This window comes from Streptomyces sp. NPDC055239, from assembly GCF_053606205.1.
In genome coordinates this window covers 1,403,342-1,460,622 of sequence record NZ_JBSGRD010000001.1, presented here as the reverse complement: position 1 = coordinate 1,460,622, position 57,281 = coordinate 1,403,342, and the positions used below count along the sequence as shown (strand labels likewise).

Genomic DNA, 57,281 nt, shown 5'->3' with positions numbered 1-57,281 from the left:
GGCCGTCGTGGCTGGACAGGCCGAGGGAGGCGATGGTCTCCTGCCATCCTTCGCGCAGGGCCTGAGTGGTGGGGCTGAAGCGCGCGGTGATGAAGGCGATACGTCGGTGGCCCAGCGTGACCAGGTGCCGTACGGCCAGGCCCGCGCCGAGGCCGTGCGCGGTGGTGGCGGCGTCGAGGTGCAGGGTGGGCAGGGCCGGTGGCGGCAGCCGTTCGACCAGGACGACGGGGATGTTCAGCGTGCCGAGCCAGCGCAGCAAGTCCTGGCCGGCCTCGCCGGTGTTGGTCGGGGCGACGAGCAGGCTGCGCACGCCGCGATCGAGAAGCCCCGTCACCTGGCGCCGGTCCTCGGCCGCGTCGTAGGCGGAGGCGCGCAGTACCAGTCGTCCGCCTGCGGCAGCGACGGCTGACTGGGCGCCCTGGATGACGGCCGGCCAGTAGTACTCGACGGTGGGGACGACCATGCCTACGAAGGCCTGGTCGGGCAGCCGTCCGTTGGCGAAGGCGCCCCGGGCGGCTCGCTCGTCGGCTGCCGGACCGCGGTAGGGCAGGGTGACCCCTCCGTGGACGCGCCGTACCAGTCCCCGGTCGGCCAGCATCGTGACGTCCCGGCGGACGGTGACGGCGGTGACCCCGAGCCGCTCGACCAGGTCGGCCAGGCGCACGGTGCCGTGCTCCCGCACGGTGGCGAGAATGAACTCCTGACGTTCCGAAGCCAGCGCCATCGTGTCCCTGGCCTTTCGCTTTGATCGATTCGTATCGGTCAACTTCTCTTGGGTTCCTGCTGTTCTACCGCAGGTGGCCCCGATCCGGATACCCGTCCCCGGTCACATCACCGTGCGTACGACGAACGGAACGAAGAGTCCGCAAAGCCCGGACAGGGAGGGCCTCTTCAGGCTAGTTGATCTTTCTTTTTCTATCGATCCTGATCGATACACTTCGTTACCGTTGACCGAAAATCGTGCAAGGGCTGAAGTGTGCGAACACCTTCCTGCACGAAAGGAAACACCTGGTGTTCGGTTTCTCCTCCGACGCCTGTGAGAGCGCGAGCACCCCTCGGACGCACCGGTCGCGGAGGTCCCTGCTGCGGGCCTCCGCGGGCCTGGGCACCGCGCTTCTCGCCGGCGGCACACTCACTGGTTGTTCGAACCGGCCCTCCGGAGCCACGCGTGTACGTCTGTGGTCGTGGCTGACCGGCATGGATCAGTACGTCGCCGCGTTCAACTCCGCCCAGCGCGACGTACATGTCGAGCTGAGTGTGATCGCCGCCGGTACATCCGGCGGCTATGCCCAGCAGACCAACGCGATCCGCGCTCACAACGCCCCGGACATCCTGCATGTCGAGTACCAGGCGTTGCCGCAGATCGTGACCACCGGCGGGCTGCGCGACCTGAGCGCCGAGGTGGCCGATCTCGCCGAAGGCTTCCTGCCGGCCGCGTGGCAGAGCGTGCGCCCCGGCGGGAAGACCTGGGCGGTGCCGATGGACTTCTGCCCGATGGCGTTCTTCTACCGCAAGGACCTGTTCGACAAGGCGGGCATCGAAGTGCCCCGTACCTGGCAGGAGTTCCGCCACGCCGCCTCGGCGGTCCGCAGGGCCGACCGGGGAGCGCGGATCACCACGTTCCCGCTCAACGACGGCGCCTTCTTCGCCGGGATGGCCTGGCAGACGGGCGCCCCCTGGTGGGACATCGCCTCGGACTCCTGGCGGGTCGGGATCGACAGCGCGGGCACTGTGCGCGTGGCCGAGTACTGGCAGGACATGGTGTCCTCCGACCGCGCCGCGCGCGACGCCACCGGCACGCAAAGCTGGATCTCCGCGATGCACCACGGCAGGCTCTGGGGGATGCTCGGGGCCACCTGGGGCGTGGGCATGCTGAAGAAGTCCCTGCCCGCGGACAAGGGCCGCTGGGCCGTCGCTCCCCTGCCCACCTGGTCCGACGACCCGTCCACCGGCGTGTGGGGTGGTTCGGCGTTCGGGGTCTCCGCCGAGAGCAAGGCTCCCGAGGCCGCCCTGACGTTCCTTCGCTGGCTCAGCACCGACCCCGCGGTCCCCCGGATCGGATCGAAGGTCACCTTTCCCTCGCCCGCCTACCTCCCCAACCGGCAGGTGGCCCGCAGCGCCTACGAGGACGGCTTCTTCACCGGCGATCCGATCTTCGACGTGCTGGACAAGGCGGCCGCCCGGGTCCCCGAGTGGACATGGGGTCCCACCTCGCTGAGCACCTTCGCCACGATCGCCGATGCGCTGGGCCCGGTGTCCACCAAAGCGATCACGATCCCCAGAGCCATGCACCAGGTCCAGTCCTCGACCCTCGCCGCCATGCGCGCCCGCGGCCTGGCCGTCACGGACGGGAGCCGGACATGACCAGCACGCACACGCCGGTGAAGACGTCCGCCCCGGCCTCCGCTCCCCCACCGGGCAACCGGCGCCGCTTCACCGGTGCCGCACTGGCCGCGCCGTTCGCGACGCTGCTGCTCTGTACCGTGCTGGTGCCGATCGGGTACGCCTTCTACCTCAGCCTGTTCACCGACCGCCTCTCGGGACTCGGGTTCGAGGGCTACCGCCAGGTCTTCACCGGCTTCGGCAACTACGCCGACGTCCTCGGTGACCCGGCCGCCCGCGACAGCGTGAACAACGTCGCCCGCTACGCCCTGATCCACATCCCTGTCATGTTCGGCAGCGCCCTGCTCATCGCCCTGCTGCTCAACTCGGCCACCGTACGGCTGCGGCAACTCTGGTCCCTTGCGGTCTTCCTGCCGTACGCGGTGCCCGGAGTCATCGCCGGTCTGATCTGGGGCTACCTCTACAGCCCCGGCATCGGCCCGCTGGGCGATGCCCTGCCGTTCGATCCGTTCGGCGAGGCCGGAGTGCTGCCCGCCATCGTGAACATGGCCACCTGGCAGTGGACGGGTTACAACGTGATCATCTTTTACACGGCGCTGCAGACCGTGCCCCGCGAGGTGCTCGAGGCCGCGCGCGCCGACGGCGCCGGCGCACTGCGCACCGCGCTGTCCATCAAGATCCCCATGATCCGTCCGACGATCTTCGTCGCGCTTGTCTTCACCACCATCGGCTCCCTGCAGCTGTTCACCGAACCCATGGTGCTGCGCACCTTCACCGGCACGGTCACCAGTACCTGGACCCCCAGCCTCTACATCTACGACGCGGCCTTCATCAGCAACGACTACGGGCGCGCAGCCGCCGCGTCCATCCTGCTCGCCCTCGCGTCGGCCCTGCTCTCGGCGCTGGTGATGCGACTGTCCTCCCGGAGTTCACGATGAGCGCACCCACCACGGCATCGCCCGCGGCCACGCACCGCTCACCGGCCCGCCGTGCCGCCCCCGACGGACCCAAGACCGGTTCCCGTGGCTCCCGCTGGACCTCGCGCGGTGCGGTACACGGCGTGCTCCTGCTCGCCGCCCTCTACAGCGTCCTCCCGCTGGTGTGGCTGGTCACCTCGGCCACCAAGTCCGTCGGCGACTTCTCCACCACCGGTGCCTTCGAACTCACCGACTTCAACCTCTGGGGAAATCTGCGCGACCTGTTCACCCGGGAGGACGGCGTCTTCCTGTACTGGATCCGCAACTCCGTGCTCTACGCGGGCGTCGGAGCCGTCCTGGGCGCACTGATCTGCACCGCCTGCGGCTACGCCGTCGCCAAACTCGACTTCCCCGGACGGCGTGCCCTGTTCGCGGTGACCCTGGCGGGCGTCCTCGTGCCGCCCACCGCGCTGGCACTTCCCCTGTACCTGCTCGCCTCGAACCTGCACCTCGTGAACACCTTCTGGGCGGTCTTCCTGCCGCTGCTGAGCAACCCCTTCGGCGTCTACCTCGCACGCACCTTCGCGGATGCGGCCGTGCCCGACGAGGTCCTGGAAGCAGCACGCCTGGACGGGGCCGGTGAGTTCCGCATCTTCCTGACCATCGCCCTGCCGATGATGATGCCCGGGTTCGTCACCATCCTGCTGTTCCAGTTCGTCAGCATCTGGAACAACTTCTTCCTGCCGCTGGTAATGCTCACCGATCCCGAACTGTTCCCCATGACACTGGGCATCTACCAGTGGAACACCCGGGCCCCGCAGTTCCCCGACTACAACCCCCTGGTCATCACCGGATCGCTGCTCGCCGTCGTGCCGCTGATCACCGCCTTCGTGGTGCTGCAGCGCCAGTGGCGCAGCGGCCTGTCCGCAGGGAGCGTCAAGTGACCGGGAGCGCAGCCACTCAGGCCGGACCGGTCGCCGCTCCACGCAGGCCCGAGACTCTGCTGCTGATGAGCGACCGGACCCTGCGTACCCAGTTCGGGCACGAACAACTGGCCCGGCTGCATGCCGCCGCCTCCCTCGGACAGCCGCTCAGCGCTTCGAACCTGGACTCCGGCACCGTCCGCGCCCGCCTCGCCGAAGTGGAAGTACTGATCACCTCCTGGGGCTGCCCGGTCCTGGACCACCACGTACTGCAAGCTGCTCCGCGCCTTCGCGCAGTGCTGCACGCCGCGGGATCGGTGCGCGGTCACGTCCCGGCTGCCGTGTTCGACCGCGGCATGCTCGTGACCACGGCCGCCGACAGCAACGCCGAGCCCGTCGCCCAGTACACGCTCGGCGCGATCCTCTGGGCGTTCAAGAAGGTGCCCTTCCTCGCCATGGACGCACGCCGCTTTCGCGAGGACTGGAGCTACCTGCACAACCGGGGAGAACTCAGCGGCCGTGACCGCACGGTCGTCCTCGTCGGCTTCTCCCGCATCGGCCGCCGTGTCGTCGACCTCCTGCGCAGCCTGGACCTCGCCCGGGTCCTGGTCGTCGACCCCGTGGCGGACCCCACCGAGATCACCGCCGCGGGAGCCGAACCGGCACAGCTCGCAGAGGCAATCGGGCAGGCGGACGTACTGAGCCTGCACGCACCGGAATTGCCTGAGACCCGGCACATGATCGGAGCGGCGCAGCTCGCGGCGCTTCCCCCCGGTGCGGTGCTCATCAATACCGCCCGGGGCTCCCTCGTCGACACCGCGGCGCTCGAAGCGGCCTGTCGCGGCGGCCTGCACGCCGTCCTGGATGTCACCGACCCCGAGCCCCTGCCCGCCGACAGCGCTCTGTACGACCTCCACAACGTCGTCCTCACTCCACACATCGCCGGATCCCTCGGCTCCGAGACCCGCACGATGGCCGGCGCCGCGCTCACCGAACTGGAGCGCTACGCCACTGGATTGCCTCCACGCGCGCCGGTCACCAGGCAGTCCCTGACCGTGCAGGCATGACCTGCTTCCCGACCCCGACCCCGACCCCGACCCCGATCAGAGCTCTCTACTCAGCCCAGAGGAGTGTCATGAACAATCAGCGTCCCGGCAGAAGGACCGTACTGCGGGCGGGCGGTCTGGCGGGCCTCGCGGCCGCTGTCGGCCTGGCCGCGAACCCGGCCGACGCGGCGCCCGCCGCCCGGCGCCCGACCACGCGCATCGTCGACCTGGGCCCGGCCGTGCGCCAGTTCTCGCTCATGAGCGCGGTACTGGTCGGCGACACCCTCTACATCGGGTCCCGCAACATCGACCCCGTCCAGATCATCGCCGTACACCTGCCGACCCAGAAGGTGGTGGCACAGACCGAACTGACCAACGGCCACTCCATCCAGGCACTCGCCGCCGACGACAGCGGCAGGTACCTGTACGCAGGGATCCTCCAGAAGGCATCCGGCGACCACCCCAACCTCTTCCGCTGGGACCTGAAGACGCCCGACGAACCCGCCCAACCCCTCGGCCACATCGCCGACCGCGACGTACGCGCCCTTGCCGTGGCGCCCGACGGTGTCCTCTACGCGGTCGGCGGCGGCAGCAGCACCGCCCCGGCCCTTTGGGAGTACAGCCCCGCGACCGGCAAGATCCGTAATGTGGGCACCCCGGACCCCAAGGTCACCCTCGCGCGGACCGTCGCGGCGACCCGTACCCACGCCTTCTTCGGCGCGGGCACCACCTTCAACGGCGGCGGCGACACCAGCAAGGCCGCTCTCTACGCCTACGACCGATCCGCCAAGTCCTTCACCCAGATCACGCCTTCGGAGATGCTGCGCGATCCGAGCATCCGTGATCTCGCCGTCTTCGGCGACAAGCTCGCCGTGAGCTCCGCCGGCTCCACGGAAGACTCGAAGGTCGCTCTCCTGGACCTGAACGATCTGTCCTCGTACAAGGTCGCGACATCGATCGGCAAGGTCGCAAAGTCGTTCGCGATGATCGGCGACACCGTCTACTACGCCAACGAATCCGGCCTGCTCTCCTACCAACCCTCAACGAACACGATTTCCCCCGTCCAGTACGACGGGCCCGAACTCGGCGAGATCTGGGGCGTGAACAGCCACGCGGGCAAGGCCGTCGTCACGTCGGCCTACGGTTTCGTGGCGCAGATCGACCCGGTCAACAAGACTGCCGCCGTCACCGACCTCCGCAATGCGGGCGCACCCATGGCCCCGCAGACGGTCATGGGTATCGCCGCCGGTGGCGGCTACGTCTACGTCGGCGCAAACGCGACGATCGCCCGCCACACACCTGGCAACGACAAGGTCGTCAATCTCCGTGCACCCGGGGAGGCCAAGGACGCCATCGTCGTCAACCGCATCCTGTACACCGGCCAGTACAACTCCCAGGGCATCTGGCGCTACAGCCCCCGCACCGGCAAGGTCAGCCAGGCGGCCTCCTTCCCCTACGAACAGAACCGCCCGCTTGACGTCACGTTCGACGAGGACAACGGTCTCGTGCTCGCCGGAGTGCAGTCAGACACCGAGGGCGCAGGCGCCCTGTGGACGTACCACCCAAGGACCGGCCGCTCACGACACTTCGCCAACCCGGTCGATGAGTCGCAGTGCGTCCGCGGCATCGCGAGCCGGGACGGCGTCGCCTTCCTCGGCGGTGACAACACCGCGCCCGTCGGTCCGCGCAGCACCGTCGTCGCATTCGACCCGGTGGCCGGCAAGGAACTGTGGCGGATCGACCCTCAGCAGACGGCAGGTGTCGCCGCGCTCACCGTACGCGGACGCCACCTGTACGGACTGTCCCGCAAGGGCGGCCTCTTCGTCGTCGACATCCCGGGGCGCAAGCTGATCCACCGCGCGGACGTCACCTCGGTCAGCAATGGCTTCGCCGCCATGGTGACCAACCGCGGTGTCGTCTACGGCGTCTCCGACACCACCGTCTTCCGCTTCCACCCCAGGACCTTCGCCGTCTCGGTCGTTGTCCCCGACATCGACGGCGGCTGGTACAGCGGCGCGCACATCACCAACGATGAGCACGGTCATCTGTACACCATGCGAGGTCGCAACCTCGTCCAGATCACCGACCACCCCCGCTACTGACGCTGTGGGCGGGCACGTCCCCCTCCCCTCCCCTCCTCTCCCCTCCGTCACCAAAGCTAGGGAGCTTTCATGAAGAAGGCACACAACAGGATCTGCATCGCCGTCTGCGTGGCCACCATCGCCGGCACCGGATACGCCGCGACCGCCTCCGCTACGCCAGAGGCCGGGCACCGTTCCCAAACGGCACTCCAGAAGGGCGCTCAGCACAAGGACGTCGGCGCCCGCAAGAAGCATTCGGCCCTGCCGCAGGGGGCATCCAACCTGCTCGACGTCAACTACGAGTCCGGCACCCTCGACTCCGGCATCCCCGGCCTGACCACGACTCATGCCAAGGCCCCCGACGCCTCCAAGGTCCAGAGCAGCGGCGACGGAAGCTCACACTCGATCTCGCACAAGGTGACGCTGAACGACGCGGACTACGTGTCCGACGGAGCACCGCGCAGCGAGAGCGCGAACAACGAACTGCAAGAGTCGCTCATCCACGTGGGCGACGTGCACCGCTACGAGTTCAGCGTCATGCTCAAGGACTGGGAGACCGGCAAGGGAAGCGCCGGCGACATCATCTTCCAGGGCAAGCACGCGGGCGGGAACAAGCCGTCGTTCTACATGATGGCGAAGGGCAACGAGATCGCGTTCCGCTCCCCGCTCCTCGATCTGCAGGCGCCGGTGGTCGAGGACTTCCGCGGCTACATCAACAAGTGGATACGGTTCCGTATAGACGTCCGCTGGGCCGAAGAAGAGACCGGGTATTACAAGGTGTCCGCCCAACTCCCGGGAGAGAAGGACTTCACGCTCAAGAAGACGTACACCGATGTCAACACCTTCCATCCGGAGAATCCCACGACCATCGGTTACATCAAGTGGGGCCTGTACCGACCCGCCTCTTCGACGGAAGCGGGCGATCCCGCGACACGAGTGGTCCAGCACGACAACATCCGGGTCATCGACCTGGGCACCTCCTGAACCACTGATCTCCGGCCCCGCCTCCTCCCCCTCCCCTCTCCCCCCCATCCGCGCCTGAGCCGGATGGACAGAGGCCCCCGACCGGGTGGACCGGTCGGGGGCATGGTGGGCGCCCCGCAGCAGCCTCATCACCATGGCAACCCCTCCCGAAAGGGCTCGGGAACGCCCGATCCGCGGACTCCGTGACCTACGTGCATCACACTGGCACCACGATCCGTTGTCGCCGCGGCGGCTGCTCACCCAGAACACCTCCTGGGTGAGCGAGAAAAGGGGAAGACGTGAGTGAGAGCCAGCGCCCGTCAGACGTGTCGGGCAGGCTGAACACCGGAGTCGCGCACAACGCTCGAGTGTGGAACTACTGGATCGGCGGGAAAGACAACTACGAGATCGACAAGCAAGTCGGTGACCAGGTCGTCACGATGTTCCCGGTGATCCGTGACGTGGCCCGCGCCGACCGCCAGTTCCTCGGCCGCACGGTCCGGTTCCTGACCGCCGACTGCGGCGTGCGACAGTTCCTGGACATCGGCACCGGACTGCCGACCGTGGACAACACCCATGAGATCGCCCAGCGGATCGCACCCGAGTCCCGGATCGTCTATGTCGACAACGACCCCATCGTGCTCGTCCACGCCCGCAGCCTGCTGACCGGTACACCCCAGGGAGTCACCGACTACATCGACGCCGACATTCACCACCCGGATGGCGTCATGGAGGGCGCATCGGCAACCCTCGACCTCGACCAGCCCGTCGCGGTCATGATGCTGGGCATCCTCAACTTTGTACTCGACACGGGCGAGGCACAGGACATCGTGCGCCGGATCATGGCCGCGGTCCCCTCCGGCAGCTATCTCGCGCTGACACACCCCACCACCGATACCGATCTCGGTGGCGAGGGCAACGTCGAGGCCATGAAGTTCTGGAACGAGAACGCCACCCCGCCGATCACTGCCCGCAGTCGCGCAGAGATCAGCTCCTTCTTCGACGGCCTGGACCTTGTCACCCCCGGCCTCGTCTCGTGCGCGCAATGGCGCGTTGATTCCAACTCCCCTGTCGAACTTCCGCAGTTCGGCGCGGTTGCGTTGAAACCCTGACGGATGCGGGAACCCGCCGTCGTTCAGGGGTGGGCTACGGAGACGTTCTGCTCCAGACGGGCGCCCAAGGTGGCGGCGAAGTCCTCGGCGCGGGACAGCTGGATCCGGAGCCTGTCGACCTGCTCGGCAGCGGCCTGCTCGTACTCGCGCAGCCGGGCCAGCAGCGTCTCGCGCTCGTCGGCGTCGAGATCGCCGTCCGCATCGAGGCGGTCGGTCGCGTCCAGCAGGTCGCGCATCTGGTCGAGAGTGAAGCCGAGCGGCTTCATACGGCGGACAACCATGAGCCGCTGCACGTCAGTCTCGGTGTAAAGGCGGAATCCGCCCTGGGAACGAGCCGAGGGGGCGACAAGGCCGGTCTCCTCGTAGTGCCGAATCGTGCGCAGGGACAGCTCGGTCCGCGCGGCGACTTCGCCGATCTGCATGTGCTTGTCGTCCACGCGCGTGCGCCTGGCCCTTCTTGTCGGGGCGGGACGCGTCCCGTGCGACCTCACCAATCCCTACTCTAACGTTAGGGTAGGGTTCGTGATGTTGAGGGGTGGCCCGCGCTGCCCCGCTACTGCCCTACCGGAGCCGTCGCAGCCCCGGCGACGATCCGATTCTTACAGGAGAGAGCGTGCGCGAGCCCATGCCGCCCATCGCCGCCGCATGCCCGCCGTGACGCTTCGCCCCTGGATGTGAGCCTGGCCGCGCAGGTCCGCCCCGTCCTCTCTTTCGGTTTCCGGCCGACCTCCCGCGGTCCCTCCGCGTCCTACCGCGCACCCATGTCCGGCTCAGAGCTGGGTGTGCCCGAGCACGACAGGTTCCCTCTCGCTTGTCTTCTACGACTGTCTCTCCCGCCGCGCGACTGCGCGGCCTGCGCCCCGACTGGCTGAACAACCCGAAGGTCTGGCGCACTGAGGTGTTGGCCGGCTTGGTCGTCGCCCTCGCACTGATCCCCGAGGCGATCTCGTTCTCGATCATTGCCGGGGTCGATCCCGCGATCGGCCTGTTCGCCTCCTTCACGATGGCCGTGACCATCTCGATCGTCGGCGGACGCCGGGCGATGATCTCCGCCGCGACCGGTGCTGTCGCGCTGGTGATCGCACCTCTGAACCGTGAGCACGGCTTCGGGTATCTGGTCGCGGCCGTGATCCTGGCCGGCGTCTTCCAGATCGTCCTCGGGGCGCTCGGTGTCGCGAAGCTGATGCGTTTCGTTCCGCGCTCGGTGATGGTGGGCTTCGTCAACTCCCTCGCGGTCCTGATCTTCATGGCCCAGGTCCCGGAGATGCACGACGTGCCCTGGCCCGTCTACCCGCTGATCATCGGTGGCCTCGCACTCATGGTGTTCTTCCCGAGGATCACCAAAGCGATCCCGGCCCCGCTCGTCTCCATCGTCATCCTGACTGCCATCACCGTGGCCGCCGGAATCGCGGTGCCGACCGTCGGCGACAAGGGCGACCTGCCGTCCTCCTTGCCGGTGCCGGGCCTGCCGGATGTGCCGTTCGCTTGGGACACTCTGACCACCATCGCTCCGTATGCGCTCGCGATGGCGCTGGTCGGCCTGATGGAGTCGCTGATGACCGCCAAGCTGGTCGACGACATCACCGACACCCGCTCCTCCAAGACCCGCGAGTCGATCGGCCAGGGCATCGCCAACATCGTCACCGGCTTCTTCGGCGGCATGGGTGGCTGCGCCATGATCGGCCAGACGATGATCAACGTGAAGGTCTCCGGCGCCCGTACCCGCCTGTCGACGTTTCTGGCAGGCTCGTTCCTGATGGTGCTGTGCATCGTCTTCGGCTCGATTGTCTCCGACATCCCCATGGCGGCCCTCGTGGCGGTGATGGTGATGGTGTCGTTCGCGACCTTCGACTGGCACTCCATCGCCCCCAAGACCCTCAAGCGGATGCCGGCCGGCGAGATCACCGTCATGGTCACCACCGTGGCCTGTGTCGTCGCCACGTCCAACCTCGCCATCGGCGTCGTCGTCGGCTCGATCACCGCGATGGTCATCTTCGCCAAGCGCGTCGCCCACCTCACAGAAGTCACCGCCGTCACCGACCCCGACGACAGCACCGTGGTGTACTCCGTCACCGGCGAGCTGTTCTTCGCCTCCTCCAACGACCTCGTCGGCCAGTTCAACTACGCGGGCGACCCGGAGAAGGTCGTCATCGACCTGTCCGCCGCGCATGTCTGGGACGCCTCCTCGGTAGCCACGCTGGACGCCATCGAGACCAAGTACGCCCAACGCGGCAAGACGGTGCAGATCATCGGCCTGAACGCCCCCAGCGCCGACCTCCACGGCAAGCTCACCGGCGAACTCACCAGCCATTGACCCCAGCTCCGCCGAGCACGGGTCGGTCGAGCACGGGTCGGTCGAGCTACGAGGGAGACGAGGTTCGGCGGATACGGTCCTCAGGCCGGGACGTGGCCACCGATCGTCAGCTCGACTTCGTCTCCCGTTCGGATGAACTCCCGGATCAGCCAGGTGCGGTCGTCGATGAGGGTGCCGGCACCGGTGGTGTAGCTCAGGACGGTGAGTAGGGGGCCCGTCGACTTTGCGGTGAGCAACTCCGCCTGGGTGACCACGTCATCGGAGAGGCGCAGTTCCAGTTCGATCGGCCACGGGTCTGCTGCGAAGGCTTGGGGATCGGGGAGCCCCTGGAGGCGACAGCGGGCACCCGGGAAAAGATGCGTGTGTCCGCATACGGCCAGGAAGGCATCTTTTTCGGTCGGTTCGATGGAGGGCTGAGGCATGACAAGGCTCCGGAATCCGTGGTGGCGACGGGCCTGGGTAGTCTGGCGGCCTGGACGATCGAGCTGCGGCATTCCGCAGTCGTGCTGCTCTGCTGTCACTCGGTCAGTGCTGCGGAGAGTCTGAGAGGCCGCGAGGGACAGCCAGGACACCGTCGCCCTCGTCGGCGATGCCGGTCGGCCCCCTCGTGGCACTCGTCGATGAGGAAGCCCCCGATTCGGCGACAGCCCGCAGCGGCGCTCGTAAGATGCCTGGATGTCTGAGCCGATACGGATGAGCCGCCGCACATGGATTGCCGCGTGGGCGGTGCTGTGCGCGGCCGGCCTCGCCGTCACTGCCGAGATGGAGGCCTCCTCGGCACCTGCCCCGCAGCCCGAGAAGCCTGTCAGCACCGAGTGCGGCGAGTACATCGCGGACATCGAGTTGCAGTTGGCCAAGGCCAAGCAGGAAGGCAAGGAAGACGGAGTGCTGGCGTTCTCACGAGTCCAGGTCGGCACCGAGGACGACTGCCACGACGAGCTCCGGGATCGCTTCCGTGGCGATCGATGAGCGCGGTACCTGGCTCGCCGCGATGGCAGGGCTCACCTTCGTGGGTGCCGCGGCGATCATTACCGTGGACGCCACGTTCACAGCAGTCCTTGCCGACACGGACGGCCGGATCGCCGCGATCCGACTCTGACCAGACCCGTGATCTCCGCCGGATCTAGTAGCCGGTTGTGCCGTCCAGCATCTCGCGCAGGATGTCCAGATGGCCGTTGTGGCGGGCCGTCTCCTCTGTGAGGTGGTGCAGGATCCAGCGCACGTCGACGTGGAGGCCGTTTCGGATGGCTCGCTGGGCCTTCTTGTCCAGGCCGCTCCCGGCGACCAGTTCGCGGTAGCGGGCGCTCTGTTCGGCGTATTCGTCGAGCAACTGCGTGAGCGGGAAGTCGACGGCGATACGCATCTCGCGGTCGGGGTCCTCATCGGTCCAGGGCCCCCTGTCCTCCTCACCGAGGAAGACCACCTGGAACCAGTAGTACTCGACCCAGCGGAGGTGGTTGACCACTCCGCTCATGGTCATCAACGGTGAGCCCGGCAGAAGCGCCTTGCGTGCGTTCTCCGCAGAGACGCCATCACATTTGGCGCGGGCGGTGTCACGTGCGTAGTCGAGGAACGTGGTGAGCTGGGTGCGCTCGTCCCACTCAGACGGTGTGTCATCGATTCTGGTCATCGCGCGAAGCGTCTCCGATCATCGCGCCCCATGTCGAGGTATTTATCGACGGACCCGACCTGGTTCACCCAACTCCTTGTTGGACGGGTCGAGGGAACAGCGACCATGACGGGGTCAGCCGGGAAGCGCGTGGATGGCGGCCTGCCATGGCGGGTGCGTGGCCTGGGCATCGTTTAAGTACGGCAGGACGGCGTGAGGAGGGTGCGTGTAGTCACCGCGAGCGGCGGGCTCCGTATCGATCTGGAGGAGCAGCAGGTCGTAGGTCGTAGACGGGGCCGCCGGGCTCGTTGCGGCGGAGGTCGGGCCCGCCGCGGATCCGCTGACGTGCTCGCCGGCCCGCATCACGGCGTTCGACGATCCCGGCCGCGTACCGGCATTCAGGCTCGCGCCGACGGTCGCGGTCTGCCTCGCTGCAGCCGAGGAGTAACCCGGGCGAGGGATCGACGTTATGAGGCCGTGGGTATCTGGCTGCTCAATAACTTCAGCACTTTCGCGCTTGCAGGGCTGCTAGGTGGCGGCGCCGTACTGGCTGCCGTGGCGGGCACGCTGGTGCTTCGGCGCAGATTTCCTCACCACGCGAACGGCACGCACAACGAGATGATCGGCGTCGTGCTCGGCATGTACGCCGCGATCTACGGCATCATCCTGGCCTTCGTCGTCGTGGCCGAGTGGGAGGGCCTCAACGAGGCGGAGACCAACGTCGCGCTCGAGGCCAGCCAGACCGCCGAGGTACTGCGTGATGCCCCTGCCTTCCCGGCCGGGCAGGAGCGCCGGGTGACGGACGCCGTCGGGGCGTACGTCCGTGTCGTCGTCAACGGGCAGTGGCCGCTGATGCGCGACGGACAGCCCGACCCCAGCGTCACCAACCGCGAAGTGACGGCGCTGTACCAGGTGTTCCAGGAGTACGAGCCGCAGACCGAGGCCGAGAAGACCTACTACGCGCAGTCCGTCTCGACGCTGGGCGAGATCGCAGGCGCACGCCGGACTCGGCTCTCCGACGCACAGCAGTCCCTGCCGTCACTCCTCAATATCCTCGTCTACGGCGGCGCGCTCATCATGCTTCCCCTGACCTTGCTCTACGGCATCAGGAGCCTGCGCGCGAATTTGATGTTCGTCATGTCGGTCGCCGCACTGATCGGCGTGAGTCTGCTGTTGTGCTTGACGTTGGACCATCCATTCGCGGGCGACCTCGCCGTTTCGCCTGCTCCCTTCAAGGAGGGCGTGCTCGCGCAGTTCTGGCGATGACCTCCCCTGGCGGAGATGGCTCTACGACGTCGTACACCGCTGGCACCTTCCCAGGACGCCACGTCTGGCACCGGGCCTTGAGGAAAGGGCGTATCACCTAGGGAGGCCAGGACAGGGCAGTCAGTTCCGGTCGGCTCGGCAGCCCGGACCATGTGCGGCGGACACGCGTCCGTCGGACGCCGCGGTCTGCGGCCGGGTCCGTTCCTCTGCGTCCGCGTCGAAGCCGATCGGTTCCCAGCGCTTCACCAGGAGTGCGATCAGACCGAGTACTGGGGCGGCGAGTACGACCCAGTAGACGTGGGTGCCCAGGCCGCTGCTGAGGATGGGAAAGAGGAGGAGGGTCAGCGTCGAACCGAGGCGCAGCACCGCCTGGTTGAATCCGATGCTGACGCCGCGCATCGAGGTGGGGAAGCCCAGCGAGGCGTAGCTCATGGTGTGCGCGCCGGGGCCGAAGCCCTGGGCGAACAGCATCAGGATTCCTGCCGTCACCACGGCCGTCCCGCTCGGCTCCCCGATGAGGCCGACCACTGTGATGGCGACGGCTTGTCCGCGGGCGGGCCGTCGGGTTCTGCAGGCGCGCCGCCCTGTCCCGCACGTCACGTTGCCGGGCCACGGAACGCCGGTTCGAGCGCGCTCGCAACGTTTTCGCCCGTCCACCGGTATAGCCAACCTCGCGCGATGGGACCAGCGGACGAGGTTGGCGCGGTGGAGGTCTCGCCCCACTCGCTGCATGACCGGTCGCCCCCATGGCGCAGACGAGGCCGGGTCCCAAGAAGAGCCCGACGCGCATTTTGACACGGCCTTGACAAATTTGTGGGGCGTCGCCAGGATGCAAAGCGCTCGCACTTCTGCGCAATTTCTCGTGCCGGATGCGCAAATCACGCATGCATCGGCACGTCGGTCCGTACTTCAGTACGCGCTCACCAGCTTTCCAGCACCGCAGCAAGCGCGGCCGGCGCGCGCCCTGCCTGACACACCCCCAAGCGTCAGGAGGATGCCCCATGTCCCCACGCCCTCGCACAGGGCTCACATTGCTCACCGCACTCGCACTCACGCTGTCCGGCCTCACCGTCTCCGCCGCCGTCCCTGCGGGGGCAGACGCCCGGGACATCCCGGCCGCGGACTACCAACAGGTACAACTAGCCACAGGTGGCGCCGAGTTGGGTGAGGCCATGTCCCTCACCGTGCTGCCCGACCGTTCAGTGCTGCACACCGCCCGTGACGGCACGGTCAGATACACCGACGCCGCCGGGAACACCACCCAGGCCGGAAAGCTGGACGTCTACACCCACGACGAGGAGGGGCTGCAGGGCATCTCCGCTGCCCCGGACTTCGCCGCCAGCCGCCAGGTGTACGTCTACTACTCGCCCAAGCTCGACACCCCGTCCGGTGACGCGCCGGCCACCGGGACCGCCGCCGACTTCGAGCGGTGGAAGGGGCATCTGAACCTCTCCCGGTTCACGCTCAAGGCCGACAAGACCCTCGACATGACCAGCGAGAAGGTCGTGCTCCAAGTGGCCAACGACCGCGGCCAGTGCTGCCACGTGGGCGGGGACATCGACTTCGACGCCGCCGGGAACCTGTATCTCAGCACGGGCGACGACACCAACCCGTTCGACTCCTCCGGCTACGCCCCCATCGACGAACGGATCGACCGCAACCCGCAGTTCGACGCCCAGCGCTCCTCCGGCAACACCAACGACCTGCGCGGCAAGGTGCTGCGCATCAAACCGACGGCGTCCGGCGGCTACACCGTCCCCGCCGGCAATCTCTTCGCACCCGGCACCGCGAACACCCGGCCCGAGATCTACGCGATGGGCTTCCGCAACCCGTTCCGCATCAGCGTCGACAAGCAGACCGGCGTCGTCTATCTCGGCGACTACGGGCCCGACGCCGGCGGCGGCGACGCGAACCGGGGCCCCGGCGGCCAGGTGGAGTTCGACCGCATCACCGCCCCGGGCAACTTCGGCTGGCCGTACTGCACCGGCACGAACACCAGCGCCGAGACGTACAACGCGTACACCTTCCCCAGCGGTCCGTCCGGCGCCAAGTACGACTGCGCGGGCGGTGCGGCCAACAATTCGTTCCGCAACACCGGACAGTCCACGTTGCCTCCGGCGCAGACCAGTTGGATCAAGTACGGATGGGACGGTTCGCCGCCCGAGCTGGGTAGTGGCTCCGAGTCCCCCATGGGCGGCGAGGTCTACCGCTACGACCCTGATCTGCAGTCGTCGGTGAAGTTCCCGCAGTCCCTCGACGGCCGCTTCCTCGCCACCGAGTACGGCCGCAAATGGATCAAGTCGATCGAGGTGAAGTCCGACGGATCCCGGGGCGCCATCGAGGACTTCCCCTGGACCGGCACTCAGATCATGGACAGCGACTTCGGCCCGGACGGCGCCCTGTACGTCCTCGACTACGGCACCGGGAGCAACAACCAGGCCCTGTACCGCATCGAATACCTCGGCGGCAACAACCGCAGCCCGATCGCCAAGGCCGCCGCGGACAAGACCTCCGGCGCCGTGCCACTGACCGTGCGGTTCTCCTCCGCGGGCAGCTCCGATCCCGAGGGGCAACCCCTCAGCTATTCCTGGGACTTCGGCGACGGTTCCACCTCGACCCAGGCCAACCCTTCACACACGTACACCACGAAGGGAACCTACCGGCCGACGCTCACCGTCAAGGATCCCCAGGGTCTGACCGGCAGCGCCAGCCTCGTGGTGACCGCGGGCAACACCGCCCCCACGGTCTCCCTGCGACAGCCCGCTGACGGAAAGCTGTTCTCCTTCGGCGACACGGTGCCCTTCGAGGTCTCGGTGAGCGACCCGGAGGACGGCGCGATCGACTGCGCGAACGTCAAGGTCACCTATCTCCTCGGGCACGACAGCCACTCGCACGCCATCACGTCCAAGAACGGCTGCAGCGGCAGCATCACGGTGCCGGCCGACGGCGAGCACGACAGCGCGGCCAATCTCTACGGGGTCTTCGACGCCGAGTACACCGACAAGGCAGGTCTGACCACGCACAGCCTGCGGACCTTGCAGCCGCGCCACCGGCAGGCCGAGCACTTCACCGCCCAGTCGGGCATCCAGATCGCCGGGCACGGCCCCGCGGAAGGCGCCGGCACGGTCGGCTTCACCGACAACGACGACTGGATCTCGTTCAAGCCCTACGCACTCGCCGACGCGAAGTCGTTCACCGCACGCATCGCCTCGGGCGGCGCAGGGGGCACGATCGAGATCCGCGCCGGTTCACCGACCGGCACCCGACTCGGCTCGGTGGCCGTGCCCGTGACAGGCGGCTGGGAGAACTACCAGGAGGTCACGGCGAACCTGTCCGCAGCGCCGTCGGGGACGACCGACCTCGTACTGGTCTTCAAGGGACCGAGCGGTCAGGGGAACCTCTTCGACGTCGACGCGTTCACCCTCGCCACCACCGCGCAGAAGGGGCGTCAACCATGAGCAGCATGAGCAGAGCGTCGAGGCGGCTGCGTCGCGCACCCGCCGCTCTCGCCCTCGCACTGACCGCCGCACTCGCCGTGCCGATCACCGCACCGACCTGGACCGCGCGGGCCGCATCGGCGCAGGGCACCGACGGTCGAGCGGACGCCGCGTCCTATGACGTCCTCGTCTTCTCCAAGACGGCGGGCTTCCGCCACGACTCGATCCCGGCAGGCACCGAGGCCCTGCGCCGCCTCGGCCAGGAGCAGGGCTTCAACGTCACGGCCACCGAGGACGCCGCGGCCTTCAGCCCGGACAACCTCTCCGGATACGAGGCCGTGATCTTCCTCAGCACCACGGGCGACGTCCTCAACAGCGCCCAGCAGGACGCCCTGCAGTCGTACGTGGACTCCGGCGGCGGCTATGTCGGGGTGCACGCGGCGGCCGACACCGAGTACGACTGGCCGTACTACGGGCAGCTCGTCGGGGCCCGGTTCAAGAGCCACCCCGCCATTCAGCAGGCCACCGTGGTCAACGAGGACCGCGCCCACCCGGCGACCTCTCACCTCGGCGCCACCTGGGCCCGCACCGACGAGTGGTACAACTACCGCGCGAACCCCCGCTCCGGCGTCCACGTCCTGCAGAGCCTGGACGAATCGACCTACAGCGGCGGAGAGATGGCGGGCGACCACCCCATCACCTGGTGCCACGCGCAGGGCCAGGGCCGTTCCTTCTACACCGGCCTCGGCCATACCGCCGAGTCGTACGCCGACCCCGACTTCCGCACCCTGCTGCTCGGCGCGGTCCGTTACGCCGCGGGGCAGGAGCCGGGCGACTGCGCGCCTGATCCTGATACAACCCGGACGAGAGCCGTCGCGGAGGGATCGCAGAACGTCCACCTCTTCTACTACCCGTGGTACGGAAACGCCGCCGTGAACGGAAGTTGGCGCCACTGGCCCCAGGGCGGTCACACCCCGCCCGACGACATCGGCGCCGACTACTACCCGGCGCTCGGCCCCTACGACTCAGGGGACATGAAAGGTGCCGTCGCCCAGCACATGAAGGAGGTGAGGAAATCCGGCGCCGGAGTCATCGTCTACAGCTGGTGGGGCCGTGGCGGATACGAGGACCGGCTCGCCAAGGGCGTCCTGGACGCGGCGGCCGAGGAAGGCATCAAGGTGGCCTGGCACTTGGAGCCGTACTCGGGGCGTACCGCGGCCTCCACGGTGTCCGACATCCAGTACATCAACGACACCTACGGCAGCCACCCCGCCTTCTACCGTTCCGCCGAGCACGGCGACAGACCCGCGTTCTATGTCTTCGAAAGCCTGCGAATCAACGACTGGACCGCGCTCGACGAGGTGACGGACAGCAGCATCGTGCTCGCCCAGACGACCGACACCACGAAGATCGCCCATTTCTCCGGGATGTACACGTACGACGGGATCGCGGGCGCCACCGCCCCCGGCTGGAAGCAGGCCGGCGACTACGCCCGTGCCCACGACTTGATCTGGGCCCCGTCGGTCGCTCCCGGCTACATCGACGACCGGGCGGTCCCGGGCAACACGACTCCCACCCTCGACCGCGCGGACGGAGCTGCATACGACAAGCAGTGGAACAACGCCCTGGACCCGGCCATCGGCGGCTCACCCGCCTGGGTGTCGGTGACGTCCTTCAACGAGTGGCACGAGGGGAGTTCCATCGAACCCGCCGACAGTTCACCGCCGGCCGGTCACGGCTATCTCACCTTCGAAGGAGCGTACGGAAGGATAGGTGAGGCGGCGGAGAGCGCCTACCTGGACCGGACGGCGTACTGGGTGGAGCGCTACGAGGGCAGGAGAAGAAGCCAAGACCTGGCGGTAGTCACGGGCACCGGCCCGAACCGCGCCGCTCACCGGTAGCGAGCGCCGAAGCGGGACACAGGACGCCACAAGCCCCCGGAACGGTGGTTCCGGGGGCATCGGCGTCCCTCTCCATCCGCAGCTCCACCACACACTTCGGACCGGGCGCGTCGTTCGCCGGCGCCGTGGTGGTCGGCGTCGCCATGTCCGGTCGCGGATCGACCGCCGTCGGCATCCTGCTGTGCCTGTTCTCGGTAGTGGTATACGCGGTGGGGGTGGTGTGGCCAGGTTCGCTCGCGACGCTCAGGATCGATCCGGGGCCGCTCGGCCGTGATTCCGGCCGCCTCAACGAGTAGCCGTTGACGGAGGGTTGACGTTGTGACAGCAGATGCCTACGTTCGTCGAGTTGAAACGTTTTATAGGCAACTCCGGAACGAAGGCGCGACCACTCAAGACCTCCGTCGTCGCCCCCTGCACTCGCCGGCACCCAGCGACCCCACAGGGACCGTGATCCATATGACCGAGCAACCAGGCGAACACCCCCCTCACGTCAGTCGCCACCGTCTGTTGACCGTGGCCGGTCGGACGAGCCCGATGGACACCCTCGTATCCCGACGGCCGTCCGACGGCGACCCTGCGGCTCGATGCGCAGGACGCAGGCCCCGTCTTGCGACACGGCTGCAATATTGAATCGTTCAATTCCTAGAACCCCGCGGCCACTTCATCTCCGCTGCGAGAGCCGGAACACGCAACACCTCTCCCCCACAGCCTTCGCACCTTCGCAGGAATCGAGGCAGACATGGCCATGCTCTCCCGCAGGTCCCTCTTCGCGGCCGGCGTCGCCACCGCGACCACCGCCGCAGTTCCCGGAGCCGGCCAGGCACAAGCGGCACAACACACTGAGGCCATGTCGGTGGCAAGGGCCGAGCAGGTGGAGTCCGCGAACTCCGGTCGGCTTCCCGCTCCGATCGCCGCGGAAGCCTTCAAAAGCCCGTCCGTGCACCACAGACCTGCCGTGCGCTGGTGGTGGTCCGCGCCGCTGTCGGTCGAGGAGAGCGTGCGAGAGGCCACCGCCATCGCGAAGGCCGGTTTCGGCGAAGTCGAGATCGCCTACTCGACCGACTCCTGGGCCAATCACGAGCAGCGCGAGAACCTGCGCGCCGTTCTCGACGCCGCCGCATCCCTCGACCTGCGCGTCAGCATGACGATGGGTGCCAACTGGCCGGTGCAGACGCCCAACACCGGAGCCGGTTCCGGATATGCCCAGCAGGAGGTGCAGTACGGCCGCGCGGACGCGAGCAACGGCCGCTTCTCCGACGAGGTGCCGTGGCCCTTCGACGACCCGGACAAGAAGAGGAAGGCGCATCTGGTCGCGGCCACCGTCGCCCGGGTCCTGGAACGAGGGCCCGCGGCCGAGCTCCTGCCGGAGAACGAACGCCCGCCGTACGGGACACCGATCAAGGTTCCGTCCAAGTCCACGGTCCTGGCCACCGATTCGCTCCTCGACGTCACCGGCGAGGTCGTCGACGGGAAGCTCACCTGGAAGGCGCCCACATCAGGCGACTGGATCGTCTTCGGTTTCTGGCGCCGTGAGGGTGAGCGCGGCGTGACGAGCGTCTTCGACGCCGAAGCGGCGCGCAAAGCCACCGATTACCTTGACGAACACCAGGTGGGCAAGGACAACGTCGAAGCACTCAAGCGGTGCGGGGGCGACTTCTTCGAGGACTCACTCGAACTGGACGCGGACTCGTTGTTCTGGGCGCCCGGGTTCTTGGAGGAGTTCAAGCGACGTCGCGGATACGACATGGCCGCCCACCTCCCTCTGATGTTCCAGCACGGCATGAGTCGCTACTGGGTCCCGGCCAAGCCCCCTGTGGCCGACTTCGACCTGCCCGATGGCCAGGGCGCGAAGGTGCGCGCCGACTACTACCGTCTGATCACCGACCTCTACGTCGACAACCATCTGAAGCCGTTCCAGCAGTGGGCGCGCGGCTACGGCATGACGTACAAGGCACAGGCCGCGTACGGGCAGGACCTGGAGCCGATCCGCAGTTTCCGTGAACTCGCCCGTGCGGGCGGCCGGGTGGAGGGCGAGTCCTACAACTCCGGCGACCGCTTCCCCACCGACATCCGCAACTACGGATGGCGCTACGCCCTGGACTGGCAGCGTACCGTCGTGGGAGGCGCCCATCAGGGTGGTGCGCTCAGGGTGTCGACCGAACTGGGCGCGCAGCCCGAGCAGTGCCACCAGATCTCTCCGGGCGACTACAAGGCAATGATCGACAAGGAGTGGGCGGCAGGGATCACACAGCCGTTCCTGCACGGCTTCCAGTACCTGAGCGAAGGCGCCCAGTGGCCCGGGAAGTACCGGTTCGGCGACAACCTCGACAGCTTCAACGACCGCCACAACCCTCAGTGGCCAGCGCTGAGCAGGACGACCGAGTACTGGGCGCGGGGAGCGCTCGTCCTGGAGTCGGGATCGCCGCGCACGGATGTCGCCGTCTACCGGGACGGCTTCTTGACGACGGCGGCCCGTCTCTCCTCCGACGAAGGCACCCAACCGGCAGCCCTGTTCGACACGCTCGCGCTGGAGCGCCACGGGTACTCCCTCCAGTACATCGACCCGGTCGGGCTCGCCGAGGAATCAGCAGTCGGCAAGAAGGTGCTCTGCCCGTCCGGCCCGCAGTACCGGGCTCTGATCATCGACGAACGGGCCCTGCCCCTCGAGGCCGCCCGGGCCGTCGAACGTGCCGTGTCGGCCGGCGTGACCGTCGTCTTCGTCGGAGAGCCGCCCCACCGGGACACCGCCTATCGGGCGGGCCGCAGCGCCGACCGCAAGGTGGCCGAGTCCATCGAACGGGCCCTGCGCAGCCCTGCCGCCATCACGGCGAAGACGCAGGCGGACGTCCTGCTGGCGCTGCAGGAACACAGGGTGCTTCCGCGCGTCCGGTGGAACGATGCGCACGTCCTCAGCCAGCTGCGGTACGCCCACGGAGTGCGCTACCTCTTCTTGTACAACCCCACCGGCAGCGTTGTGGAGTTCACCCCCGCGATCGAGGGCACCGGCGCCGTGTCGGTGCTGCATCTGTGGGACGGCACGATCGAACCCGCGGCCCAGTACAGGTACGCGCACGGACGCACCTTGATACCCACCCGTCTCCACCCACAGGAGACCCGCGTCCTCGCGCTCGACACGCAGGCGTCCGCTCCGGTGCACGTGGTCGACTCCGCCCTGGCCGCCGACCTGCGTGTGGTGGACGGCCGGATCGAATTTCACACCGCTGAGGCCGGCACCCGAAGCTTCTCTCTGAGCGACGGACGCCGCGTCACTGTGACCGCTCGGCCGGCCCACAAGGACACCGCTCGTCCGGGCCCCTATGCCTGGCGCCTGTCCGTCGAGGCGGCGACACCGGACGGCCCCAAGTCCATCGACATCCCTGCCTTGTCCGGCACGTTCCCGCTGTGGGACTGGCGCGACCGCGAGCAGATCGCAGGAGAATCCGGGGTCGGCACCTATACGGGCACTCTCACTGTCTCCGACACCTGGCTGGGCAGCGGCCGGGGTGTGCAACTGAACCTGGGCACCGTCGAAGGCACTGCCGAGATCCACCTCAACGGTGATCTGGTGGGCACCCAGATAACCTCCGACGTCACTTGGGACGTCACCGAACGGCTGAAGGCGGGGGCCAACGAGGTGCGCGTCGTCGTGCGTACGACCTTGCGCAACGCCGTGACGCATTACAAGAAGACCAGCTCACGCACCTCCTCCTATGGCCTGCGCGGGCCGGTGATGTTCACCCCCTTCGCCATCGAGGTCATTCACCCTCGGCTCCCCTGAGCGCGAGCACCGAGCGGCGTTCATTCCCGGGCGGGACGGGACGGACCGTGGTCGGTCTGCCCGCCCCGCCAGGTCGTTCGTTCGCTACGGAAGGCTGTGCACCTTGGGGCCGACGGAGTTCGACCAGGTACTGCCCGCCGTCGCGTCCCAGTTCGTGGACCACGTCATGGCGCCCCGCAGTCCCGGGTACGTCTTCGACGGCTTGAAGGAGCCGCAGCCGGTGCCCCGGGTCAGGCAGTCGAGGGCGTTGTTCACGACCGACGGGGCCACGTAGCCGCTGCCCGCGCCGCGCGTCGACGCCGGGACGCCGATGCCTACCTGCGACGGGTCGAGGCCGCCCTCCAGCTGGATGCAGGCGAGTGCGGTCAGGAAGTCCACGCTGCCCTGGCTGTAGACCTTGCCGTCACAGCCCAGCATGGAACCACTGTTGTAGTACTGCATGTTGACGACCGTGAGGATGTCTTTCACGTTCAGCGCCGTCTGGAAGTACCCGCCTGACGTGGACTGCATGTCGATGGTCTGCGGCGCCATCGTGAGCACCATGTTCGGGCCCGCCTTCGCGGCGAGCTGGCGCAGTGCCTTGCTCATGTAGGTGGGGTTGAGGCCGTTCTCCAGGTCGATGTCGACGCCGTTGAACCCGTACTCCTGCATCAGTGCGTAGGCGCTGTTGGCGAACGCCGTCGCGGAGGCGTCGCTGTTGACCGAGATGGTGCCCTTCTCGCCACCGACCGAGAGGATCACGGACTTGCCCGCGGCCTTCTTCGCGGCGATGTCCGCCTTGAAGTCGGCGGTGGAGGAGTAGCCGACGGCCGGGTCGAGGTTGAAGGTGATCTGGCCCGGCGTGGTGGTGGCGTCGGCGAAGGAGACGGCGATGATGTCGTACTGCGAGGACACGTCCCGCAGTTTCTGCACGGTCGCGCCGTTGTTGAAGTTCTGCCAGTAGCCGGTCAGCGCGTGCTTGGGCACGGTGCCGCCGTCTCCGCCGCCGCCCTTGGTGGTCCGTGCGGACACCGCCGTCGATTTCGCGGACTCACCCGCCGCGTTCGAGGCGCTCACCTGGAAGCTGTAGGTGGTCTCCGGCGTCAGACCGGTGACGGTGGTCGAGGCGCCGCTGGTCGAGGCGACCTTCGTGCCGTCGCGGTAGACGGTGTATCCGGTGGCCGTGGACACCGGGGTCCAGGACAGGTCGACCGACGTGGACGTGGTCGTGCCCGCCGCAAGACCGGCCGGCACGGCCGGTATCTCCACCGGGTCGGTGCCGCCGCCCCCGTCGGGCCCGAGGACACTCACATCGTCCGCGTAGTACGCGCTCTGTCCGTACCAGCCGTGGGTGTACACGGTGACCGACGTGGTGTTCGCACCGGTAGTGAAGCTGGTGGAGAGCTGCTGCCAGGACGAGTTGCCCGGCGTCCAGGTCGACACGTCCGTGGTGCCGGTGCCGCGGGCGCCGAGGTAGGCATAGCTGCCCTGGACCCAACTACTGAGCTTGTACGTCGAGTTGGGCTTCACCTTGACGATCTGGGAACACTCGGCGTTGCTCTGGCCCGCCGGAGTGGCCTTGAGCGCTTTCGTGCCGCCGTGCACGGGGGAGGTCACGGCGGCACCGCTGTTCGCGGCGCAGGTCCAGTCGCTCAGGTCCGACTCGAACCCGGCGTTCTTGGCCACGTTGACGTCCGCCGCCTTGGCGTCCGCCGACTGAGCGGGCGCGGCGAGCGCGGTGACGGCGAGCGCGGCGGCCGCACCGACGGCGATCGCCGCGCCGATTCTCCGGCGAACGCCGGGTCTGCCCTTACGTACACGGTCCACGGAATGCCTCCAGGGAGAGGTGAAGGACGAAGGTGAGAGTCGGTGGCCACCGCTACTGTGCGCAAAGCTGGTCCAGACCAATCGAGTTGTCAAGACCTCTGGCGAAACGACCCGCCCTCGGAGCACTCGAGGACCGCACGCGCTGCGCCGCTGGGGGACCATCTCCGCGGGTGCGGGGATGGTCTGCGAGGCCGCCGTATCGGACATGCTGCCCATCTCCCGGGTACAAGGGCTCGCTCCCCCAGCACCGCATCGGACGGAGACGAAGGGGCCGCGGCTCGTCACAACGGCCGCCGTCGGCGCTCGCTGGTTGGCCGGGGAGCCTTTCGTGCGAATGCGTCCGGCGCCTTGCCTGCCGGCCGCGGGCCAGGACGGGGACGGGAGCACCCGCGAGCCGGTGAACCGGTGGCGTACGGCCATGTGCAGCGGTGTACGGACATGTGGAGGGGTGTACGGCGGTAACAGAATTCGTCGGAATGCTTCTCCTGGTTCACGCGGGGCTGGTGGGCTGACCGCGCTCAACTCACCGATCACAGGAGGCATGCGTGAATCTCGTCGTCAACGGCGACGCGGAGAGCGGGTCCGGCGGCAGTGCCGATCCCGTCTCGAAGGTCCGTGGCTGGAAGGTCACCCAGGGAGCCCCGGCGCTCATCGCCTACAGTCTCGGCGGCGGCTACCCGACCGCGTCGGACGCCGGCCCGGACCGCCGCGGCAGCCGCTTCTTCTCGGGCGGCAACAGCCCGCGCACCGCCGTGATGCAGGACATCGACCTGCCCAGGGCAGGTCCGACCGGACGCCGCGCCGTCGACGCGGGCAAGGTCCGCTACACGCTGGCCGGCTGGCTGGGCGGCTATGCCGGACAGGAGGACGGCGCGCGCCTCTCCGTGGAGTTCCGCGACGCCAAGGGCACCCCGGTCGCCCTCAGCGTCCTCGGCCCCGTCAGCGCGGCCGACCGGCAGGGCAAGACCGGTCTCCTGGAGCGCACGGCCGAGGCCGCCGTGCCGCCCACCGCCCGCTCGGCGCGGGTCCTGCTCGTCTTCACACGCAGCGGCGGCGGCACCTCCAACGACGGCTACGCGGACGCCCTTTCCCTCACCCTCAGCGCCACCGGAGACCGCCGATGACCGTCAACCGACGTGACCTGCTCAAGTCCGCCGCGGCCGCCGGCGCGCTCAGCCTCGCCTGGCCGCTCGCCTCGGGTCTCACCCCGGCGCAGGCCCGCGAGGCCGCCGAGAACCTCGGTGCCGAGTACGACCGCGCGCCCTTCACGCTCGGCGTCGCCTCCGGTGATCCGCAGCCGCACTCCGTGATGCTGTGGACCAGACTCGCCCCCGAACCGCTCGCCGCCGAGCAGAGACTTCCCGAGGTCGTCGAGGTCGAGTGGATCGTCGCCAAGGACGCCCGGCTGCGCCGCGTAGTCGCCCGGGGCACGGCACCGGCGTCCGCGACGCTCGGCCACAGCGTGCACGTCCCGGTGAGCGGTCTCGCCCCGGGCCGGCACTACTGGTACGCGTTCAAGGCACTCGGAAGGACCAGCCGCGTCGGACGTACGAAGACGGCACCGCTCGGCCGCGTCTCCAAGGTCACCTTCGCGGCCGCCAACTGCCAGGCGTTCCACGACGGTTTCTACGCCGCCCATCGCGGCATCGCCCGCGAGAACGTCGACTTCGTCATGCACCTCGGCGACTACATCTACGAGCACGGCCAGGTCGGCGGCGTACCGGAACAGCACGTACGGGACCACGACGGCCCGGAGATCCTCACGCTCGCCGACTACCGCAAGCGACACGCTCTCTACAAGGGCGACAAATCTCTGCGCGAGGCGCACGCCGCCCACCCGTGGTTCCTGACCTGGGACGATCACGAGGTCGTCAATGACTACAGCGGCACCGGCGGCGGCGCCCCGTTCATGCGGCGCCGCGCAGCCGCGTACCAGGCATGGTTCGAACACATGCCGCACCGCGACTCGTTCGGCGGGTCAGCACTGCCCGACCCGGAGATCCACAGAGTGCGGCGCTGGGGCGACCTGTTGGAGCTCGCCGTCCTCGACCTGCGCTCGTACCGCTCGGCGCAGAACCTGCCGGACGGCACGATCCTGGGCACCGAGCAGAAGGCGTGGCTGAGGAAGACCGTCGACCGCGCCCCTGACGCGTGGCACGTATGGGCCAACTCGATCATGCTGAGCCAGCTCCGGGGCCGTCCCGGCGGCTCGTACATGTTCACCGACCAGTGGGACGGCTTCCTCACCGAGCGCAAGGAGGTCCTCGGGCACGTGCACGACAGCGGTCTGGAGGACCTGGTAGTGATCACCGGGGACTGGCACTCGGCGTTCGTCGACGACATCCGCACCGACTTCGACGAGCCGGAATCCCCCTTGCTCGGAACGGAGTTCACCGCGCACTCGGTGACCTCCGGCGCGTACTCCGCGGACTGGAACGCGGCCAACGGCCCCCTGATGGGCAAGGCCAATCAGCACCTGAAGTACTTCGAGGGCAACAGGTACGGCTACGACGTGTACGAGGTGACGCCGGAGCGGTTCAGCGCGCACATGCGGGTCATCGGTGACCGCCGGGACCCGCACTCGTCCATCAGCACGCTGACGACGTTCCATGTGGACCGGGGCACGGCCGGGTCCTACGAGGACGAGGACACCAAGGGGTCGCCCGCCCAGTACCGCAGGGACTGACACCGGTTTCCGGCGTGCCCCGGCCCGGAGACCGGGGCACGTCCCGGTGCCGTACCAACGTTTCGCAGGACGCCCCCTTTGGTGGTCGCCGACGGGGCCGTACAGACGGGGGCCGTACAGAGGAGGGGTGAGGGGAACACGTACGGAGGAGAAGGTGACGAAGGCCGCGACACGTCACCTCACGAGCCAGACTGAATCTTCATCAGTTTCGCGCTTCGATGAGGTATCCCTGCCTCATGCCCCAGCTCACCGAACTGCTCCCCGTCGAGGCCATCCGCCTCGACGCCCCCGCTCCCGACTGGCAGGGCGCCATCCGTGCCGCCGGGGACCTGCTGGTCGCGAACGGCGTCAGCACGGACGCGTACACCCAGGAGATGCTCCGCACGGTGGAGGAGAACGGGCCGTACATCGTCGTCGCTCCCGGCTTCGCCTTCGCCCACGCACGGCCGTCGCCCGCCGTGCGTCACACCGGCATGTCCTGGGTGCGTCTCGTCGAGCCCGTACCGTTCGGCCACGACACGAATGACCCGGTCCGCCTCGTCGTCGCCCTGGCCGCGACGGACGCCTCCGCGCACACGCAGGCCATGGGCGCCCTCGCCCGGCTGCTTGCCGACCCGGAGACGGTGGATGCCCTCGACCAGGCGCCGACCCCGGAGTCGGTGCGGCAGATCCTCGTAAGGGCCGAGGAGCCCGCCGAGCCCGCCAAGTCGGCCGAGCCGACCGAGCCCGTGGCCACCAAGGCAGCGGGCGGCTCCGGCGGCACGCACACGATCCTCACCGTCTGCGGCAACGGCGTCGGAACGAGCCTGTTCCTCAAGTCGACGCTCGACAAAGTGCTCGACCGATGGAAGTGGTCCCGCTACATCAACACCGAGGCCACCGACACCATCTCCGCCAAGGGCAAGGCGTCGGACGCCGTCGCCATCCTGACCTCCCGTGAGATCGCCAGGGCCCTGGGCGACGTGGGCGTGCCTGTACGGGTGATCGAGGACTTCACCAGCGCCAAGGAAGTGGACGCCGCGCTGCGCGATCTGTACGACGTCTGAACATCCGGCCTCCTCCCCCGCTCTCTGTCCCCGCCGAACCTCCAGAAAACTCCGGGAACCCCATGAACGTCCTCGTCGACATCGCGAAATTCATCGTCAATGAAATCCTCGCCGTCCCCGCCTATCTCATCGGCATCATCACGGCCGTCGGCCTCATCGCTCTGAAGAAGTCGACCGGCCAGGTCGTCGGCGGCGCCATCAAGGCGACGCTCGGCTTCCTGCTGATCGGCGCGGGTGCGACCCTTGTCACCGCCTCGCTCGAACCGCTCGGCAAGATGATCACCGGCGCGACCGGCTCGCACGGCGTCATCCCCACCAATGAGGCCATTGTCGGCATCGCCCAGGCCGAGTACGGCTCGCGTGTGGCGTGGCTGATGATCCTCGGGTTCCTCGTCAGTCTGCTCCTGGCGCGCTTCACACCACTCTCGTACGTGTTCCTGACCGGCCATCACATGCTGTTCATGGCGACTCTGCTGACGATGGTCCTCGCCACGGCAGGAGTCACCTCATGGGTCGTGGTGGTGGCCGGTGGCGTCCTGCTCGGCATCATGCTGGTCGCGATGCCCGCCTTCGCCCACCCCTGGACCAAACGTGTCACCGGCAACAACAGCGTCGCCGTCGGGCACTTCGGCACGGCCGGCTACATCGTCTCCGGCGCGACCGGACAGGCCATCGGCAAGAAGAGCCGCTCCACGGAGGAGATGAACCTCCCCGAGGGCCTGCGCTTCCTGCGCGACTCGATGGTGGCGACGGCCCTGTCCATGGTCATCATCTACATGATCATGGCCATTGTCTTCCTGGCCAAGGTCGGCAGGACGGAGGCATTCCAGGCGTACTCGTCGGGGAAGGGAGACCCCGGCTCGACCGGCATCGGCAACTACCTGATGTCCTCGCTCGGACAGGGCCTCCAGTTCGGCATCGCCGTCGCCGTCATCCTCTTCGGCGTCCGCACGATCCTCGGTGAACTCGTCCCCGCCTTCCAGGGAATCGCTCAGAAGGTCGTGCCCGGTGCCATCCCCGCCCTGGACGCGCCCATCGTCTTCCCGTACGCGCAGAACGCCGTCCTCGTCGGCTTCATCTGCTCCTTCACCGGCGGCCTGGTGACCCTGGGGCTGCTGGCCGGGGTCCTCAACCCCGCGTTCGGCACGGCCCTTGTCCTGCCGGGTCTGGTCCCGCACTTCTTCACCGGTGGCGCGGCGGGCGTCTTCGGCAACGCAACGGGCGGCCGCCGCGGCGCGGCCGTCGGCGCGTTCCTCAACGGCGTGGTGATCACCCTCCTGCCTGCCTTCCTGCTAGGGGTGCTCGGCTCGTTCGGCTCGGCCAACACGACGTTCGGGGACGCCGACTTCGGTTGGTTCGGCTTGATCATCGGTAACGCGGCGAAGGCGGGCTCGGTGGCCGGCATCGTCCTCCTGCTGCTGATCGGCGTCGCCATCCTCATCGCCGCCATCGCCTGGCAGAAGAAGGTCGTCGACACCGGCTGGGACCCGGGAGCCGCCCGCGACAAGTTCCTGCCTCCGAAGGCGCGGGAGACCCTCGAGGCGCGGGAGACCCTCGAGGCCCAGGAGACCTCGGCCCCGACCACGAACCGGGAGTACGCGAAGATCGCCCCACCGGCGGGGGCACCGAAGCCGCCGCAGCCGGAGGACTAGGGCCTGTCCGATGGGTCCGCAGAGTGGCCTTGTGCGGCTCCTATGCTGTGACGCCATGGAGAACCAGCTCACCCATGAAGCCAGTGCCTTCATCAATTTCCGGGACTACAAGTTCCAGGATGCGAGGTCACATGGCTTCAGGTGGGTTGACATCAAGCATCTACGGCTCCCTGCGGAGTCCATCGGGGGTCGGGAACTGCTCGCGGCGCTGATCGGGCATGAACAGTTCCGGGACGACTATGCCGGTGGTGGGGTCCTGGCGGAGGGGCCAAGGCACGGGCCGTACTGGCTGAGGCTGGTCACCCCTGACGTCTACGAAGCCGTCAGCCGGGAGAAGAGCGCGCACGTCCTGTGGGGGTGGGCGAACCAGCTCGGGGGCGTGCCCGCCGAGCTGGCGGCTGATCTGCAGCAGGAGGTGTTCGATCGCTTGGCCGCGGCAGACCACATCTACTACCTGAGCAGGCTCGGGGATGCGGCCATCCATGACTGGGGGCGTGTGCACGAGGACTTCCACGAACTCGTGCTCATCGACCGCTCAGCTGGACGGATCACGCTCCTCGTCGCGGCCGACGACTGAGTCGGTTGGAATGGCTGCTGGAATTGAAATGGCTGCTGGAAGAGGAGCCTGTCGAAGTCGGTGGTTGCCGCTGTATCGAAACGCCCCCGGGACTACTTGATGCGGTCGAGGAATTCGAGTACCCGATGGGTGATCTGCGTGGTGGCGCGCTCCTCGTACGAGGGAAGGCTGCCGTCGGTGAACAGGTGTCTGTCGCCGGGGTAGAGGAACAACTCGGCATCCGCCCCCGTCTCGACGAGCGCGCGGGCTGCGTCCACATCTCCCTCTCCGGCAAAGAACGCATCTGCGTCCATGCCGTGGACCTGGACCGGTACGCCCTGGGGCCAGATACCGCCGAACTCTGAGACCGGAACGCATGCCTCGATCAACAACGCGCCCTTCGCACCGGGACGGGTCTGGGCCAGTTTCTGCGCGGGCAGGACGCCCAGTGAAAACCCCAGGTAGACGAGCTCCGCAGACAACTTCTCGGCGGCGGCGTTTCCGCGCTCGATGATGGTGCCGAACCCGACGTTCTCGGCGTAGGCCATGCCCTCCTCAAGAGTGTCGAATACCTGCCCCTCGAACAGGTCCGGAACGTGGACGGTGTGTCCGGCCTGGCGAAGCTGTTCGGCAAACTCGCGGACGCCCGCGGTCAGCCCGTGCCCGTGGTGGAAGACCAGAACCTCAGCCATGTCGGCCCCCCCTCTTGATGCGGCACCCGGATGGCACCCCCACACGAGTATGAACCGCAGCACGGACACCAGCGGGTCCAGTCGGCCAGGAGCAGATGGGTGGGGCTCCTGGAGTGCCGGTCGGGGTCGAGCCGCGAGGGACGAGCTGGCGCAGTTGCTCGCGGCTGCCCATCCCCACTGTGGGTGTCCTCTGCGTAGAGCAGCTCGCCCTGGTGGGGCGGCGCTCCGTCGCCTGTTCGGTCGTGCCTCCACTGATCTCCGTATGCCGTGAGCCTTCACGGAGGTGACGACGGAGCCGCCCTGCACGTCGCGGACCTCTGCCATATGGGGCCCTCTGGTGCCATCGGTGTGAGTGTGCTGAGGTGCACAGAGCCCCGGAACACCTGCCTCTGGCTCTCGGAGAGCGACTTTGCGCAGTCTGACCTTCGTCATCGGCACGGGCCGCAGCGGCTCCACCGCACTGTCCCGCATCCTCAACACCCACCCCGACGTCCTCAGCCTCAACGAATATATGGCCTCCGTAGGGGACGCGGCCTTCCCCGCAGGCCAGGTCTCCGGCGGGGAGTTCTGGGAAGCCCTCTTCCGGCCCACCCCGTACTTCGCGAACATGATCCGCAGCGGGCTCCTGATGCCCGAGTTCCTCTACACACGCCGCCCGGGTCAGTACACGGCGCAGAGCACCGGCATCCCCGCGCTCTCTCTCATGGTGTTGCCCCACCTCACCGACGACCCCGACGGGCTGCTCGACGAAATCCGCGCGGCGGTCATCGACTGGCCCGACCGCACCGCAGCCGAACACCACGAAGCGCTCTTCGAGTGGCTCGGCGCGCGGTGGGGGCGCACCGCCGTCGTGGAGCGCTCCGGTTACTCGACGGGCTGGGCCCAAGGGCTGCGAGCTGCCTTCCCTCACGCGAAGTTCGTGCACCTGTTCCGCGACGGGCCCGACTGTGCCCTGTCCATGAGCCGTCACCCCGGATACCGCGTGATCACCTTGATGCGGGAGATCAAGGAGCGGACGGGCGTTGAGAGCTTCGGCGACCTGACGGACGAGGATGTGCGCTCCCTGCCGCCGGATCTGGCGCCCCTGCTCGACGAGCGCTTCGACCCCGCCCTCGTACAGGAGCGGGGCTTTCCGCTGCGCCGGTTCGGCGCCCTGTGGTCCGAACTCGTCGCCCAGGGCGCACGGTTCCTCGACGAACTGCCCGCCGCTCAGCGGATGACACTTTCCTACGAGGATCTCCTCGACGCTCCCCAAGAGGAGCTCGCCCGCCTCGCCGCGTTCATCGGGGTCGAGCCTTCGCGCCGGTGGCTGGACGGCGCGTGCGCCCAGCTCGACGACAGCCGCCGCGGCTCAGCCAGGAAGCAGCTGACGCCCGCCGAACTCGATGATCTGAGGAACAGCTGCGCTCCGGGCACCCGGGCCCTGGAGGACAGGCAAAGCTGACGACCAGGGCATGCTCCGTTGTCCGTGGTGGCCGCGGAAGTCAACAACAACCGCAGCCGCGACGCCAACCGCTCACCGAGAACCCAGCCTGACCGCCGGCCTGCGCCCCCACTGCAGCCAGGCGCTGACCCTCCAGCCGGGGCCACACACGCCGTGCACGTGGAACCAGGTCCGCCATGGCCGAACGGGGCCTTGACCGCGCTCTCTCTCCCCCCACGAAGACGCGCCACGCGTCGGCCGAGCGACCCACCAAAGCCTTCCCGCAATTGAAATTGCGATGTACGGTTCTGCAATCCCTCTTGCAAGTGGCTCGTTCTCCCGGAAAGCAGCGCACCCGTGCCCACTGATCAGAACCCCGAGCACTCCCCCGAGCACGGCGTCGGTGCCCCAGAGACCGCCGATCGCCAGTGGCTGGGCAACGCCCTTCCCGACGTACCGCTGTCCAAGGCGCAGACCCGAGTCGTCGACGTCATCGTGCGCAATCCGCAGCTGGCCTCGTACGCCGAGATCGCGCAGATCGCCGAGCGCGCGGACGTGAACAGTTCGACCGTCGTCCGAGCGGCGCAGACCCTGGGGTATCAGGGCTGGCCCGATCTGCAACGGGAGTTGCGGGCGCGCTACCTGGTGCAGATTTCCACCGAGGACACCCTGACCGAGCACGGTGAGCACCGCAGCCCTCTGCACGACGCGCTGACGCGTGACGTCGAGAACCTGCGCCAGACCCTGGAGAGCAACACCGCGGCGGACGCCGAGGCGGCCATCGCAGCCCTGGCCGGGGCACGGTCGATCCTCGTAGTGGGCACCGGCTCGTTCGCAGGGCCCGCCGGCGTCATGGCCCACCTCGGGTCCACCATGGGCTACCCCATCACCCTGGAGAACCGGGCGGGCGTGCACCTGGCCACGGCCGTGAACAACATCGGTCCGGGCGACGTCCTCGTGGTCGTCAACATGTGGCGTTCCATGAAGCAGGTCATCGCCGCGGCCGCGGCCGCCCGCGAGGCGGACGCCACCGTCGTCGCGATCACCGACATGCGCCGCGGGCGGCTGGCCACCTCGATCGCCGACCACCTGCTGATCGTGCCGTCGGAGGGCATCTCCTTCTTCCAGTCGGTCACGGCCGCCACTTCGGTGATCTACGGGCTCCTGGCCGGAATGCAGGAGGCGCAGCCGGAGCGCAGCCGCGCCGCGATCCGCCGTACCCAGCAGCTCTGGCGAGACCTGGACATCTACCTCGACTGAGGGCTCCTCCCCCTTGGTCCCATGTCCCCCCCCTCTGGGTCGCATGCCCCCCCCTTGGTCCCATGCCCCCTTCGCAAGGAGCACTGATGAGTAAGCACATAGCCGTCGTCGGCCTCGGCTCGATGGGCGGTGCCATGGCCGCGGCCCTGCTGCAGGCCGGTTGGCAGGTGCGCGGGTTCGATCCCTCCCCCGCGGCGCGGTCCGCCGCTCAGGCGGCCGGTGTGGACACCGTCGACAGCCTTGACCAGCTCGCCGGCACTGCCTACGTGGTCCTGTCGTTGCCGTCGGCGCAGGTGGTCGAGTCGACGTTGCCCGTCCTGCTGTCCCGCCCCGGCACAGTCGCCGTCGTCGATACGACGACCTCGCAGCCGGACACCTCCGCCGCATGCGCCGACCTGGCAGCGGACAAGAACGCGTCCTTCGTCGACGCCCCCGTGTCAGGCGGTCGTGACGGCGCGGTGGCAGGCCGGCTGACCGCCTTTGTCGGTGGCACCGCGGATGCCCTTGCCGCCGCGCAGCCCGTACTGGAGGCCCTCACCGGCGGGCAGTACCGTCACCTCGGCGGCCCCGGCTCCGGCAACGTGGTCAAGCTCCTCAACAACGTGCTGGCCGCGGTCAATCTGGTCGCCGTCGGCGAGGCTCTCGCCGTGGCGCAGGCCTACGGTGTCGACCCGGCCGACGCGGCTGCCGGGATCAGTGGCGCTTCCGGCGGCAGCAAGGCATCCGCGGCCATGTATCCGGGCTGGGTGCTCAGCGGCACCTACGACTCGGGCTTCGCTCTGGGGCTCATGGCCCGCGACGCCGCCCTGGCAGTCGAGACCGCCAGGCAGCGCGGCGCGACGCCGCAGCTCCTTACGGCGGCCAGCGAGCGCTGGCAGGAGGCACTGGCCGAGCTCGGCCCGGCCGCCGACTTCTCCGAGATCGCCCGCACCGTCGCACCGACCCTCGCCTCCTAAGGACCAGCGCCACATGGACAGCACGACCTTCTCGACCGGCTCCACCAGCTCCACCGGCTTGACCGGCTTGACCGGCTTGACCGGCTCGACATCATCCGGTGCCGCCGCGGCCCGCGCCGCCCTGGCCGCCCATTTCCCGCAGGGCCTTGGCTCCTTCGTCGACGGACGCGTCGTCACCGGCCGGGGCGAGGCAGTCTCCCTCACGGCCGCCGCCACCTCGGAACAGGTGACCGACTACGCCGACGCAGGCACCGAGGGCGCCGACTCCGTGCTGGCCAGCGCCGTCCGCGGAGCCGCGGTGTGGGCCGCCACGGATCCCTTCGAGCGGGCGGCGATCCTGCGCGAGGTCTCGCGCACCGTCGCCGAGCACGCCGAGGAACTGGCGGTCCTGGAGTCCGCCACGACGGGCAAGCCCATCCGCGACACCCGCGGCGAGGCGGCGAAGGTCGCCGAGATGTTCGGCTACTACGCGGGCTGGGCCGACAAGCTGCTCGGCCACACGATCCCCGTCCCGGGCAACTGGCACACCTACACCGAGCGCATCCCCTGGGGCGTCGTCGTCGCCATCACCCCGTGGAACGCGCCCCTGTTCACCGGGGGCTGGAACTCGGCCGCACCGCTCGCCGCAGGCAATGCCGTCATCGTCAAGCCCAGCGAGTTCACGCCCGCCTCCACCCTGCGCCTGGCCCAGCTGGCACATCAGGCGGGCCTGCCCGACGGCGTGTTCAACGTCGCCACGGGCCTGGGCTCCACCGTCGGCGCGACCCTCACCAGCGACGCGCGCGTCGGGAAGGTGTCCTTCATCGGCTCGGTGGGCACCGGTCGGCGCGTAGCGGTCGCGGCGGCAGCAGCCGGGATCCCCACGGTCCTCGAGCTCGGCGGGAAGAGCGCGAACATCGTCTTCGCCGACGCGGACCTCGACCGGGCGGCCGACGGCGCCGTGTCCGCCATCTTCTCCGGGGCCGGGCAGTCATGTGTGGCCGGCTCCCGGCTGCTGGTGGAGCGGTCGGTCCATGCCGAGTTCGTGGCACGCGTGGCGGAGCGAGCCGCACGCCTGCGACTCGGCGACCCCCTCGACCCCGCCACCGAGGTCGGCCCCATCATCACCCAACCGCAGTTCGACACCGTCACCTCCCTGATCGAGGCAGGCCTTGCGGGCGGCGCCCGCCGGGTGACCTCCGCCGCCTTGCCCGACACGCTCTCCGGCTCGGCGCTCTCCGCCGGGCGTTGGGTGGCGCCCACGGTCCTGGACGGCGTGAGCACAACCAATCCGCTGGAGACCACCGAGGTGTTCGGCCCGGTGGTCGGGGCCGACGCCTTCGACACCGAGGCCGAGGCCATCGCCCGCGCCAACGCCACCGTCTTCGGCCTGGCGGGGGCGGTCTGGACCCAGGATGTCGCCCGCGCCCACCACGTGGCGCGCGCCGTGCGGGCAGGCACCTTCTGGATCAACTCGTACAAGACCATTCACGTCGCGGTGCCCTTCGGCGGCTTCGGCGACTCCGGGCACGGCCGGTCCTCCGGCCCCGGCGTGCTGGACGAGTACACGCAGACCAAGGCCGTATGGACGCCCACCCGGGCCGCCGGCTCCCCGTTCCCGTCCCTGAGCTACTGAGGAGCCCCGATGAGCACGCCGAACATCGCCGCCGCAGCCGGTCGGCTCAAGACCGACACCTCGGCCGGTGTCGCCGCCTGGGAGGAGCGGGTCCTGACGCTGGCCCGCTTCCTGCACGCACACCCCGAGATCTCCTTCGCGGAGACCGAATCGGCCTCGGCGATCACCGCGCTGCTCGCCGAGGGCGGCTTCAGCGTCGAGCACGGCACGGGCGGCCTGCCCACCGCGTTCACGGCCACCGCGGGCAGCGGCGACCTGACCGTGGCCCTGTGTGTGGAGTACGACGCGCTGCCCGGCGTCGGTCACGCCTGCGGACACAACCTCATCGCCGGCGCATCGGTGGCGGCGGCGCTGGCGCTTGCCCCGCACGCCGACGCACTGGGCATCACGTTGAAGGCCATCGGTACCCCGGCTGAGGAGCACGGCGGTGGCAAGTCGCTGCTGCTCGAGGCGGGCGCGTTCGACGGGGTGGGACTGGCGCTGATGGTCCACCCCGTCCAGGACGGCGTCTCCTACGACCCGACCGGCACCACCGCGCAGGCGGTCGGCCGCTACCGGGCCGTGTTCTCCGGCCGGGCCGCCCATGCGGCGGCCGCACCCCACCTCGGCGTGAACGCCGCCGACGGGGCCACACTCGCCCAGGTCGCCGTCGGGCTCCTGCGTCAGCAGATCCCCGGCGACCAGCGCGTGGCGCTGTTCGTCTCCGAGGGCGGCGCGGCCACCAACATCATCCCGGAGCGTGCGGTCGTCGACTTCGAGTGCCGGGCGTTCACCCTGCCCGAGTACGAGGACCTGCTGGCACGCGTCCGGCGATGCTTCGAGGGGGCGGCCCTGGCGACCGGCGCCGACGTGACGATCGAGGCCACCGAGCCGCTGTACGAGCCGCTGGTCCAGGACGACGCGCTGGCCCGGTACTGGACGGCCGCCATGACTGCGTTCGGACGGGACACCACCTCGGGCGGTCGCCTTGGCGGCGGATCGACCGACATGGGCAATGTCAGCCAGGTGATCCCGAGTCTGCATCCCTGGCTGAGCATTCCGGGCGCCGACGTCCCCATCCACTCGCACGGCTTCGCCGCCGTCGCCGACACCGCCGCGGCCTACGACCTGATGTTCGAAGCGGCCCGCGCACTCGCCTGGACCGTCATCGACGCCGCCGTCGATCCCGAACAGCGCGTCCGGTTCACCCACGCGGCCCACCGCCGTGGCACCCGGAAGGACTCGGTGACGACATGAGTACGCTCCTGACGCCACGAGACCGCGAAACCAGACCACGCAAGACGCTGCCCATCGCCGGTCTTGCTCTGGTCATCGCCCTGGTCGTCCAGTTCATCGGTGAACTCGACATCGATCTGGGCATCGGCTCCGTCATCGTCTTCCCCATGGTGTGGGGCCTGTTGCTGGGTCTGCTGGTGTCCATCCAGAAGTTCCGGCCCCTGGGCATCGACCTCCAGAAGGTGGCAGCAGCGCTGGTCGGAGTGGCCGTCATGCTGCTCGTGGCCCGGCTCGCCTTCAACATCGGCCCCAGCCTGCCCACTCTCGCCGAGGCCGGTCCCGCGCTGCTGCTTCAGGAGATCGGACACCTGCTCGGCACGGTCGCCATCGCGCTGCCGCTCGCGGTCGCCCTGCGCATGGGCAAGGCCACGGTCGGCGCCACCTTCTCGCTGGACCGCGAGCCCTCCTTCGCCATGGTCTCCGAGAAGTACGGTCCCGATTCCGACCAGTACCGGGGCGTACTGGCCATGTACGTCTTCGGCACCATGTTCGGAGCCGTCTTCATCACCCTTCTGACCTCGCTGGTGTCGAACTGGAACATCTTCGACCCCCTCGCCCTGGCCATGGGCGCCGGCGTCGGCTCCGGGTCCATGATGGCCGCGTCCTCCGCCAGCATCGTTGCCGCCCACCCCGGCGACGAGCAGGCCATCCTCGGCGTGGCCGCGGTCTCCAACCTCATCACGACGATCCTCGGTGTCTACGTCGGCATCTACCTCGCCCTGCCGCTGGCCGACCGGTTCTACCGCTTCCTCACGCGTCGTCGGCGCGAGACAGCCACGGCCGCGGAAGACGTTGCGGACGAGGCAGGCATCTCGCGGGAGGAGGCGGAGGCCGAAGCTGCGGACAACCGCGCCTTCCGCGAGCAGGTCGCCGCCTCGTCGAGCGAAACCAAGCTCCCGCTGTGGCTCTCGCTCGGCGTCCTGACCGTACTGGGCACCGCCTCCGTCGCGGCCGGGCACGTCAGTTGGCACATCATCGGCGGATACGCCGTGCTCCTGGCCCTGGTCCTGTTCGGCCTTCTCCTGGCCAAGGTCAGCCGGAAAATCTCCGCCATCGTGTGGATCACCACCGTCGGCGCGTATGTCTCCAGTCCTTGGTTCTTCGCCTCCGACACGCTCAATCGCCTGGTCGGCTCGGTGGACTTCCTCTCCATCGCCACGATCATGCTGACGCTGGCGGGACTGTCTCTGGGCAAGGATCTCCCGCTGCTGCGCCGCATCGGCTGGAAGATCGTCCCGGTCGGCCTGGTGGCCATCACCGCCTCGTTCCTGCTCTCGGTCGTCATCGCCGAGTTCACCCTCGGAGCATGGGGCTGAGACCCCAGGGCGCTTCCGGAGAAAGGGCCGGGCGCGGTTCATCTGCCGCGAACTGCCTCGGACGGCCGATGTTGATGGGGTGGGCTCGTGACCACGACGCAGCGCCATGACCTTGTCGTGCACTCCGCTCAGGGAGTCATGTGGCCGCCCGTCGACGACGTATAGCATGGCCTTGATCGTTTCCGGCCGCCATCCAGTGGTGAGCGGGAGTCGGACAACGGGGGGCCTGGGACGGCGAACCCGGGCCGGTTGCCACTGGAGTTGGAGCACCACGCCGTTCGTGGCATCGCACCTTCGCGGTCGGCCTCGGACTCCGCGTTGTATCTGATCCGCGGTGGGAAGCAACCCCGGGGCTCAGTGGTCGGCGGTGGATGGTGTCCGGATACCACGAGTTGTGGTGCCGGTATTTCGAGGAGGCAGCGGCGGCAATGGAGATTCGTTCCACGACCGACGAGGACGTTGATGTCTTCGTCGACACGGTCCATGCCGCGTTCGGGCACTTTCCGGAAACCCCGGTCGAGGGCGGCGGACTCTGGTGGTCGGCGCTCGAAACGGACCGCTGCCTGCTCGCCCTGACGGCGGACGGACGCCCCGTCGGCACCGCCGCCGCGTACTCCTTCGAGCTCACCCTGCCCGGTGAGGCCCTCGTCCCGGCCTCCGGGGTGACCGCGGTCGGCGTTCTGCCCTCGCACCGGCGTCAGGGCGTGCTCAGCGCGATGATGCGGCATCAGCTCGCCGAGTTGCGAGCGCGCGGGGAGTTCCTCTCTGTACTGCTGGCCTCCGAGGCCAGGATCTACGGCAGGTTCGGCTACGGACCGGCGACCCGTACGGCGCGGCTGACGGTGCCGCGCCACCAGGCCGCCCTCGCCGTTCCCCGGGCGCGCGAAGCAGCCGACGCCCCAACGACCGGCTCGGTCGAAATGCTGCGGCGTGCCGAGTGCGGCGAGATCCTGGAAGAGGTCTACGACCGGTACCGCCGCGCACAGCCCGGCGCGCTTTCCCGGCCGCACCGCTGGTGGGCCTTGCGTGCGGGACAGCCCCCGATCTCGCCGGCCCCGCGCTACGTCGCCGTTCACAGGGACGCCGACGGCGTCCCTGACGGATACGCCAGCTACTCGATCGAGTCCGGCACCTTGACGGTCGACGAGACCATCGCCACCCATGACACCGTTTTCACGGCCCTGGCCCGGTTCATGCTCGGACACGACCTGGTCTCGCAGGTCGTGTTCAAGCACGTCCCGCCCGAGCACCCGCTGCGCTGGCAGTTCGCGGACTTCCGTGCCTGCGAGGTGAGCGGCGACACCGACTGGCTCTGGGTCCGGATCCTGGACGTTCCGGGTGCTCTGACCGCGCGCGGCTGGTTCATGGACGGCGAGCTCGTCCTCGACGTCGAGGACCCGTTCCTCGGCGAGCACGGCCGCTATCTGCTGACTGTCCGGGACAACAAGGCCGACTGCGTCCCGACGGACCGGGAGCCCGACCTGTCTCTGGACGTGAGAGACCTGGGCTCGGTCTACCTCGGCGGCACCGCCCCGAGCACGCTCGTGCGTGCCGGACACATCCGGGCCCACCACCCGAGCGCGGCCGCCCTCGCCGATGCCCTCTTCCGCGCCGAGCGCTCCCCGCACTGCCTGCACTGGTTCTGACCGCGCGCCCGCCGAGCAGGAACTTGGCCCCTGCTCGGCCACACTCCGCTCGCGCGGGTCCGCGGCTGCTCCCGCCGGTACCTGGCGGTCGCCGCACCGACCCAGGCCACACCGGCCTTCCCGGCTGATCCAGCGCCGCGCTGTGTCTGCCGGTCTCGTCACCAGATGAGGACTCCGCCTCCCCTCGCGAGCCCTCGCCTCGCCGCATCCTCGATGATCGCCAGCCGGTCACAGATCGCGTCCCTGTGATCCGTGGTCGAACGCACGGGTTCCGTGCCCGCGACGATCATCTCCAGGTTCTCGCGAAGGAGCTGGCACTCACGAAGGAATGCCGGAACCCGCTCGGGATCGACTTGCAGGTCGGCGTCCGCCAGGACCGGAAAGAAGCCGGCCCCCAGCGACCGCACCACCTGCGAGCCCCACACACGAGTGCGCCAGCTCTCGAAACCCGCGGAATCGGAGCATCCGTCCGGAACATCCAGCACCTGCCTCACACCATCCGCGCCGACAACGAAGACATCCACCGACAGGCTCATGAACGCAGTCGATCACAGCCTCGACCGGTCAGTCCAAGGGGTTGGTCGCCGCCAGATCCATGAGAGTTCTCTCAGCAACTCCGGGAAATCTCAGACACACAGGCGTTGGTGAGACCTCGCAGCTCTCCTCTGCCTCGCCGGACGACGGACCGACGTCCTGTTCGCCATGCTCCGCGACGGAATGCAGCGGCGTCCAGCACGTCGTGCTCAGGTGTCGGTGCTGTGGCGCCGGTCGGGAGTGAACAGGTAGGCGATTGCCATGTCGCTGAGCTCCTCGGCGTAGCGGCGCCTGGCCGCTACGCCGGTGACGGGATCGGGGCGCACGGAGTTGTGGAAGCAGGCCCCCAGGAGAGCGCGGGCCGCGGTGTCCAGTGCCTTCTGCGGTGGGGAGCGGCGAATCTGGTCGGTGTAGGGGGCTGCGGCGTCGAGCAGGAGGCGGTGGAGTTCGGTGATGGTGCGGGCGCCGCGGTCCAGTGACCTCGTCCCCCGCGTGCGCAGCAGTTCGGGGAAGAGGCTGCTGTTGTCGGCGAAGGACTGAAGCAGGGCGTGCGCGTAGGCGTCCATGACGCCGGGGAGGGAGGGCTCGGCCGTGCGCAGTTGCTCGGCCACGTATTCCTCGCGGCGTTCCAGCATCCGCTCGGCCAGGGCAGTGATCAGCTGTTCTTTGTCTTCGAAGCGGCGGTAGATCGTGCCGACGGAGACGCCGGCGCGTTGCGCGACACCGGCGATGGTCATCTCCTCCAGGCCGGAGGCGCAGGCGATCTCCTCGGCCGCCCGCAGGACGCGGGCGAGGGTCGCGGCGCTGCGGGCCTGCTGGGGTTCCCGGTAGGACGCTGGGCGCTCCGACTCCTGGGTCATGTTCCGCATGGTATCCGCGGCGCTCTCAACAGGACCTTTTGACAACTGGCGCACTCCTCGGCGTACTCTCACGATGCGAACGTGAATTTACATTCACATCCTATCGGAGGTCCGACCATGACCGTCAATCAGACTCCCCCGCCACCCGTCACCGTGACGCTTGAGGCCGGACCCACCGGCGCCGGGAGCATCGACGACTTCGAGCTCTTCTCCGCCCGCCGCGCCCTGGAGCGCTTCCGGACGCTGCTGGGCCGCCAGGGGCTCCTCGACCTCTTGGCCGCGGACATAGAGGCAGGCAACGCCTTCCTGCGCGAGAGCGCCCGCACCTCCGGCGGAAGCTTCAAGGCAGGCACCACCGTGCTCGCGACGAAGGGCCTCACCTCGGGCGCCTTCCTGGCCTGGATGGACAAGGCCTTCGCGGGCGACGAGCGCGCACTCCTCGCGGCGCACCCCGAGCACTACGTGATGGGCACCGACGCCATCGGCGCGCGCGTGGTGGAGAACATCGGCGCCCACGTCGCCGACTTCTACATGGGCGGCTGGGGAACGGACGCACTGGCCTGGGCCGCGGACGCGGACGAACTCCTCCCGGAGTCGGAGTTTCCGCGCAAGATGTCCTCGAACCTCTTCCTGGCCGACGGCACCGTCGTCGGACGTGCGCTGATCCAGTTCGGTGACACCGCCGACGGCTTCACCGCGAACCTGACGGTCTACTTCCCCGTCACCTGCCCGGACGAGGTCCTGGACCACCACCTGCGGCACTACGCCGTCGAGTTCAGGAACTGGATCGTCGCCGCCGCGGGCGCCCGCGCCTGAGGATCCCCGGCCGGGTACCGGGGCCGCCCTTGTTCATTAACACGTCACCGATAGGCAGAACTGCCCGATTCGCAGTCTGCGATGACGGGATCGCCCTTGGTGCCGCGGGCCGGGTAGGGCGCTCGAGTGCGCGCGATGAGGGGTTTGATGACGAGGAGTTGCGCGGCTGCGAGGGCAAGGCAGAGGGCGGCCGTGACAGTCCACAGCGTGGCAACACCCAGATGTTCCAGCAGTTGGGTCGCGGTGACCGGGGCAGCGACGGTAGCGACGCCCCAACTGATGCCGTACGCGGCGAGGTAGCGGTCGGTGCCGCCGGGCGGCGCCAGGTCCGCCACCACGCTCAGGACGCGGCCCATGATGAGCACGTCGCCCAGGCCCCAAATGGCGGTGGCGATCACGAACATGGGCAAGGTCTGCGCCATCGCGTAGCCGGCCAGGCCGATCGCCAGCAGGGCGTAGCCGAGGGCGAGGGCCCCAGGAGCGCGGAGTGCGGCGAGGCGGCGCAGGCGAAGAGCGGGCTGGGCCGCGACGATGGTCAGGGCCGAGGTGGTGAAGAGCAGCCCGGCGTCAGCGGGCTCAAGGCCACGGCGGTCGAGTGTCAACGGCAGCGCCATCATGACTTGCATGGCGACGAGTGCGAAGACCGTGCCTGAGAGGAACATGGCCCGCAGGGCTCGGTCCCGCCACGGGTGGACCGGCTCGGCGTCCTCGCCGTGACGGTCGACCGGCTGGTTCAGGTGGTCGGCGGGCAGTGCGAGGCGGATGATCAGCGCACAGGCCAGGCAGGTGAGCGCGTCGACGACGAACAGCCAGCGCAGGTCCCACCGGCCCACACTCGCCGCGATCAGCCCGGCACCCGTACCGCCGACGGCAAGTGCGGCATTGAGCAGGCTGTAGGCGCGTACCCGTTCGGCGGGACCGACGATGTCGGCGATCATCGCCTGGCTCGGCGGCTCGTACAGCTCGAAGGCCAGGCCGAGCAGGATCGCGAAGACCGCAACCGCGACCAGGGATCCCGCGGCGGCGATGCCCAACTGCGCGAGACCGCAGCCGGTCAGGCCCAGCACGATCGTGCGGCGGCGCCCGAGCCGGTTCGCCAGACGGCCGCCGGCCAGCCGGGACGGGATGGTGGCGAGCCCGAAGGCCCCCGAGAGCATGCCGGCTGTCGTGGCGCTCGCACCGTATTCCGTGCTCATCAGGATGGTCAGGAACGGCAGGGAGAAGGCGCCGAGCCGGTTGATCGCTCGCGCCACCACCAGCAGCCATACGGTCCGCGGCATACCCGCCACCTCGCTCGTAACTGTTGAATCGAGTATTGTCAGTCACGGAAGCTAGCCCTTGAAGGAGTGACTGGTCAAGTGATGTTCGACAGTCACGTGACGGTACTGCTGGACCAAGCCGTATCGCTCGTGAACGCACTCACCGACGGTGAAGCACACGGCCGCGCGTACACCGCGCCACGCGGAGCCGAGCTGACCGGGGCGATCGACGCCGCAGTGCCGCACGGGGCACTGCCGCGCACCATCGACGCCGTACAAGCGGAGCACCTGACCGCAACGGCGCGGTGCATGCGCGAGGTCTTCCAGGCCGTGCAGGACGGACGGACGGACGCCGCCGCCGCGGCCGTGAACGACCTGCTGCGCGACACCAGCGCACGGCCGCGGCTGGACCGGGCCGGGAACGAGCCCTGGCAACTGCACTTCCACGGCGCCAACGACTCGTTCGCGGCCGGAGTCAGCGCGAGCAGCGCCACTGCTTTGGCACTGGCGGTCAGCGGTGGTCTCGCAGGCCGGCTGGGCGTGTGCCAGGCCGACCGCTGCGACCGTGTCTACATCGACACCTCCCGCAACGCCGCTCGCCAGTTCTGCTCCACCGCCTGCCAGAACCGCACCAAAGCCGCCGCGTTCCGCGCTCGCAAAAGCACTGCGGACCAACTAAAGCGCCGAGAGGGCAACTGATCCGCTGAAGAGGCCCTGCTGCGGAGTACGACAGCAGGCCCCGGGTCCGCGCGTCGCGGTCCCGGGGCCTGCCCCGTGCAGTGCCGCCCTGTGGCGGCGGTGTGTCAGCTCTGTGCGCTGTCGTCGCTCGTCTGCTCGGCGCTCTGGGCCGCGCCTGCCTTCTCGCGCATCTTGCGCACCAGCTCCGCCTTCTGGTCGGCGGCACCCTGGCGGTCGAGGTTGCGGTGCGGACCGTTGTTCTGACGTTCGGCGCGGGACAGCTTCTTGCGCTGGCCGCCACCCATGCCCACGGGGTTGTTGATGTTCTTGCTCACGGGTTCTCCCGGATTGATGTGAAGTGATCTACGGATTCATCGGCGGAGGGGACGGGCGCGGCGTCGTCGAAGGACGTCAGCGGGCGCCCGTCACGCCCTCACTCGTAAATCGGCGTCTGGAAGAACATGCCCCAGACGTTACCCGGTTCCATCAGCCTCGCACACCAAAATTTCGCCGCCCGGGGGTCGGCCGGGCCTTCGACAGCGCCCCGGGGCCAGCCGATTCCTTCCCCGAAACCCAGCACCGCCAGCACCCGCCGCTGCCCGCCCGTCGGTGGTCGCCGCCCGCCCGGGCAGATCCAGCTCGGCGAGAATGGAGTTGATGTGCTTGGCCACCGCGTCCTCGGAATGGCGAGCAGTGACGGCGGCCCGGTCGCCGCGGGCCAGCACGGTTGCGGCCAACCTGGCGGCCGAGGCCCGTCGAGCAGCCGGTGATCAGCCACGTGGTCATGGGCGGGTGCCGCGCCCCGCAGGCGGTCATGGGCGGGTGCCGCATCCCGCACGTGGTCATGGGCCGGTGCCGCATCCCGTCGGCCGGGTGCCCCGCCGCCAGAACGTCATCGCCGGTGCGGCCTTCAACCTGCGGCTCCAGGGCCGCTTCGATCCCCAGGGTCGCGGCTGCCTAGGACGCAGCGACCCACCCAACTGGCCTGGAAGGCGCGTCAGTTGTCGGCGAGGGGTTGGCGGAGCAGATGCTTGTGCAGGTCGCTGTTGGTGCTTCCCGCCTCGATCCGCAGCCACGTTCCGTCGCGGAAGCTCAGGAGCAGCATCCGTGTCTCGTACTCGCAGGGGAACGGGTCGACCAGGCTCGCCTCCCCGGGGGCGAGCCTGGCGACGACCTTCATGTGCTTCTCCCGGTCCATGACGGCGCGCACGGGCGGAGCGGCGAGGGCGATGCCGTCCTGGGTGATGAGGACGAGGCGCGCGTCGCACGTGGAGTGGGTGTACCAGCGCAGCAGGAACTGCCCCGCGTCTCCTTGCCAGTTGCCGTCGAAAACGCGGTCGAGCCCTTGCTCGACGATGAGGGCGTCACGCCGCTTGCCGTCGGCGGCCTTCTCCCTGAGCCGCTCCTTCTGTCTCCTGGTGGAGAGGGCTCGCATGACTCCCTGTTCCGCGCCCGACAGAAGGAACAGCAGCCCCGCGATCAACATGAACGGTGAGATGAGCACCGTACCGAGCATCTCCAAGAGGGGCATTCGCCCCGGCCGGAGCCGCGGCGACCCGGCCGCATGGAGCACATCGGCGGGCGGCGCGGGAATTTTGTCGAGCGTGCACCATTCCGCGGCCTCGACCTGAATGCCCAACCGGTCGGCGATTACGCGTTGTTTGCCTCTGGATGTCACGTCAGGCCCTCGTCTTCGGCTTCGCAGAACAGCTTGATGCGGTCGTCAGGCTATCCGGTACCGGGTGCCGCGAGAGGGCAGGCAGCGGCGGGGCCGAGGGGCCCCCGCCACGGGCCCGCCGGGGTGTGTCAGAGCACGGCGAGGCGGTCCACCAGGAGTTCCACCCTCGGCTCGATGCACTCGGGCGGCAGCCGTCCCGCCCGGGTCAGGGTCGCCAGGCCGTGCAGGGCCGCCCAGAACGTCTCGGTGAACAGTCCCGGGTCGACGACGCCGTCCCCGGCGACCTCACCGAGGCTTTCCAGCAGGGCGGCGAACGCGTCCTTGAGAGGTTCCGGAGTGTCCTCGTCCGCGAACGCCAGGCCTCCGTCGAGCTGGAAGATGGCGTCGTAGACCGCCGGATGGCGTGCGGCGAAGTCGAGGTAGGCGCGGGCGAGGGCGTACACCCGGGCGCGCGGGCCGTCCGCGGCGGCGGTCGCGGCCCGCACCGCCGCGGCCAGCTCGGCGGCGCCTTCGATGGCGACGGCGCCGATGATCTCGCGCTTGCCGCGGAAGTGGCTGTAGAGGACGGGCTGGCTGTACTCGATGCGCTCGGCGAGCCGGCGGGTGGTGACCGCGTCCCAGCCCTGCTGCTCGGCGAGTTCACGGGCCGTCGCCACGATCAGGCACTCGCGGACCGCCCGTTCACGCTCCTTGCGTTCCTGTACCGACATGATCCGATCCTAGCATCGCTAGACAATCGAGCGGCAGTAGGACTAGCGTTGCATCGTCAACTAGCAACGCTAGACGGGTGCCGGAAGGTCGTCATGCTCAACGCGCTCGATGTCGTCACCGCCGTGGTCGTCGGCCTGATGGTGGGGGTGGAGTTCTCCGTCGCCTTCGTCATGAACCCGATCCTCGACGCACTCCCCGAAGACAGCGGCCAACTCGGCAACGACCACGGGGCCGGAGGGCTGTCACCGGGGGCGCCACCACGGCACCGGTCTCGTAGTCACCGCCGGCGGGCTGCTGCTCCTCAGCGTGATCATGTCGATCCTGCTGCTCGCCCCGATCAACAACCGGAACAAGACCGGTGCCCCCCAGAACCGGTCCGAGGACTGGAAGGAGCAGCTGAACCGCTGGGAGCGCCGGCGCTACGTCCGCGTCGCCGCCCTCATCGCCGCCTACGCCCTGCTGGTCACCACCCTCACCTGAGCCCGCGGGCTCACCCGCCCGGCCGTCAGCTGCAACCGCTCCGCCGTGCGCACGAAGTGCGGCACCCCCACCTCCATCTACATCTACATCCAGGACCCGGACACCAACACCCTCGAACTCCGCTGGTATCCGCAAGACACGGGACCCAGCGACATCCCTTCACAGATAGCGAGAGGAAGTTTCGACAATGGCCAAGCTGCAGAGTCTCGACCCGAGCACACCGATGTTCGCGCAGTTCAAGGAGAAGACCGGAACCATCGTCCTGGCCAACACCTTCGTCGTCCCGAAGGAGAGGACCGAGACCTTCCTGACCCTCTTTCACAAGCAGGCGGAGTTCATGAAGGCCCAGCCGGGATTCGTTTCCCTGCAAATGCACAAGGGAACAGCGGACAGCCAGCTTCTGATGAACGTCGCAGTCTGGGAATCGACCGAGGCTCTCGCCACGGCGCTCGGCAACCCTGCGTTCCAGCGCATGGCTGCCGAATTCCCCGACGACATCGTGTCTTACCCGCACATCTTCGAGCAGATCGACGCATGACACGTCAGCTGTAGCCGGGGGAGGGCAGCCGGAGAAACCCTGCCCTCCCCCGGGCAGTCACGCATCCGCACCATGCGAGGCGCTGAGATCGCCGAGACCGACAAGACCGCCGACCAACCCACCACGCGTAGCCCCATCCCTGACAAGGAGTTCCCATGGCCGTGGAGCTGAATCACACCATCGTCCCCTCACGTGACCCGAAAACCTCGGCGCAGTTCCTGGCCGACGTCCTCGGCCTGAGTGTCGATCCGCCGGTATCGCACTTCATTCCGGTCACGCTGGGCAACCAGGTCAGCCTGGACTACGACCAGCTGGACGAGTTCGAGCCGCACCACTACGCATTCATGGTCAGCGAGCAGGAGTTCGACGCCGCCCTCGCCCGCATCCAGCACGACGGAATCACCCACTACGGCGATCCCGCATGCCAAGAGACTGGGCAGATCTATCGCAGTAAGAACACCAAAGGCCGCAGGGGCACCTACTTCCGCGACCCCGACGGACATCTCATGGAGATCATCACCTCGGGCGACGCCGGGTCGTGAGGACGTTGGCGGCCCAGCAGATCACGGCTTCGCTGGTGGTGACGGGATCGCATGTGCCGTCGCGGGCGAGGCAGCGATGAGCGTCCAACCGCAGCGATGCGGCAAGGACCCCTCCACGTGGTTGCCGTCGGCCGACGGCAACCGGTTCGACCACCTGAGCCAGTGGGCGGCCGTCAGGACCCGCTGGAAGCTCGCCATCGACCTCAGCGACGAGGCCGCCCTCGCCGAGAACGCCACCCTCTGCCCGAACACGCCGATCACAGTGGAGCTCGCGCGGTAACCGGTGCGTGCACGACCCCGCCGCAGGGAATCGGTCCACGGTCACCAGACCCTGATGGGGGCCGTGTTCCTGCCTGACCAGGTGCCCGTGAGCGACGCGGGGCCCAGTCGGACCTGCTGGAGCTGCACCGGCCGTGCGAGTCGGCGCGCCCAGCTGCGGGTTTGGCAAGGGCTTCAATGAAGCAGCACGCGTACGCCGTCTGCGGCCGCCTCGTCGGCCTGGCGGGCGTACCGGCATCCGAGAAGCTCGGTATCGCACGGCTATCCCCCTGTTTCGACCCTTCCTGTCCCCCTTTTTTTGGCTGGCGGACCAGTGCGATGGAGGTCATTACGCACCCGCGCAGGCGACACACCCGTTACCGGGAACCCGCTCAACGCGCTTCTCCGGTTGTCGCGGCCGTTTCGGGCGATAAGGCAGAAAGGCGACCCGGCCATGATTCGAGGACCTCATGCAACGAAGCCGTCGCACCGAGCACTTCACGCGAGTGAACGCTCCTGCCTGTCACGCCGCCATATGCCGGTGCGCTGACACGGTATTCCGCGCGGACACTGCTGCGGGAGCGACCCGGTGAGCGGGGGATTGCCGCCGCTGAGAGACCGACATCTTGCCGCGGGCTTCATCGTCTTCATGTATCTGCTGACCGGAGCACTGTTGGCCGGCTTGCTCGTCACGGTGCTCTCGCACAGCGATCTGGCGGGAGGTTCGGCCGCTCTTGCGGGCGGGTTCTTGGGAGCCGGTTTCGCCGTGTGGCGTATCCGGCGCACTCCTGAGGAAGAGCGGGAAGACGACAACGGCTACTTCTGAGCCCGTTACCCAGCATGGACGCGTGCTGGGGAGCGGGCTCGGGTGAGAGTCGAGCGGACGCTCTTGTGGATCGCCTCCCACCGGCGCTCGGCCCGGGACTACGAAACCAGTCCGACCCGGTTCGGCCCAAGACCATGATCCGCTGGGCAATGACCGGCATCATGGCCCGTCGACTCGCTCGAGGCCGGGCAGCCTTACGACCAGGCCCCCGTCCCTCTCGTCCACTCCTGGCCTGTGACTGACCGTGTCGGTTGAGGTGTCTGGTTGGATTCGGGCATGGGCAACGGCAGTCACGAGGAATCAGGTCTCTCCAAGAGCACCTGGAGCGACTCGGATTTCGAGGAGATGGGGTGGCATGACGCCACCATCCACGGCTTGTCCGTCCAGCCGACCAACGACATTTTGCCGCGTCTTCTCCTCGACCTCGATTACATCGTCCGCTGGGTCCACCCGGTCCCGCCCGCAACACACTTTTCGTTCTGGGTCTCACCGGCAACGCTGGTCTTCGAAGATGTCTTCGACCTAGAGGGCGACCTTGACTTCAAGGGCCTGGGCCTGGACCTGGAGATCGACAGGGTGCACCGGTTGGTGCCGGACGATGCCCGCCCGAACTTTTCGCACTGCCCGCTCTGGCACATCGAAGGCCACGCGTTCGACTTGAAGTTCCGCGCATCCGGATTCCACCAGCACTTCCGGCAGACTCCGAGGTTGCTGTCCCGGCAGGCATTTCCCTATGCCGAACGCGGAGGCTGCACCTGCACCGAGCTTGGCTTCAGCTGACTTGTAACCTTCCAAGCCCCCTGCCAACAGCGCGCCCAGCAACCGTGCCGACAGACCCTGGGCCAGTCAGATCTCGGATAAGGCCTGAGACAAGTTGGCATTTGTTCCCACAGCAACGGCAGCCCTCGGGCGCAGGATTGTCTGTTCGCCCCATGGACAACTCCCCATCACACAGCTTAACTTCACCGATTGACAACGATGTCAGACGTTCTGGTTCAGCTTTGAGGAGCAGTGATCGTCGATGGTGTCACGAAGAATCCTCCTGCAAGCAGGCGGCGCGGCCCTCGCGGGCGGGGGGCTGGGCCTGACGTCGCAGCAGCAGGCCGGTGCCGTCGAGTCCGGCGCCGCGGCCCGTCTCCTGCCGTCCTTCGGCCACCCCGTCCGCCTCGATGTCGCCGACGTCAGCACACTGGACGGCCACGACCAACTGCTGTTGACGACTCTCCAGGGCGTCGTCAACCGACGTGAGCCACGCCTCTACTTCAACTTCGACAAGAGCGAGGTCGATCTGCGGTGGCTCCCCTCCACCGGCGCAGCCGTCACCCGTCACGACAACGCGCTCGACCTCGTCCGCCGCTACCGCGAGCAGGTGCGCGGCGCGATCCTCGTCGACCCGGACGTGCCCGACTCGGTCAACATCGCCACCACACTCGCCGGACTCAGGAACGCCGTCGCCGCCACCGCTGAGCAGGCGCACACGCACGGCCTGAAAACCGTCATGGATCTGCGCGGCCGCTTCGACGCCGACGATGTACTCGCCACCTACCGCTGGCAGCTCGGCCACCTCCTCCCGCAGTGCAGCCACGCCCTGCTCGCCGGTCTGCCGCCCACTCGGACCGTGGCCGTCGGCAACGTGAGATGGAGGGAGGTGGCGCGCGAGACCGAGCGGATCCGCGATGTGTCCAACCGCCGGGTGCGTACCTTCGATCTGAGCCCGGAAATGAGCGACAACAACGGTGTCTACGTACGTTTCCAGGACTCTTTCGCAGACGACGGGTGGGGCGCGTCCGTCGCTTCCGTCGTGGTGAAGGCGGACGGCAAGGAGGTCGCCTCGTTCACTCCCGGCACGGACGCCGAGAAGCCTTACCTGTTCGACGGTCTCAACTCCTCACTCGGCGACCGTTCCAACCGGTTCAGCGACGGTGGCGGCTACTTCGTCTACCGCTTCACCGCGCCCGCCGGAACACAGCATCTGGCGATCGAGGTCGACCTGTGGAACCAGTACCTGGTCACCGCCACCGGCACCGCACCCACCCGCGTCGAGCCCTTCCCCTATTTCCGGGACTATGCGGTGGCCAGCAAGGCCATGGTGCTGTGGCTGCCGCCGTCCGGTGAGACCGGAAAACTGCTGGACGAGACGTTCGCCCGGTTTGAGCCCACCACCCCGTACACCGGCTGGTTCTCCAACGACGTCGCAGGTGAGTGGGGCGGCGTGGACCGCGCATCGCAGCACGGGATCGAGGTCGTCCCCGCCGACGTCTACATGAACGGCACCGTCCACGCGGGCGTCCCCGCGAAGGTCTCCAGCAAGGTCCGACGCCGTCCGAAGGCCGGGCTGCGCAACCGCGTGTACCTCACGCTCACCGTCGGCGAGGGTGACAACGTGCAGTACTGCCAGCGCCGGATGCGGGACATCTGGGACGATCCCGAGCGCGGCAGCGTCCCCGTCAACTGGACGGTCAGCCCGCTGCTCGCCGACATCGGCCCCGCTCTCCTCGCCTATTACCAGAAGACCGCCACCGACAACGATCTGCTCATCTCCGGCCCCTCCGGCGCGGGTTACACCTACCCCGGGTCCTGGCCCGAGAAGGCCCTGGACGCGTACACGGAACTCTCCGGCCGGTTCCTGCGCCGCACCGGCATGGACCTGGCCTACGCCTACAACCCCCGCAACGCCGCGAACGACGGCTGGCTCCCCTTCGACGAGCGAGTCGTGGGCTCGTACCGGAAGAACACGCCGCTGCGCGGGATCATCCAGTCCTGGGAGACGGGCGACCTGCAGATCAGGCCGGCCGGGCTCCCTGTGATCGGCAACTTCTACCCGCAAGGAAAGGGCGAGGAGTTCCGCGACGGACTGCTGCGTCACATCGAGGGCAGGGACGAGTCGAAGCCCATGTTCATCGCCGCCGCGATCAACGCCTGGAGCTGGACACCGAGCGACATCGCGGAGCTGGCCGAACTGCTCGACGCACCCTTCGAGGTGGTCCGCGGTGACGTGTTCTTCGCGCTGATGAACCTGAGCGCGTGAACGTACCTCTTCAGCCGAGGTGGGTCCGCGAACCTCCGTCGGCCGCGGCGGCGCGACTTCTCCCCCTGGTGAGTATGAGTACCCATGCAGGAGGAGAGCGCGCCGCACGCGGCCGGGCCGGCTCGGGGGCTGTTTGCCGTGCACAACAGTCCGCCCGGCGCCGGCGTACGGGTCAGCGGACCTTCGTCAGCTCACCCTTGTCCTGGAGGGTGGCGATCCCCCTGAGCCAGAGGCTGTTGACCCGCTGACGCTCCTGCGCGTTCGGGTAGGCGTTCGTGCAGGACGTGCCGGGGCCGCCGCCGGACATCAGCTCGCTGCACGGGCCCGAGTAGTGGTCGGGCAGACCGAGCACGTGACCCGTCTCGTGGGCCGTCACCCGCGTGGAGTTGTACTGCTGGTTCTGCCGGTAGTCCAGGAAGATGTAGCCGTGGCCGCGCCCGTCGGTGGAGGCGTACGAGCCGCGCGAGTCGTTGCCCTCGCGGTACTCGAAGTCGGCGCTCGAGCTGGTCTCCTGAAGCTTCACGTTACTGACGGAGGAGTTCCAGATCTGCGTGCTCTGCGCTATCTGGCTGCGGAAGCTCGGCGCCCGGGTCGTGCCGTAGCGGACGGTGACGACCTGGATGCCCGGCTGCGCCGCCTGCTTCTTCAGCGCCGACTTCATGACGGCGTCGAAGAACTGCCGGTTGGCGGCCTGGTCCTCGGCCGAGCCCGCGTACGCGGACGTGGCGTTCGTGGAGGCGGGCTTGACCGTGTCGGACGCGGGCGCCGCGAACGCCGAGGGGGCGGCGGCGAGCGAGCCGACGAGAGCGGCGGCGCCGAGGACGGCGAGGAGGCTGGTGCGGGATCTGTTCACGGGGGTGTGTCCCTTCCGGATGTCCGGTGGCTGGATGGCCGGGGCGGCCGGGAACTCCCGGGCACGGGGGTGCCCGGCGTCCCGGGACCTAGGGCCCTATAGATGTGGCCTTTGGTCGGGACGAGTATCGGGAAGGCAGGGCTCGTTCGTACCGATGCCATTCGGTGATAGCTGCAGAGCATCAACTGGTATGCGCCATAAGGGACTTGCTGCATCACGCGCCCGGCCCTGCGCCTACTGGAGACGCCTGATCCGGTGGATGTCGCACACACAGTGGTTCAGGAGGGCGGCGGCGACGATCCCCGTACAGACCAGGAGCACCGGCCGTGCCGCGAACACAGATCAGACAAGCACGACGACCAGCCACCAGAGCGGGATCGGGGGCCGCTCCCCGACCTCGTCGAAGGAACTCCTGAGCCCCATTTCCGGCCGCGGGCAAGCAATGTTTCAGCAGCACCGACCTGCCGTCGGCGCCCGAGCCGTGGAGCAAGGGCAGGCCGACGGCGCACCGCGCCCAGGAACGAGGGCGCAGCGTCGAAGACCACGGCGACAGGGCGGCAACCTCCGCGGCCACCGCGACGACTACGGCACACGGGACAACGACACCCGGGATTCAACGATGAGCAGGGAGCCGACCATGAGCCGAGCACGTACACGAAGACTGCACGTCACGCTGGCCGCGCTGGCCGTCACGGCCGCGAGTGGTGCGGCGCTGACGCTGCCGGAGGCGTCGGCGCAGCCCACGGCCGCGGCCGCGGTCGGCAGCGCCACCGGCTACGCGACGCAGAACGGCGGGACCACCGGTGGCGCGGGCGGGAAGACAGTGCGGGCCACGACCGGCACCGCGATCCACACGGCCCTGTGCAGCCGCGCCGCCGACGACACCCCGATCACCATCGAGGTGGAGGGGACGATCAACCACGCCAACACCGCGAAGGTGTCGGGCGACAGCTGCAACACCGCCGCCGGCGTGATCGAGCTCAAGCAGATCAGCAACGTCACGCTCATCGGTGTCGGCGGCGGCGCCGTCTTCGACCAACTGGGCATCCACATACGCGATTCCAGCAACATCATCGTCCGGAACGTGACCGTCAAGAACGTCAAGAAGTCCGGCTCCCCCACCTCCAACGGCGGCGACGCCATCGGCATGGAGAGCGACGTCCGCAACGTCTGGGTCGACCACACGACCCTGGAGGCCTCTGGCGGGGAGTCGGAGGGTTACGACGGCCTCTTCGACATGAAGAACAACACGCAGTACGTGACGCTGTCGTACAGCATCCTGCGCAACTCCGGGCGCGGCGGCCTCGTCGGGTCCAGCGAGAGCGACGTCTCCAACAGCTACATCACCTACGACCACAACAAGTACGAGAACATCGACTCCCGCACGCCCCTGCTCCGGGGCGGCACGGCCCACATCTACAACAACTACTACACCGGCCTGAACGAGTCCGGCATCAACTCCCGCGCCGGCGCCAAGGCCAGGGTGGACAACAACTACTTCAAGAACTCCAAGGACGTCCTGGGCACCTTCTACACCGACGCGGCCGGCTACTGGCAGGTCAGCGGCAACACATTCGACACGGTGACCTGGTCCCCCGCCGACGACGAATACCACCCGGCAGGTCCCAACCCGACGTCCAACACCACGGTGAGCATCCCCTACTCCCACTCCCTCGACAGCGCCGCCTGCGTGCCGAACATCGTGGGCAGAACGGCGGGAGCGGGCACGGGCCTCAAGGTGTCGGACGGCACCTGCTAAACGCGGCAGCCGTCCTGACGGTACGGCAGCGGAACACCTCCCTACCGTCAGGACGGCACCACCACGACAGCCGAACCGTCCATCCTGCGGTTCGCAACAGCGGCGGTGAGCTCAGGAGGCCTGGTCATCCTCCCCCGTCGCCTTGTCGGGCACCAGGGCGAGGCTGATGATGTGACGGATGCGGTCGTCTCCGGAGGTGCGTTGCGCATACCGGGCGACCAGTGCCTCCAGTTCCTCCACCAGTTCGGTGAACTCTTCCGGGGTCGCCCATACCGCTCCCTGCCGGTAGAGGACGCCCTCGCGCGAGGGGTCGGCGTCGTCGCGGGAGAGGTAGCGGTCGAAATCGGCCATCATCGCCCCGGTGAAGACGGTGAAGGCCTGCCGGTGGTCGTCCTTGGTCATTCCGGCGCGGGCCTCCTCGTCGACGAGGGCCTTGTCCTGCCGGACCCGGTAGCTGCGTTCGACCGTCCCGCGTACGGGTCTCTCCTGGACCACTTCCAGGATCCCGGCCTGGGTGAGTGTCGCGACGTGCCGGTACATGGTGGCCGGTGAGACGTCCGGGAGACGTTCCCGGAGCTGCGCGGTGGTCAGTTCACCGGCGCCGACCAAGGTCTGGAGGATGCGCATCCGGACCGGGTGGAGGAGGAGATTCGCGGTAGCCATGATTCACTCTCTCACATCTGATAATGTTCTCGCACTTGAGAACGAACAAGCGCGAAACGAAAGAGGCGGGGCCTTGCCCGACATCGACATGACGGTCACCGCAGACAACGGGACCTCGCTGGCCGGCACCCTGACACTGCCCGTCGGCCCCGGCCCGCACCCGGCCGTCCTGCTGCTGC

The 57,281-nt window shown here is 68.4% G+C and carries 51 protein-coding genes and 2 pseudogenes (2 of these 53 running past the window's edge); 38 read left to right on the top strand and 15 right to left on the bottom strand.

What is annotated here, in order from left to right:
- A protein-coding gene (locus ACWFRJ_RS06135) for a substrate-binding domain-containing protein (RefSeq protein WP_453524992.1) crosses the window boundary here: on the bottom strand, positions 1-724 show its 5' portion. The gene continues 398 nt to the left of window position 1, outside the view; 724 of the gene's 1,122 nt are visible here — the first part of the coding sequence; the start codon lies at positions 722-724; its stop codon lies off the left edge, out of view.
- A gap of 473 nt (positions 725-1,197) precedes the next feature.
- Between ACWFRJ_RS06135 and ACWFRJ_RS06130 the strand changes: the two genes are divergently transcribed.
- From ACWFRJ_RS06130 to ACWFRJ_RS06100, 7 genes are all read left to right on the top strand, one after another.
- Entirely contained in the window at positions 1,198-2,364 is a 1,167-nt protein-coding gene (locus tag ACWFRJ_RS06130) for an ABC transporter substrate-binding protein (protein WP_453524991.1), read from the top strand.
- A complete protein-coding gene (locus tag ACWFRJ_RS06125) occupies positions 2,361-3,281 on the top strand; it encodes a carbohydrate ABC transporter permease (RefSeq protein ID WP_453524990.1) in 921 nt (306 codons plus the stop codon). The genes ACWFRJ_RS06130 and ACWFRJ_RS06125 overlap by 4 nt, the downstream gene beginning before the upstream one ends.
- Entirely contained in the window at positions 3,278-4,204 is a 927-nt protein-coding gene (locus tag ACWFRJ_RS06120) for a carbohydrate ABC transporter permease (protein WP_453524989.1), read from the top strand. Before ACWFRJ_RS06125 ends, ACWFRJ_RS06120 begins: the two co-directional genes overlap by 4 nt.
- A 65-nt stretch (positions 4,205-4,269) precedes the next feature.
- The gene (locus ACWFRJ_RS06115) at positions 4,270-5,250 is read left to right on the top strand and encodes a hydroxyacid dehydrogenase (protein WP_453525077.1); all 981 of its coding nucleotides are present in this window, start codon (positions 4,270-4,272) and stop codon (positions 5,248-5,250) included.
- A gap of 68 nt (positions 5,251-5,318) precedes the next feature.
- On the top strand, positions 5,319-7,331 hold the full coding sequence (locus ACWFRJ_RS06110) for an outer membrane protein assembly factor BamB family protein (RefSeq protein ID WP_453524988.1): 2,013 nt from the start codon (positions 5,319-5,321) through the stop codon (positions 7,329-7,331).
- 69 nt (positions 7,332-7,400) lie between these two features.
- Positions 7,401-8,294: a heparin lyase I family protein gene (locus tag ACWFRJ_RS06105; RefSeq protein WP_453524987.1), complete on the top strand. Its 894-nt coding sequence runs from the start codon at positions 7,401-7,403 to the stop codon at positions 8,292-8,294.
- 278 nt (positions 8,295-8,572) lie between these two features.
- A complete protein-coding gene (locus ACWFRJ_RS06100; RefSeq protein WP_453524986.1) occupies positions 8,573-9,385 on the top strand; it encodes an SAM-dependent methyltransferase in 813 nt (270 codons plus the stop codon).
- Positions 9,386-9,408: 23 nt separating this feature from the next.
- Here the strand turns inward: ACWFRJ_RS06100 and ACWFRJ_RS06095 are convergent, their stop codons facing one another.
- A complete protein-coding gene (locus ACWFRJ_RS06095) occupies positions 9,409-9,822 on the bottom strand; it encodes a MerR family transcriptional regulator (protein ID WP_453524985.1) in 414 nt (137 codons plus the stop codon).
- A gap of 374 nt (positions 9,823-10,196) precedes the next feature.
- On the opposite strand from ACWFRJ_RS06095, the gene ACWFRJ_RS06090 reads away from it, so the two are divergent.
- On the top strand, positions 10,197-11,699 hold the full coding sequence (locus ACWFRJ_RS06090) for a SulP family inorganic anion transporter (RefSeq protein ID WP_453524984.1): 1,503 nt from the start codon (positions 10,197-10,199) through the stop codon (positions 11,697-11,699).
- Positions 11,700-11,779: 80 nt separating this feature from the next.
- Here the strand turns inward: ACWFRJ_RS06090 and ACWFRJ_RS06085 are convergent, their stop codons facing one another.
- On the bottom strand, positions 11,780-12,121 hold the full coding sequence (locus ACWFRJ_RS06085) for a hypothetical protein (RefSeq protein ID WP_453524983.1): 342 nt from the start codon (positions 12,119-12,121) through the stop codon (positions 11,780-11,782).
- A gap of 253 nt (positions 12,122-12,374) precedes the next feature.
- Here ACWFRJ_RS06085 and ACWFRJ_RS06080 point away from each other — a divergent pair, with 253 nt between their 5' ends.
- Together ACWFRJ_RS06080 and ACWFRJ_RS06075 are read left to right on the top strand one after the other, a co-directional pair.
- Positions 12,375-12,668: a hypothetical protein gene (locus ACWFRJ_RS06080; RefSeq protein ID WP_453524982.1), complete on the top strand. Its 294-nt coding sequence runs from the start codon at positions 12,375-12,377 to the stop codon at positions 12,666-12,668.
- Complete coding sequence (locus ACWFRJ_RS06075; protein WP_453524981.1) at positions 12,655-12,798, top strand: hypothetical protein; 144 nt, start codon at positions 12,655-12,657, stop codon at positions 12,796-12,798. Before ACWFRJ_RS06080 ends, ACWFRJ_RS06075 begins: the two co-directional genes overlap by 14 nt.
- A 24-nt stretch (positions 12,799-12,822) precedes the next feature.
- Here the strand turns inward: ACWFRJ_RS06075 and ACWFRJ_RS06070 are convergent, their stop codons facing one another.
- Positions 12,823-13,329, bottom strand: coding sequence for a DinB family protein (locus tag ACWFRJ_RS06070; protein WP_453524980.1), 507 nt, complete (start codon positions 13,327-13,329; stop codon positions 12,823-12,825).
- Between the two features lie 456 nt (positions 13,330-13,785).
- Between ACWFRJ_RS06070 and ACWFRJ_RS06065 the strand changes: the two genes are divergently transcribed.
- The gene (locus ACWFRJ_RS06065) at positions 13,786-14,574 is read left to right on the top strand and encodes a bestrophin-like domain (RefSeq protein ID WP_453524979.1); all 789 of its coding nucleotides are present in this window, start codon (positions 13,786-13,788) and stop codon (positions 14,572-14,574) included.
- 120 nt (positions 14,575-14,694) lie between these two features.
- On the opposite strand, the gene ACWFRJ_RS06060 is transcribed toward ACWFRJ_RS06065, so the two are convergent.
- The gene (locus ACWFRJ_RS06060) at positions 14,695-15,063 is read right to left on the bottom strand and encodes a hypothetical protein (protein WP_453524978.1); all 369 of its coding nucleotides are present in this window, start codon (positions 15,061-15,063) and stop codon (positions 14,695-14,697) included.
- 512 nt (positions 15,064-15,575) lie between these two features.
- Here ACWFRJ_RS06060 and ACWFRJ_RS06055 point away from each other — a divergent pair.
- The 4 genes from ACWFRJ_RS06055 (at position 15,576) to ACWFRJ_RS06040 (ending at position 23,690) form a co-directional block, all read left to right on the top strand.
- Complete coding sequence (locus ACWFRJ_RS06055) at positions 15,576-18,032, top strand: PQQ-dependent sugar dehydrogenase (RefSeq protein ID WP_453524977.1); 2,457 nt, start codon at positions 15,576-15,578, stop codon at positions 18,030-18,032.
- A gap of 5 nt (positions 18,033-18,037) precedes the next feature.
- Complete coding sequence (locus ACWFRJ_RS06050; protein ID WP_453524976.1) at positions 18,038-19,912, top strand: ThuA domain-containing protein; 1,875 nt, start codon at positions 18,038-18,040, stop codon at positions 19,910-19,912.
- A 125-nt stretch (positions 19,913-20,037) separates the two neighbouring features.
- Entirely contained in the window at positions 20,038-20,208 is a 171-nt protein-coding gene (locus ACWFRJ_RS06045; RefSeq protein WP_453524975.1) for a hypothetical protein, read from the top strand.
- 443 nt (positions 20,209-20,651) lie between these two features.
- Positions 20,652-23,690: a glycosyl hydrolase gene (locus tag ACWFRJ_RS06040; RefSeq protein WP_453524974.1), complete on the top strand. Its 3,039-nt coding sequence runs from the start codon at positions 20,652-20,654 to the stop codon at positions 23,688-23,690.
- An 84-nt stretch (positions 23,691-23,774) separates the two neighbouring features.
- Here the strand turns inward: ACWFRJ_RS06040 and ACWFRJ_RS06035 are convergent, their stop codons facing one another.
- Entirely contained in the window at positions 23,775-25,496 is a 1,722-nt protein-coding gene (locus tag ACWFRJ_RS06035; RefSeq protein ID WP_453524973.1) for a chitinase, read from the bottom strand.
- A gap of 545 nt (positions 25,497-26,041) precedes the next feature.
- Between ACWFRJ_RS06035 and ACWFRJ_RS06030 the strand changes: the two genes are divergently transcribed.
- The 5 genes from ACWFRJ_RS06030 (at position 26,042) to ACWFRJ_RS06010 (ending at position 31,457) form a co-directional block, all read left to right on the top strand.
- A complete protein-coding gene (locus ACWFRJ_RS06030; protein WP_453524972.1) occupies positions 26,042-26,620 on the top strand; it encodes a phosphoesterase in 579 nt (192 codons plus the stop codon).
- On the top strand, positions 26,617-28,182 hold the full coding sequence (locus ACWFRJ_RS06025) for an alkaline phosphatase D family protein (RefSeq protein ID WP_453524971.1): 1,566 nt from the start codon (positions 26,617-26,619) through the stop codon (positions 28,180-28,182). Before ACWFRJ_RS06030 ends, ACWFRJ_RS06025 begins: the two co-directional genes overlap by 4 nt.
- 236 nt (positions 28,183-28,418) lie before the next feature.
- Positions 28,419-29,228, top strand: a complete 810-nt coding sequence (locus ACWFRJ_RS06020; RefSeq protein WP_453524970.1) for a PTS sugar transporter subunit IIA — start codon at positions 28,419-28,421, stop codon at positions 29,226-29,228.
- Between the two features lie 62 nt (positions 29,229-29,290).
- Positions 29,291-30,880, top strand: coding sequence for a PTS ascorbate transporter subunit IIC (locus tag ACWFRJ_RS06015; protein ID WP_453524969.1), 1,590 nt, complete (start codon positions 29,291-29,293; stop codon positions 30,878-30,880).
- A 55-nt stretch (positions 30,881-30,935) separates the two neighbouring features.
- Entirely contained in the window at positions 30,936-31,457 is a 522-nt protein-coding gene (locus ACWFRJ_RS06010; RefSeq protein WP_453524968.1) for a hypothetical protein, read from the top strand.
- 92 nt (positions 31,458-31,549) lie between these two features.
- Here the strand turns inward: ACWFRJ_RS06010 and ACWFRJ_RS06005 are convergent, their stop codons facing one another.
- Positions 31,550-32,128, bottom strand: coding sequence for a dienelactone hydrolase family protein (locus ACWFRJ_RS06005; protein WP_453524967.1), 579 nt, complete (start codon positions 32,126-32,128; stop codon positions 31,550-31,552).
- Positions 32,129-32,537: 409 nt separating this feature from the next.
- On the opposite strand from ACWFRJ_RS06005, the gene ACWFRJ_RS06000 reads away from it, so the two are divergent.
- The 7 genes from ACWFRJ_RS06000 (at position 32,538) to ACWFRJ_RS05970 (ending at position 41,619) form a co-directional block, all read left to right on the top strand.
- Entirely contained in the window at positions 32,538-33,572 is a 1,035-nt protein-coding gene (locus ACWFRJ_RS06000; RefSeq protein ID WP_453524966.1) for a sulfotransferase family protein, read from the top strand.
- A gap of 336 nt (positions 33,573-33,908) precedes the next feature.
- Positions 33,909-34,811 (top strand): MurR/RpiR family transcriptional regulator, encoded by a 903-nt coding sequence (locus ACWFRJ_RS05995; RefSeq protein ID WP_453524965.1) that lies wholly within the window; start codon positions 33,909-33,911, stop codon positions 34,809-34,811.
- Positions 34,812-34,897: 86 nt separating this feature from the next.
- A complete protein-coding gene (locus ACWFRJ_RS05990; protein WP_453524964.1) occupies positions 34,898-35,767 on the top strand; it encodes an NAD(P)-dependent oxidoreductase in 870 nt (289 codons plus the stop codon).
- Positions 35,768-35,780: 13 nt separating this feature from the next.
- A complete protein-coding gene (locus ACWFRJ_RS05985) occupies positions 35,781-37,382 on the top strand; it encodes an aldehyde dehydrogenase family protein (protein ID WP_453524963.1) in 1,602 nt (533 codons plus the stop codon).
- 9 nt (positions 37,383-37,391) lie between these two features.
- Entirely contained in the window at positions 37,392-38,618 is a 1,227-nt protein-coding gene (locus tag ACWFRJ_RS05980) for a M20 family metallopeptidase (RefSeq protein WP_453524962.1), read from the top strand.
- Positions 38,615-39,973 carry a DUF3100 domain-containing protein gene (locus ACWFRJ_RS05975; protein WP_453524961.1) on the top strand — a complete coding sequence of 453 codons (1,359 nt, stop codon included), beginning with the start codon at positions 38,615-38,617 and terminating at the stop codon, positions 39,971-39,973. The genes ACWFRJ_RS05980 and ACWFRJ_RS05975 overlap by 4 nt, the downstream gene beginning before the upstream one ends.
- Before the next feature lie 428 nt (positions 39,974-40,401).
- Complete coding sequence (locus ACWFRJ_RS05970) at positions 40,402-41,619, top strand: GNAT family N-acetyltransferase (RefSeq protein ID WP_453524960.1); 1,218 nt, start codon at positions 40,402-40,404, stop codon at positions 41,617-41,619.
- A 158-nt stretch (positions 41,620-41,777) separates the two neighbouring features.
- Here the strand turns inward: ACWFRJ_RS05970 and ACWFRJ_RS05965 are convergent, their stop codons facing one another.
- Together ACWFRJ_RS05965 and ACWFRJ_RS05960 are read right to left on the bottom strand one after the other, a co-directional pair.
- Entirely contained in the window at positions 41,778-42,155 is a 378-nt protein-coding gene (locus tag ACWFRJ_RS05965; protein WP_453524959.1) for a hypothetical protein, read from the bottom strand.
- A gap of 207 nt (positions 42,156-42,362) precedes the next feature.
- A complete protein-coding gene (locus tag ACWFRJ_RS05960) occupies positions 42,363-43,013 on the bottom strand; it encodes a TetR/AcrR family transcriptional regulator (RefSeq protein WP_453524958.1) in 651 nt (216 codons plus the stop codon).
- A 117-nt stretch (positions 43,014-43,130) separates the two neighbouring features.
- Here ACWFRJ_RS05960 and ACWFRJ_RS05955 point away from each other — a divergent pair, with 117 nt between their 5' ends.
- Positions 43,131-43,829, top strand: coding sequence for a hypothetical protein (locus tag ACWFRJ_RS05955; protein WP_453524957.1), 699 nt, complete (start codon positions 43,131-43,133; stop codon positions 43,827-43,829).
- A 44-nt stretch (positions 43,830-43,873) separates the two neighbouring features.
- Here the strand turns inward: ACWFRJ_RS05955 and ACWFRJ_RS05950 are convergent, their stop codons facing one another.
- Positions 43,874-45,109, bottom strand: a complete 1,236-nt coding sequence (locus tag ACWFRJ_RS05950; protein WP_453524956.1) for an MFS transporter — start codon at positions 45,107-45,109, stop codon at positions 43,874-43,876.
- Between the two features lie 81 nt (positions 45,110-45,190).
- On the opposite strand from ACWFRJ_RS05950, the gene ACWFRJ_RS05945 reads away from it, so the two are divergent.
- Complete coding sequence (locus ACWFRJ_RS05945) at positions 45,191-45,787, top strand: CGNR zinc finger domain-containing protein (RefSeq protein ID WP_453524955.1); 597 nt, start codon at positions 45,191-45,193, stop codon at positions 45,785-45,787.
- A 104-nt stretch (positions 45,788-45,891) separates the two neighbouring features.
- On the opposite strand, the gene ACWFRJ_RS05940 is transcribed toward ACWFRJ_RS05945, so the two are convergent.
- The 3 genes from ACWFRJ_RS05940 to ACWFRJ_RS05930 all read right to left on the bottom strand — a co-directional run bounded on the left by ACWFRJ_RS05940 (position 45,892) and on the right by ACWFRJ_RS05930 (position 48,154).
- On the bottom strand, positions 45,892-46,101 hold the full coding sequence (locus ACWFRJ_RS05940; RefSeq protein WP_453524954.1) for a DUF6243 family protein: 210 nt from the start codon (positions 46,099-46,101) through the stop codon (positions 45,892-45,894).
- A 662-nt stretch (positions 46,102-46,763) separates the two neighbouring features.
- Complete coding sequence (locus tag ACWFRJ_RS05935; RefSeq protein WP_453524953.1) at positions 46,764-47,270, bottom strand: hypothetical protein; 507 nt, start codon at positions 47,268-47,270, stop codon at positions 46,764-46,766.
- A 302-nt stretch (positions 47,271-47,572) separates the two neighbouring features.
- Positions 47,573-48,154, bottom strand: coding sequence for a TetR/AcrR family transcriptional regulator (locus ACWFRJ_RS05930; RefSeq protein ID WP_453524952.1), 582 nt, complete (start codon positions 48,152-48,154; stop codon positions 47,573-47,575).
- A gap of 93 nt (positions 48,155-48,247) precedes the next feature.
- Here ACWFRJ_RS05930 and ACWFRJ_RS05925 point away from each other — a divergent pair.
- The 7 genes and pseudogenes from ACWFRJ_RS05925 to ACWFRJ_RS05895 all read left to right on the top strand — a co-directional run bounded on the left by ACWFRJ_RS05925 (position 48,248) and on the right by ACWFRJ_RS05895 (position 53,827).
- Positions 48,248-48,635 (top strand): annotated as a pseudogene (locus ACWFRJ_RS05925) (anthrone oxygenase family protein).
- 187 nt (positions 48,636-48,822) lie between these two features.
- Positions 48,823-49,173, top strand: coding sequence for an antibiotic biosynthesis monooxygenase family protein (locus ACWFRJ_RS05920; protein WP_453524951.1), 351 nt, complete (start codon positions 48,823-48,825; stop codon positions 49,171-49,173).
- Between the two features lie 155 nt (positions 49,174-49,328).
- A complete protein-coding gene (locus ACWFRJ_RS05915; protein ID WP_453524950.1) occupies positions 49,329-49,715 on the top strand; it encodes a VOC family protein in 387 nt (128 codons plus the stop codon).
- 76 nt (positions 49,716-49,791) lie between these two features.
- Positions 49,792-49,995, top strand: a complete 204-nt coding sequence (locus ACWFRJ_RS05910; protein ID WP_453524949.1) for a hypothetical protein — start codon at positions 49,792-49,794, stop codon at positions 49,993-49,995.
- 567 nt (positions 49,996-50,562) lie between these two features.
- Entirely contained in the window at positions 50,563-50,799 is a 237-nt protein-coding gene (locus tag ACWFRJ_RS05905) for a hypothetical protein (protein WP_453524948.1), read from the top strand.
- A 276-nt stretch (positions 50,800-51,075) separates the two neighbouring features.
- The gene (locus ACWFRJ_RS05900) at positions 51,076-51,579 is read left to right on the top strand and encodes a hypothetical protein (RefSeq protein WP_453524947.1); all 504 of its coding nucleotides are present in this window, start codon (positions 51,076-51,078) and stop codon (positions 51,577-51,579) included.
- 241 nt (positions 51,580-51,820) lie between these two features.
- Positions 51,821-53,827, top strand: a complete 2,007-nt coding sequence (locus ACWFRJ_RS05895) for a GxGYxYP domain-containing protein (RefSeq protein ID WP_453524946.1) — start codon at positions 51,821-51,823, stop codon at positions 53,825-53,827.
- A gap of 172 nt (positions 53,828-53,999) precedes the next feature.
- Here ACWFRJ_RS05895 and snpA read toward each other — a convergent pair whose 3' ends face one another.
- Entirely contained in the window at positions 54,000-54,680 is a 681-nt protein-coding gene (snpA, locus tag ACWFRJ_RS05890; RefSeq protein WP_453524945.1) for a snapalysin, read from the bottom strand.
- Between the two features lie 637 nt (positions 54,681-55,317).
- Here snpA and ACWFRJ_RS05885 point away from each other — a divergent pair.
- Positions 55,318-56,436 (top strand): annotated as a pseudogene (locus ACWFRJ_RS05885) (pectate lyase family protein); the annotation flags it as partial.
- 114 nt (positions 56,437-56,550) lie between these two features.
- Here ACWFRJ_RS05885 and ACWFRJ_RS05880 read toward each other — a convergent pair.
- Complete coding sequence (locus ACWFRJ_RS05880) at positions 56,551-57,102, bottom strand: helix-turn-helix domain-containing protein (protein ID WP_453524944.1); 552 nt, start codon at positions 57,100-57,102, stop codon at positions 56,551-56,553.
- A gap of 73 nt (positions 57,103-57,175) precedes the next feature.
- Here ACWFRJ_RS05880 and ACWFRJ_RS05875 point away from each other — a divergent pair, with 73 nt between their 5' ends.
- Positions 57,176-57,281: the start of an alpha/beta hydrolase family protein gene (locus ACWFRJ_RS05875; RefSeq protein ID WP_453524943.1), read on the top strand. 857 nt of this gene lie beyond the right edge of the window; only the first 106 of its 963 coding nucleotides appear in the window; its start codon is at positions 57,176-57,178; its stop codon lies off the right edge, out of view.

Coding starts and splice junctions, on each gene's coding strand:
- ACWFRJ_RS05920 (WP_453524951.1), top strand. CDS start 48,823: ATGGCCAAGCTGCAGAGTCTCGACCCGAGCACACCGATGTTCGCGCAG.
- ACWFRJ_RS05910 (WP_453524949.1), top strand. CDS start 49,792: ATGAGCGTCCAACCGCAGCGATGCGGCAAGGACCCCTCCACGTGGTTG.
- ACWFRJ_RS06010 (WP_453524968.1), top strand. CDS start 30,936: ATGGAGAACCAGCTCACCCATGAAGCCAGTGCCTTCATCAATTTCCGG.
- ACWFRJ_RS06020 (WP_453524970.1), top strand. CDS start 28,419: ATGCCCCAGCTCACCGAACTGCTCCCCGTCGAGGCCATCCGCCTCGAC.
- ACWFRJ_RS06080 (WP_453524982.1), top strand. CDS start 12,375: ATGTCTGAGCCGATACGGATGAGCCGCCGCACATGGATTGCCGCGTGG.
- ACWFRJ_RS06085 (WP_453524983.1), bottom strand. CDS start 12,121: ATGCCTCAGCCCTCCATCGAACCGACCGAAAAAGATGCCTTCCTGGCC.
- ACWFRJ_RS05965 (WP_453524959.1), bottom strand. CDS start 42,155: ATGAGCCTGTCGGTGGATGTCTTCGTTGTCGGCGCGGATGGTGTGAGG.
- ACWFRJ_RS05980 (WP_453524962.1), top strand. CDS start 37,392: ATGAGCACGCCGAACATCGCCGCCGCAGCCGGTCGGCTCAAGACCGAC.
- ACWFRJ_RS06110 (WP_453524988.1), top strand. CDS start 5,319: ATGAACAATCAGCGTCCCGGCAGAAGGACCGTACTGCGGGCGGGCGGT.
- ACWFRJ_RS05930 (WP_453524952.1), bottom strand. CDS start 48,154: ATGTCGGTACAGGAACGCAAGGAGCGTGAACGGGCGGTCCGCGAGTGC.
- ACWFRJ_RS05975 (WP_453524961.1), top strand. CDS start 38,615: ATGAGTACGCTCCTGACGCCACGAGACCGCGAAACCAGACCACGCAAG.
- ACWFRJ_RS05945 (WP_453524955.1), top strand. CDS start 45,191: ATGTTCGACAGTCACGTGACGGTACTGCTGGACCAAGCCGTATCGCTC.
- ACWFRJ_RS05950 (WP_453524956.1), bottom strand. CDS start 45,109: ATGCCGCGGACCGTATGGCTGCTGGTGGTGGCGCGAGCGATCAACCGG.
- ACWFRJ_RS05960 (WP_453524958.1), bottom strand. CDS start 43,013: ATGACCCAGGAGTCGGAGCGCCCAGCGTCCTACCGGGAACCCCAGCAG.
- ACWFRJ_RS06040 (WP_453524974.1), top strand. CDS start 20,652: ATGGCCATGCTCTCCCGCAGGTCCCTCTTCGCGGCCGGCGTCGCCACC.
- ACWFRJ_RS06125 (WP_453524990.1), top strand. CDS start 2,361: ATGACCAGCACGCACACGCCGGTGAAGACGTCCGCCCCGGCCTCCGCT.
- ACWFRJ_RS05990 (WP_453524964.1), top strand. CDS start 34,898: ATGAGTAAGCACATAGCCGTCGTCGGCCTCGGCTCGATGGGCGGTGCC.
- ACWFRJ_RS06120 (WP_453524989.1), top strand. CDS start 3,278: ATGAGCGCACCCACCACGGCATCGCCCGCGGCCACGCACCGCTCACCG.
- ACWFRJ_RS06070 (WP_453524980.1), bottom strand. CDS start 13,329: ATGACCAGAATCGATGACACACCGTCTGAGTGGGACGAGCGCACCCAG.
- ACWFRJ_RS06130 (WP_453524991.1), top strand. CDS start 1,198: ATGGATCAGTACGTCGCCGCGTTCAACTCCGCCCAGCGCGACGTACAT.
- ACWFRJ_RS05880 (WP_453524944.1), bottom strand. CDS start 57,102: ATGGCTACCGCGAATCTCCTCCTCCACCCGGTCCGGATGCGCATCCTC.
- ACWFRJ_RS06015 (WP_453524969.1), top strand. CDS start 29,291: ATGAACGTCCTCGTCGACATCGCGAAATTCATCGTCAATGAAATCCTC.
- ACWFRJ_RS06115 (WP_453525077.1), top strand. CDS start 4,270: ATGAGCGACCGGACCCTGCGTACCCAGTTCGGGCACGAACAACTGGCC.
- ACWFRJ_RS06055 (WP_453524977.1), top strand. CDS start 15,576: ATGTCCCCACGCCCTCGCACAGGGCTCACATTGCTCACCGCACTCGCA.
- ACWFRJ_RS05895 (WP_453524946.1), top strand. CDS start 51,821: ATGGTGTCACGAAGAATCCTCCTGCAAGCAGGCGGCGCGGCCCTCGCG.
- ACWFRJ_RS05970 (WP_453524960.1), top strand. CDS start 40,402: ATGGAGATTCGTTCCACGACCGACGAGGACGTTGATGTCTTCGTCGAC.
- ACWFRJ_RS06105 (WP_453524987.1), top strand. CDS start 7,401: ATGAAGAAGGCACACAACAGGATCTGCATCGCCGTCTGCGTGGCCACC.
- ACWFRJ_RS06005 (WP_453524967.1), bottom strand. CDS start 32,128: ATGGCTGAGGTTCTGGTCTTCCACCACGGGCACGGGCTGACCGCGGGC.
- ACWFRJ_RS05900 (WP_453524947.1), top strand. CDS start 51,076: ATGGGCAACGGCAGTCACGAGGAATCAGGTCTCTCCAAGAGCACCTGG.
- ACWFRJ_RS06050 (WP_453524976.1), top strand. CDS start 18,038: ATGAGCAGAGCGTCGAGGCGGCTGCGTCGCGCACCCGCCGCTCTCGCC.
- ACWFRJ_RS05985 (WP_453524963.1), top strand. CDS start 35,781: ATGGACAGCACGACCTTCTCGACCGGCTCCACCAGCTCCACCGGCTTG.
- ACWFRJ_RS05915 (WP_453524950.1), top strand. CDS start 49,329: ATGGCCGTGGAGCTGAATCACACCATCGTCCCCTCACGTGACCCGAAA.
- ACWFRJ_RS05955 (WP_453524957.1), top strand. CDS start 43,131: ATGACCGTCAATCAGACTCCCCCGCCACCCGTCACCGTGACGCTTGAG.
- ACWFRJ_RS06025 (WP_453524971.1), top strand. CDS start 26,617: ATGACCGTCAACCGACGTGACCTGCTCAAGTCCGCCGCGGCCGCCGGC.